The sequence below is a fragment of the Flavobacterium lindanitolerans genome, from assembly GCF_002846575.1.
Classification (GTDB): domain Bacteria; phylum Bacteroidota; class Bacteroidia; order Flavobacteriales; family Flavobacteriaceae; genus Flavobacterium; species Flavobacterium lindanitolerans.
Genome location: NZ_PJND01000007.1, coordinates 173014 through 230684, shown reverse-complemented (window position 1 = coordinate 230684; position 57671 = coordinate 173014). Strand labels below are relative to the sequence as shown.

The 57671-nt window shown below is 37.6% G+C and carries 52 protein-coding genes and 2 tRNA genes (2 of these 54 only partly in view); 28 read left to right on the top strand and 26 right to left on the bottom strand.

Annotated elements, in window-relative coordinates; translation table 11 throughout:
* Nucleotides 1-245, top strand: partial view of an MGMT family protein gene (locus B0G92_RS01070; RefSeq protein ID WP_101470786.1) — the 3' portion only. 85 nt of this gene lie to the left of the window's left edge; 245 of the gene's 330 nt are visible here — the last part of the coding sequence; the start codon falls outside the window, past its left edge; the stop codon is at nucleotides 243-245.
* Between the two features lie 32 nt (nucleotides 246-277).
* Here the strand turns inward: B0G92_RS01070 and aqpZ are convergent, their stop codons facing one another.
* From aqpZ to B0G92_RS01055, 3 genes are all read right to left on the bottom strand, one after another.
* Complete coding sequence (gene aqpZ, locus B0G92_RS01065; protein WP_056071958.1) at nucleotides 278-985, bottom strand: aquaporin Z; 708 nt, start codon at nucleotides 983-985, stop codon at nucleotides 278-280.
* Nucleotides 986-1081: 96 nt separating this feature from the next.
* Complete coding sequence (locus tag B0G92_RS01060; protein ID WP_101470785.1) at nucleotides 1082-2404, bottom strand: sensor histidine kinase; 1323 nt, start codon at nucleotides 2402-2404, stop codon at nucleotides 1082-1084.
* The gene (locus B0G92_RS01055) at nucleotides 2391-3749 is read right to left on the bottom strand and encodes a sigma-54-dependent transcriptional regulator (protein ID WP_101470784.1); all 1359 of its coding nucleotides are present in this window, start codon (nucleotides 3747-3749) and stop codon (nucleotides 2391-2393) included. Before B0G92_RS01055 ends, B0G92_RS01060 begins: the two co-directional genes overlap by 14 nt.
* Before the next feature lie 142 nt (nucleotides 3750-3891).
* On the opposite strand from B0G92_RS01055, the gene B0G92_RS01050 reads away from it, so the two are divergent.
* From B0G92_RS01050 to B0G92_RS01005, 10 genes are all read left to right on the top strand, one after another.
* Nucleotides 3892-5130 carry an efflux RND transporter periplasmic adaptor subunit gene (locus tag B0G92_RS01050; protein ID WP_101470783.1) on the top strand — a complete coding sequence of 413 codons (1239 nt, stop codon included), beginning with the start codon at nucleotides 3892-3894 and terminating at the stop codon, nucleotides 5128-5130.
* A 2-nt stretch (nucleotides 5131-5132) separates the two neighbouring features.
* Complete coding sequence (locus B0G92_RS01045; RefSeq protein ID WP_101470782.1) at nucleotides 5133-5570, top strand: hypothetical protein; 438 nt, start codon at nucleotides 5133-5135, stop codon at nucleotides 5568-5570.
* Between the two features lie 55 nt (nucleotides 5571-5625).
* A complete protein-coding gene (locus B0G92_RS01040) occupies nucleotides 5626-6324 on the top strand; it encodes an ABC transporter ATP-binding protein (RefSeq protein WP_101470781.1) in 699 nt (232 codons plus the stop codon).
* A 54-nt stretch (nucleotides 6325-6378) separates the two neighbouring features.
* Nucleotides 6379-8802, top strand: coding sequence for an ABC transporter permease (locus tag B0G92_RS01035; RefSeq protein WP_101470780.1), 2424 nt, complete (start codon nucleotides 6379-6381; stop codon nucleotides 8800-8802).
* Between the two features lie 34 nt (nucleotides 8803-8836).
* Nucleotides 8837-11269 carry an ABC transporter permease gene (locus B0G92_RS01030; RefSeq protein WP_101470779.1) on the top strand — a complete coding sequence of 811 codons (2433 nt, stop codon included), beginning with the start codon at nucleotides 8837-8839 and terminating at the stop codon, nucleotides 11267-11269.
* Nucleotides 11262-12566 (top strand): TolC family protein, encoded by a 1305-nt coding sequence (locus B0G92_RS01025; RefSeq protein WP_101470778.1) that lies wholly within the window; start codon nucleotides 11262-11264, stop codon nucleotides 12564-12566. Before B0G92_RS01030 ends, B0G92_RS01025 begins: the two co-directional genes overlap by 8 nt.
* 154 nt (nucleotides 12567-12720) lie before the next feature.
* Nucleotides 12721-13848: an Mrp/NBP35 family ATP-binding protein gene (locus B0G92_RS01020; protein ID WP_101470777.1), complete on the top strand. Its 1128-nt coding sequence runs from the start codon at nucleotides 12721-12723 to the stop codon at nucleotides 13846-13848.
* Nucleotides 13849-13926: 78 nt separating this feature from the next.
* Nucleotides 13927-14166 (top strand): NifU family protein, encoded by a 240-nt coding sequence (locus B0G92_RS01015; RefSeq protein ID WP_056071984.1) that lies wholly within the window; start codon nucleotides 13927-13929, stop codon nucleotides 14164-14166.
* A 205-nt stretch (nucleotides 14167-14371) separates the two neighbouring features.
* Entirely contained in the window at nucleotides 14372-15424 is a 1053-nt protein-coding gene (locus tag B0G92_RS01010) for an NAD(P)/FAD-dependent oxidoreductase (protein WP_056071987.1), read from the top strand.
* 24 nt (nucleotides 15425-15448) lie between these two features.
* Nucleotides 15449-15775 carry a 2Fe-2S iron-sulfur cluster-binding family protein gene (locus B0G92_RS01005; protein WP_056071990.1) on the top strand — a complete coding sequence of 109 codons (327 nt, stop codon included), beginning with the start codon at nucleotides 15449-15451 and terminating at the stop codon, nucleotides 15773-15775.
* Between the two features lie 49 nt (nucleotides 15776-15824).
* Here the strand turns inward: B0G92_RS01005 and B0G92_RS01000 are convergent, their stop codons facing one another.
* The 4 genes from B0G92_RS01000 to B0G92_RS00985 form a co-directional block, all read right to left on the bottom strand.
* The gene (locus B0G92_RS01000; RefSeq protein ID WP_101470776.1) at nucleotides 15825-20225 is read right to left on the bottom strand and encodes a T9SS type A sorting domain-containing protein; all 4401 of its coding nucleotides are present in this window, start codon (nucleotides 20223-20225) and stop codon (nucleotides 15825-15827) included.
* A gap of 146 nt (nucleotides 20226-20371) precedes the next feature.
* Complete coding sequence (locus B0G92_RS00995) at nucleotides 20372-21754, bottom strand: T9SS type A sorting domain-containing protein (RefSeq protein WP_101470775.1); 1383 nt, start codon at nucleotides 21752-21754, stop codon at nucleotides 20372-20374.
* A 206-nt stretch (nucleotides 21755-21960) separates the two neighbouring features.
* The gene (locus B0G92_RS00990; protein WP_056071996.1) at nucleotides 21961-22743 is read right to left on the bottom strand and encodes a DUF3050 domain-containing protein; all 783 of its coding nucleotides are present in this window, start codon (nucleotides 22741-22743) and stop codon (nucleotides 21961-21963) included.
* Between the two features lie 76 nt (nucleotides 22744-22819).
* Nucleotides 22820-23998, bottom strand: coding sequence for an acyl-CoA dehydrogenase family protein (locus B0G92_RS00985; protein WP_101471990.1), 1179 nt, complete (start codon nucleotides 23996-23998; stop codon nucleotides 22820-22822).
* A gap of 338 nt (nucleotides 23999-24336) precedes the next feature.
* Between B0G92_RS00985 and B0G92_RS00980 the strand changes: the two genes are divergently transcribed.
* On the top strand, nucleotides 24337-24537 hold the full coding sequence (locus tag B0G92_RS00980) for a hypothetical protein (RefSeq protein ID WP_056072002.1): 201 nt from the start codon (nucleotides 24337-24339) through the stop codon (nucleotides 24535-24537).
* An 84-nt stretch (nucleotides 24538-24621) separates the two neighbouring features.
* Here B0G92_RS00980 and B0G92_RS00975 read toward each other — a convergent pair whose 3' ends face one another.
* The 3 genes from B0G92_RS00975 to B0G92_RS00965 are packed head-to-tail and all read right to left on the bottom strand — an operon-like array spanning nucleotide 24622 to nucleotide 26473.
* Nucleotides 24622-25332 carry a tRNA1(Val) (adenine(37)-N6)-methyltransferase gene (locus B0G92_RS00975; protein ID WP_245867654.1) on the bottom strand — a complete coding sequence of 237 codons (711 nt, stop codon included), beginning with the start codon at nucleotides 25330-25332 and terminating at the stop codon, nucleotides 24622-24624.
* 30 nt (nucleotides 25333-25362) lie between these two features.
* Complete coding sequence (gene rimM / locus B0G92_RS00970) at nucleotides 25363-25887, bottom strand: ribosome maturation factor RimM (RefSeq protein ID WP_101470774.1); 525 nt, start codon at nucleotides 25885-25887, stop codon at nucleotides 25363-25365.
* Between the two features lie 13 nt (nucleotides 25888-25900).
* A complete protein-coding gene (locus B0G92_RS00965; protein ID WP_101470773.1) occupies nucleotides 25901-26473 on the bottom strand; it encodes a 30S ribosomal protein S16 in 573 nt (190 codons plus the stop codon).
* A 229-nt stretch (nucleotides 26474-26702) separates the two neighbouring features.
* Between B0G92_RS00965 and B0G92_RS00960 the strand changes: the two genes are divergently transcribed.
* The 3 genes from B0G92_RS00960 to trxA all read left to right on the top strand — a co-directional run bounded on the left by B0G92_RS00960 (nucleotide 26703) and on the right by trxA (nucleotide 32266).
* Entirely contained in the window at nucleotides 26703-27170 is a 468-nt protein-coding gene (locus tag B0G92_RS00960; protein WP_056072015.1) for a DUF6252 domain-containing protein, read from the top strand.
* 166 nt (nucleotides 27171-27336) lie between these two features.
* A complete protein-coding gene (gene dnaE, locus B0G92_RS00955; protein ID WP_101470772.1) occupies nucleotides 27337-31836 on the top strand; it encodes a DNA polymerase III subunit alpha in 4500 nt (1499 codons plus the stop codon).
* A 112-nt stretch (nucleotides 31837-31948) separates the two neighbouring features.
* Nucleotides 31949-32266 (top strand): thioredoxin, encoded by a 318-nt coding sequence (gene trxA / locus B0G92_RS00950; protein ID WP_056072021.1) that lies wholly within the window; start codon nucleotides 31949-31951, stop codon nucleotides 32264-32266.
* Between the two features lie 58 nt (nucleotides 32267-32324).
* Here the strand turns inward: trxA and B0G92_RS00945 are convergent, their stop codons facing one another.
* Nucleotides 32325-34313 (bottom strand): tetratricopeptide repeat-containing sensor histidine kinase, encoded by a 1989-nt coding sequence (locus B0G92_RS00945; protein ID WP_101470771.1) that lies wholly within the window; start codon nucleotides 34311-34313, stop codon nucleotides 32325-32327.
* Nucleotides 34310-35017: a LytR/AlgR family response regulator transcription factor gene (locus B0G92_RS00940; RefSeq protein ID WP_101470770.1), complete on the bottom strand. Its 708-nt coding sequence runs from the start codon at nucleotides 35015-35017 to the stop codon at nucleotides 34310-34312. Before B0G92_RS00940 ends, B0G92_RS00945 begins: the two co-directional genes overlap by 4 nt.
* Nucleotides 35018-35186: 169 nt before the next feature.
* On the opposite strand from B0G92_RS00940, the gene B0G92_RS00935 reads away from it, so the two are divergent.
* The 3 genes from B0G92_RS00935 (at nucleotide 35187) to B0G92_RS00925 (ending at nucleotide 37063) form a co-directional block, all read left to right on the top strand.
* Complete coding sequence (locus B0G92_RS00935) at nucleotides 35187-35759, top strand: DUF4082 domain-containing protein (protein ID WP_101470769.1); 573 nt, start codon at nucleotides 35187-35189, stop codon at nucleotides 35757-35759.
* A 217-nt stretch (nucleotides 35760-35976) separates the two neighbouring features.
* A complete protein-coding gene (locus B0G92_RS00930) occupies nucleotides 35977-36903 on the top strand; it encodes a DUF58 domain-containing protein (RefSeq protein WP_101470768.1) in 927 nt (308 codons plus the stop codon).
* Between the two features lie 86 nt (nucleotides 36904-36989).
* A tRNA-Asp gene (locus B0G92_RS00925) sits at nucleotides 36990-37063 on the top strand.
* Between the two features lie 168 nt (nucleotides 37064-37231).
* Here B0G92_RS00925 and B0G92_RS00920 read toward each other — a convergent pair.
* Nucleotides 37232-37732 (bottom strand): DUF456 domain-containing protein, encoded by a 501-nt coding sequence (locus B0G92_RS00920; protein WP_101470767.1) that lies wholly within the window; start codon nucleotides 37730-37732, stop codon nucleotides 37232-37234.
* Between the two features lie 58 nt (nucleotides 37733-37790).
* Here B0G92_RS00920 and B0G92_RS00915 point away from each other — a divergent pair, with 58 nt between their 5' ends.
* Nucleotides 37791-38267, top strand: coding sequence for a hypothetical protein (locus B0G92_RS00915; RefSeq protein ID WP_056072527.1), 477 nt, complete (start codon nucleotides 37791-37793; stop codon nucleotides 38265-38267).
* Between the two features lie 5 nt (nucleotides 38268-38272).
* Here B0G92_RS00915 and B0G92_RS00910 read toward each other — a convergent pair whose 3' ends face one another.
* A complete protein-coding gene (locus B0G92_RS00910) occupies nucleotides 38273-39394 on the bottom strand; it encodes a glycosyltransferase family 2 protein (protein WP_245867651.1) in 1122 nt (373 codons plus the stop codon).
* Nucleotides 39382-40326 carry a lysylphosphatidylglycerol synthase domain-containing protein gene (locus tag B0G92_RS00905; protein ID WP_101470766.1) on the bottom strand — a complete coding sequence of 315 codons (945 nt, stop codon included), beginning with the start codon at nucleotides 40324-40326 and terminating at the stop codon, nucleotides 39382-39384. The genes B0G92_RS00910 and B0G92_RS00905 overlap by 13 nt, the downstream gene beginning before the upstream one ends.
* 22 nt (nucleotides 40327-40348) lie before the next feature.
* Between B0G92_RS00905 and ruvC the strand changes: the two genes are divergently transcribed.
* From ruvC to B0G92_RS00870, 7 genes are read left to right on the top strand one after another with little or no spacing between them, the layout of a single operon-like run.
* Complete coding sequence (ruvC, locus tag B0G92_RS00900; protein ID WP_056072040.1) at nucleotides 40349-40903, top strand: crossover junction endodeoxyribonuclease RuvC; 555 nt, start codon at nucleotides 40349-40351, stop codon at nucleotides 40901-40903.
* Nucleotides 40904-40927: 24 nt separating this feature from the next.
* Nucleotides 40928-42064: a radical SAM family heme chaperone HemW gene (hemW, locus tag B0G92_RS00895; protein WP_101470765.1), complete on the top strand. Its 1137-nt coding sequence runs from the start codon at nucleotides 40928-40930 to the stop codon at nucleotides 42062-42064.
* A gap of 44 nt (nucleotides 42065-42108) precedes the next feature.
* Nucleotides 42109-42873 (top strand): cyclase family protein, encoded by a 765-nt coding sequence (locus B0G92_RS00890; RefSeq protein ID WP_101470764.1) that lies wholly within the window; start codon nucleotides 42109-42111, stop codon nucleotides 42871-42873.
* Nucleotides 42870-43271 carry a GNAT family N-acetyltransferase gene (locus B0G92_RS00885; protein ID WP_101470763.1) on the top strand — a complete coding sequence of 134 codons (402 nt, stop codon included), beginning with the start codon at nucleotides 42870-42872 and terminating at the stop codon, nucleotides 43269-43271. Before B0G92_RS00890 ends, B0G92_RS00885 begins: the two co-directional genes overlap by 4 nt.
* Nucleotides 43271-43642 (top strand): MmcQ/YjbR family DNA-binding protein, encoded by a 372-nt coding sequence (locus B0G92_RS00880; RefSeq protein ID WP_101470762.1) that lies wholly within the window; start codon nucleotides 43271-43273, stop codon nucleotides 43640-43642. The genes B0G92_RS00885 and B0G92_RS00880 overlap by 1 nt, the downstream gene beginning before the upstream one ends.
* Before the next feature lie 45 nt (nucleotides 43643-43687).
* Complete coding sequence (locus tag B0G92_RS00875) at nucleotides 43688-44434, top strand: PH domain-containing protein (protein ID WP_101470761.1); 747 nt, start codon at nucleotides 43688-43690, stop codon at nucleotides 44432-44434.
* Between the two features lie 6 nt (nucleotides 44435-44440).
* Nucleotides 44441-44863, top strand: a complete 423-nt coding sequence (locus B0G92_RS00870) for a 3-hydroxyacyl-ACP dehydratase FabZ family protein (RefSeq protein ID WP_101470760.1) — start codon at nucleotides 44441-44443, stop codon at nucleotides 44861-44863.
* Between the two features lie 74 nt (nucleotides 44864-44937).
* Here the strand turns inward: B0G92_RS00870 and B0G92_RS00865 are convergent, their stop codons facing one another.
* The 7 genes from B0G92_RS00865 to B0G92_RS00835 form a co-directional block, all read right to left on the bottom strand.
* Nucleotides 44938-46038: a DUF4407 domain-containing protein gene (locus B0G92_RS00865; RefSeq protein WP_101470759.1), complete on the bottom strand. Its 1101-nt coding sequence runs from the start codon at nucleotides 46036-46038 to the stop codon at nucleotides 44938-44940.
* A 214-nt stretch (nucleotides 46039-46252) separates the two neighbouring features.
* A complete protein-coding gene (locus tag B0G92_RS00860) occupies nucleotides 46253-47716 on the bottom strand; it encodes a M56 family metallopeptidase (protein ID WP_101470758.1) in 1464 nt (487 codons plus the stop codon).
* Nucleotides 47717-47739: 23 nt separating this feature from the next.
* On the bottom strand, nucleotides 47740-49002 hold the full coding sequence (locus B0G92_RS00855) for a M56 family metallopeptidase (protein ID WP_101470757.1): 1263 nt from the start codon (nucleotides 49000-49002) through the stop codon (nucleotides 47740-47742).
* Nucleotides 48999-49370 carry a BlaI/MecI/CopY family transcriptional regulator gene (locus tag B0G92_RS00850; protein WP_101470756.1) on the bottom strand — a complete coding sequence of 124 codons (372 nt, stop codon included), beginning with the start codon at nucleotides 49368-49370 and terminating at the stop codon, nucleotides 48999-49001. The genes B0G92_RS00855 and B0G92_RS00850 overlap by 4 nt, the downstream gene beginning before the upstream one ends.
* Nucleotides 49371-49376: 6 nt before the next feature.
* Nucleotides 49377-49808 (bottom strand): toxin-antitoxin system YwqK family antitoxin, encoded by a 432-nt coding sequence (locus B0G92_RS00845; protein WP_101470755.1) that lies wholly within the window; start codon nucleotides 49806-49808, stop codon nucleotides 49377-49379.
* Between the two features lie 131 nt (nucleotides 49809-49939).
* A complete protein-coding gene (locus B0G92_RS00840) occupies nucleotides 49940-50368 on the bottom strand; it encodes an energy transducer TonB (RefSeq protein ID WP_101470754.1) in 429 nt (142 codons plus the stop codon).
* 4 nt (nucleotides 50369-50372) lie between these two features.
* On the bottom strand, nucleotides 50373-51761 hold the full coding sequence (locus tag B0G92_RS00835) for a dipeptidase (protein WP_101470753.1): 1389 nt from the start codon (nucleotides 51759-51761) through the stop codon (nucleotides 50373-50375).
* A 139-nt stretch (nucleotides 51762-51900) separates the two neighbouring features.
* Here B0G92_RS00835 and B0G92_RS00830 point away from each other — a divergent pair.
* Together B0G92_RS00830 and B0G92_RS00825 are read left to right on the top strand one after the other, a co-directional pair.
* Nucleotides 51901-51982, top strand: a tRNA-Leu gene (locus tag B0G92_RS00830).
* A 186-nt stretch (nucleotides 51983-52168) separates the two neighbouring features.
* Entirely contained in the window at nucleotides 52169-54310 is a 2142-nt protein-coding gene (locus B0G92_RS00825; RefSeq protein WP_101470752.1) for a M3 family metallopeptidase, read from the top strand.
* Nucleotides 54311-54348: 38 nt separating this feature from the next.
* Here the strand turns inward: B0G92_RS00825 and B0G92_RS00820 are convergent, their stop codons facing one another.
* The 4 genes from B0G92_RS00820 to B0G92_RS00805 all read right to left on the bottom strand — a co-directional run.
* Nucleotides 54349-54711: a nuclear transport factor 2 family protein gene (locus B0G92_RS00820; RefSeq protein WP_101470751.1), complete on the bottom strand. Its 363-nt coding sequence runs from the start codon at nucleotides 54709-54711 to the stop codon at nucleotides 54349-54351.
* A gap of 70 nt (nucleotides 54712-54781) precedes the next feature.
* Nucleotides 54782-55693: a pseudouridine synthase gene (locus B0G92_RS00815; protein ID WP_101470750.1), complete on the bottom strand. Its 912-nt coding sequence runs from the start codon at nucleotides 55691-55693 to the stop codon at nucleotides 54782-54784.
* A gap of 62 nt (nucleotides 55694-55755) precedes the next feature.
* A complete protein-coding gene (locus B0G92_RS00810; protein WP_101470749.1) occupies nucleotides 55756-56715 on the bottom strand; it encodes a geranylgeranylglycerol-phosphate geranylgeranyltransferase in 960 nt (319 codons plus the stop codon).
* 89 nt (nucleotides 56716-56804) lie between these two features.
* On the bottom strand, nucleotides 56805-57671 hold the 3' portion of the coding sequence (locus B0G92_RS00805) for a mevalonate kinase family protein (protein WP_101470748.1). The gene runs 72 nt beyond the window's last position; only the last 867 of its 939 coding nucleotides appear in the window; its start codon lies off the right edge, out of view; its stop codon occupies nucleotides 56805-56807.

Below are 57671 nucleotides of genomic sequence, written 5' to 3'. Positions count from 1 at the left end.
CAAAATATCTGGCTTCTTCAGGATCAGCGAGAATGGTAGGTTGGGCAATGAATGCCTCTCATAATAATGAGGATATTCCGGCACATAGGGTAGTGAACCGTGTTGGGCTTTTGTCAGGAAAACATCACTTTGATGGTACTAACCTGATGCAGCAGCTTTTGGAAAATGAAGGGATTGAAGTTGTAGATAATCAGATTGTGGATTTCGAAAAACATTTCTGGGATCCGGCAATTGAATTAAGATAAGAAAAAGGCGGGAAATTTCCCGCCTTTGTATTTTAAGATTCGTCGTTATTCTGCAACAGGAATTTATAAGCAAATCCGGCAAGAATCGCGCCCAGAATAGGAGCCGCCCAGAATAGCCATAATTGTGAAATATATTCACCTCCGGCAAAAAGAGCCTGAGAAGTTGATCTGGCCGGGTTTACAGAAGTATTCGTAATTGGAATACTGATAAGGTGAATCAGGGTGAGTCCAAGCCCGATTGCAACTCCGGCAAATTTTCCGTTTGCAAATCTATCCGTTGCGCCAAGAATAATAATCAGAAAGAAAAAGGTTAGGAGAAGCTCTGCTATGAAAGCGGCTTCTAATGAATAGCCTTCAGGAGACAGGCTTCCAAAACCATTTGCTGCAAAAGCACCCGCTTTTGTTGCATCAATTGAAAAACCTTCTTTCCCGGAAGCGATTAAATATAAGACCGCTGCAGCTGCTATTCCTCCTGCTACCTGTGAAAGAATGTATGGCACCAGTTCTTTTCCTGAAAATCGGCCACCGGCCCAAAGACCAAATGAAACAGCCGGATTAAAATGTCCTCCAGAGATATGCCCAACAGCATAAGCCATTGTCAGTACTGTAAGTCCGAAAGCCAAAGCGACTCCGGCAAAACCAATTCCCAGATTTGGAATTCCTGCAGCGTATAACGCACTCCCGCATCCTCCAAAAACCAGCCAAAATGTTCCAAAAAACTCAGCAAATAATTTTCTCATAAGTATAAATTATTAAGTTAATTAACACAAATTTATGATAAAAAACAAAGTATTGTTAATTATGATGAATTTTTTGATAAAATTGTCGTAATAATTCTACAATAAACAAATTGTAAAGCTGGTTCGCCCATTATCATTACTATGGCTCAGGTAGCCGCCATGCGCCTCGATTATATTTTTTGATAACGTAAGGCCAATACCTGCGCCTTCTTTGCGTGTTGTGAAAAAAGGGAGGAAAATTTTCTCTTCAATAGCCGGATCGACACCCGTTCCGGAATCGCATATCGTAATAAAAGTCCGGCCATTTTTTTCTTCAGAAACAATTTCAATTTCCTTTTTTTCTTTGTCTTCCAAAGCATAAATGCTGTTTGTTAGCAAGTTGATAAGAACCTGTTCGATTTGAAGCTTGTCGGCTTTAATTCGCCTGTTTGATTCAATTGTATTTTTTACGATAATATTTCCTTTCTTGAAAAGTGGCGCCATAACCTGTAACGTGTTTTCGAGCAAAGGTTTTAATTCTACTACTTCCTTGTCTGGTGTTGGAAGCATGGCGAGTTTACGATAGCTTTCCACAAAATTCTGAAGATGGTCACTTCTATGGATGATGGTCGTAACACTCTGTCTGATATCTTCTAAATCTTCCTTAGACAAAGATTCCTGTTGCATCAGTTCATTCAGGTTTTGCGTAAGAGAGCGGATAGGAGTGATGGAATTCATCAACTCATGCGAAATGACTTTCATCAGGTTAATCCAGGCTTCTTTTTCTTTTTTCTCAATTACTTTTTGTATGGAATCAAGCAATATAATATAGTACTCTCTATCGAAAGTTTTTGTTTTGGAAGCTTGAAGGATGAAGGTTTGTGAAGCCTGTTTGCTTATGCTGATTTGTAATGAGGTCTTGATTTCCTGAAAACTCCTTTCTTCAATAATGGCACAAAGCGAAGGCAACTGATTTTTTAAATAGTGCCATTTTGAAACTTTTGGTACCTGAAAATGATTCGAGAAATAATCATTCATCAAAAAAATGCTCCAGTCTTCGTGTTCTTTTTCTAAAATCAATACTCCTGTTTCTATATTATTCAGGATAGAGCGATAAACCAAATCTTTAGATACCTGCTCATTTTGTTTTACTTTCAGACTGTCATAAAGTTTAAAAAGCGTTTTATAATTTTCAAAAGAAGCATGTTTTGAAAAATCGGCAGAAAAGTCATTGTTCAAAATAGCCTGTATCGTCTTGTCATAGAATAAAAATATATTTCTTATGGCAGAAAACAATTCCAATATAAGGATTAGAACCACCAAAAGCAGAAAGATTGAAGTATAAAATAGTCCTTTCTGAAATAAGAAAAAACAAATGGTGATGCCTGCCAGGATAGCGCAGAATCGCAATAATAGTGCTGTATTTCTATTCGGAGCCATTCGGATTGTCTATTTTATATTTTTCCATTCTTCTGTATAGTGAAGCCCTGGAAAGACCAAGTTCTTCAGCAGATTTGCTGATATTGAAATTGTTCTTTTGCAGTACTTTTTCAATGGCAGATTTTTCAACATCAGAAAGTTGAACGTCATCGTTACTTTCCGTTTTGGAAATAACATCCAAATCAAGATCGGAAACCGTAATCGTATTGTTTTCGCACAGGATAACAGCGCGTTCGATGCGGTTTTCCATTTCGCGTATATTTCCATTCCAGGAATGCCTTTCCATTTGTGCTAATGCGTTGTTGTCGAAAATAATTTCGCTACGATCATATTTTTCAATTATCCTGGCAAGCAGGAAATTGGCTAATGGAACAATATCGTCTTTTTGTTCGCGAAGCGGTGGCAGCGTGATTTCCATTGTATTGATCCTGTAGTAAAGGTCTTCCCTGAAATTCTTTTGACTGACTTCCTGTTTGAGATCCATGTTGGTAGCCGTGATTATTCGGACGTCCAATTGTCTGGGTTTTGCTTCGCCCAAACGTGTCACCGATTTGTTTTGTATGACTTGCAGTAATTTTGCCTGCAATTGCAAAGGAACATTTCCTATTTCATCCAAGAAGATGGTTCCTTTTTGGGCCAGTTCGAATCTTCCGGGCGTATCATTTTTGGCATCGGTAAAAGCGCCTTTGGCATAACCAAAAAGTTCGCTTTCGAAAATATTATCGTTTAAGGAACCCAGGTCCACGTGAACAAAAGGATGAGTATTTCGATTGGAATTTTGGTGTATATGATTCGCCAGTACATACTTTCCTGTTCCGTTTTCCCCTAAAATTAAAACGTTGGCATCCGTTTTTGCTACTTTTTCCGCAAGGGAATACGCCTTCTGTATGCCGGAAGAATTTCCAATAAAAAAAGCATCTTGTTTAGGGGCTTTTGCTGTTTTTTTCTTTTCTTTCCGGTTTTCTTCAACGGCAGCCTTTACGACCTCCAACAGTTTTTCATTGTCCCATGGTTTCAGAATATAGTCGAAAGCACCGGCTTTAAGACCTTCAACGGCCGTTTCTACCTTTCCAAAAGCAGTCATCAGAATTACTGTGGTCTGTGGTGAAAAAGTTTTGATTTCCTTTAAAAGATAAATTCCTTCCCTTCCGTCTTCAAAGCCTATTCTGTAATTCATGTCTAAAAGAACAACGTCAATTTGATTTTGGGACAGTGTATCCAATATGTTTTTAGGATTATTCAGCGTATAAATGGTTTCAAAATGCTTCTTGAGGACCATCCTCGAAGCAAATAAGATGTCTTCCTGGTCATCAATCACTAAAATTGTGGCTTGTGTTTTTTTCATCGACTGTTCGTTTTTGGACAAATAGTGTTCATTATCGGACACTTGAGATTTTGTTTAAAAAAGAAAAGCCTTATAATATAAGGTTTTGTAATTTTTAAAATTGTGGCACAAAATTGTTAGTTAGTTCCGCAAATAATTTGATATGGACACTATCGTTCCTCGTAAAAGTAGAAAAAATAAATACCTGTTAATTGGTTTGCCTCTTTTTTTATTGGCTGCCTATATTGTGTTTTCCTCTGTGACTAAAAAAAGAGGTTTGGATGTCAAAAAGGGAGAAATCACAATTAAGACGGTTGAGAATGCCAATTTTGAAGATTTTATTGTTTTTCAGGCAAAGGTAGAACCGCTTAATTCGATGTTGCTAAATGTAATTGAAGGTGGTTCTATCCAGGAAATTTTTGTAGGCAATGGCGATTTTGTACAAAAAGGGCAGCCTTTGGCGCGATTGTATAACCCGAATACAGAATTAGGTTATATGACACAGGAAACATCTATGATTGAACAAATCAATAACCTCAATAAAGTAAAACTGGATTTGAGAAACCAGGAATTGAACCTTGCAAAAGATCTTGTGGCCATAGAACATGATTATCTGGATGCAAAAAGTTTGTATGAGCTGAATGAGAAACTGTTCAAAGAACAAATTCTTTCCAAAAATGAATGGGAAAAAACACAGGAAAATTTCAGGTTCCAAAAAGAACGAAAAAACATAATCCAGCAAAGTATCCAAAAAGAAAAACAGACGAACCAGATTCAGATTGCCCAGATTAACCAGTCGCAGGCAATCATACAGAAAAGCCTGAGCATTCTTAGAAACAACAAAAAGAACTTTTTGGTTACGGCACCATTATCAGGGAGATTATCATCTTTTGAGCCGGTTTTGGGTAAAAATTATCTTGCCGGAGAAAGTATAGGGAAAATTGATGTCATGAAGGGATATAAATTGCTGGCAGATGTCGATGAGTTTTATCTTGAAAAAGTTTCGGAGGGCCAAAAAGGTGAAATTGAATACAAAGGAGAAATGGTTCAGGTAACGGTTTCGAAAGTAATTCCGGAGGTAAAAAACGGCCGGTTTCAGGTGGAACTTAATTTCATGAGTACGGAAAAACTGGATCTTAGGCAAGGCTTGAGTTTTGGAGTCAGACTGCTGCTTTCCGGAAAATCTAAAAGCACAGTGCTTTCAAAAGGTAGCTTTTATGAAGATACTTCAGGCAAATGGATTTTTGTCGTAGAAGGTGATAAGGCGGTTCGAAAAGAAATTAGCCTGGGCAGAGAAAACCCTTTGTATTATGAAGTATTGAGCGGATTAAAAGCCGGAGATAAAGTGGTGACTTCATCTTACAAAGACTATAAAGAAATTGAAATTTTAAACTTTAAATAATTATGCAGAAATTTTTATTACTATTAGCATTCCTGATCCTGAATTTTTTTCAGCTTTTTGCTCAAGAAAAAGGAACTAATAATCATATCAAGGCAGAAGGAACTCATTTTACGGAACCTGTAAAAGATAAAAAATGGGCCAATGAAAATGGAAATACTTATACAAAAGCAAGATATTCAGAATATGAAGGAGAAACTTTTGTGAAGATTACTGCCTCAAAAGATGCCAATACTTTGTTGAAATATGACATCAAAGTAAAAAAAGGAACATTGGAAATGAGGGTAGTAAATGGCCAGAATGAAGTATTGTTTCAAAAATCATTTTCTAAGGACGAAAAGGGAGAAACAGAAGTGTTGTTTCAGGAAAACCAGGAGTATAAAATCAAGTTCCTTGGGCAGCAGACGGCGGGATCGTATTTCTGCCAATGGATAGAAAAATAAATCATCATCAGTTTCAATCATCAATCAAAACGAACAATCAAAAAAATCAAAAATCATGATCAAAATTCAAAACCTCTCAAAAGTATTCAGAACAGAAGAAGTAGAAACCAAAGCGCTTAATGAAATTTCATTAGAAGTAAAGCAAGGCGAATTTGTAACCATTATGGGAGCTTCCGGTTGTGGAAAATCAACATTGCTAAACATTGTCGGACTTTTAGACGATGTTACTTCAGGAAGCTATCAATTATTGGGGAAAGAAATCCGCGGGCTAAAAGAAAGTGAAAAATCAAAAATAAGAAAACAGAACATCGGTTTTGTTTTCCAGAATTTTAACCTGATTGATGAGCTTTCAGTATACGATAATATCGAATTGCCTCTGATTTATAATAATGTGAGTGCTTCAGAAAGAAAGAAAAAAGTAGAAGCGATGGCGGAACGTCTTGCCATTTCACACCGATTGAGGCATTTCCCGCAACAGCTTTCAGGAGGACAACAGCAAAGGGTTGCTGTGGCAAGAGCGTTGATCAATGATCCTAAAATTATATTGGCTGATGAGCCAACAGGTAACCTGGACAGTAAAAACGGAAATGAAGTGATGGAACTTCTGACCGATTTGCATGCCAATGGAGCCACGATTTTAATGGTTACCCACTCGGATTATGATGCTTCGTTTTCCCAAAAAACCATTTTGATGAAGGACGGTATAATACTTTCGGAAAAACTGAACAGCAGAAATGTGAACGTTTTAGTATAAGCAGTTTAAAAATAAGGAAATAGGGTTTAATTATAAATCTCAAAAATCAATCTTATGCTTTCAAACTGGCTAAAAATATTTTTGTACCAAATCCGAAATAACAAGCTTTTTACCATCTTGAATATTTTGGGATTGAGTATAGGCGTAGCAGGATTGGTGTTCTCCATTTTGTATTGGAATGATGAGCAGTCTTATAATGCATGGAATCCTGAAAAAGAAAATGTCTTTCAGGTAGTCAATGACCAGCCCAGGTCAGGATTTCTGGCTTATAATGTGGTGCCTTTGGGAGCCCGGCTGAAAGAAGTGACACCTGAAGTAGAAGAATACTGTAACTTTTATCCGGCCTATAACAGAGCACTTGTTGAATATGCTGACAAAAAAGAACTGGTATCAAAAGTGTTAAAATCGGAAGGGAATTTTTTCTCTTTTTTTCCTTTTGAATTTATCAGATCCAATGCCAGGACGGCTCTTAAAGAAAAAAATAATGCAGCAATTTCTGAGGAAACAGCACAGAAATTATTTGGTGATGAAGATCCTATAGGTAAATCGATAAAAGTAGGTGAAACCAATTGTGTTGTTGGTGGCGTGTATAAAATTTCGGGAAAGTCTTCGGTAGAACCGGCAATTGTAATACGTGAAGAATTTGAAGAATTCATAAAAAAGAATATAGATAATTGGAATGCCCATACCGTTTTTTTAGTTGTCAAATTAAAAAATCTGGCTAACAAAGAAATGGTTGAAAAGCAAATTCACCAGATTTATGTTGACAAACAAGCAAGAAAAGCTGCCAAAGAAAAAGGGATTACTGCAGAAGCATACGTCAAAAATTATGGATTAGATATTCCGCATCTGGAACAGTTGAAAACGGCGAGACTGCACTCAAAAGTAAACAACGGCTATCAGGAAGGAAGTGGCAATTACCAATTTCTTATAATTATGTTGGGACTTTCGGTGTTAATCCTGATTCTTTCTATTGTAAACTATATAAACCTGGCAACGGCAAATGCAATAAAGCGTGCCAAGGAAGTTGGTGTCCGTAAAATTATCGGAGCTGCCAAAAAACAGATTGTCTGGCAGTTTTTATTTGAAACAGTAATCACCACTTCCTTTTCAATTCTTTTTGCCTTGGTGATCGTAGAATTGCTGCTTCCATATTACAACGAATTTTTGTCGAAAAATATGGTTCTGAACAGTGGACTGTTTTACCTCCAATTGATTGCAGTTTTTGTAGTAACTGTTATTGCTTCAGGAGTATTTCCAGCACTTTATATTTCCAATTTTGATGTGCTGAAAGTGCTAAAAGGGAATTACAGCCGAAGCAAACGAGGAATCTGGCTTCGAAACGGAATGCTGATTTTCCAATTTGCAATCGCATCGTTTTTCATCATAGGCTCTTACATTGTTTATCAGCAGGTAAATTTTATGATGGACAAAGACCTTGGATTTAACGGCAATCAGGTCATTGATATTCCTTTTAATGAAGCGAAAAACCCGGCCGATTATGAAATGATCCGCAATGAATTATTGAAAATAAAAGGAGTTGAAGGAGTTTCTGCTGGCAACTTTTCTTTTGGTGGCGGAGGCTATTTCACTACAGTTTTTGAATATAAAGGGAAAGATATTGAAGTAGAAAACATGTCGATGGAATTTGGTCTGTTTGATCTGATGGGAATCCAAATGGCAGAAGGAAGAAAACTTTCTGAAAAATTTGCGTCGGATACTATCAATTCTGTCATTATCAATAAAACTACGGCTGCTTTAATGGGTGAAAAAGACCCGATAGGAAAAGAGTTTGATTTTAGAGATGACGGCGACAAACCGGGTATCAGAAGATTGAAAGTTGTGGGCGTTGTCGAAGACTTTAATTCCTATGGCCCGCAAAGGGAAATCCCTCCAATGCTTTTTTACCATCTTAAAACGGTTTCTGAAAGCAGCTATTTGAGCAGACTTTATGTGAAGATTTCTCCTGAAAATATGGAGCAGACAATAGCTGATATAGAGAAATTCTGGACAACAAAATTAGACACAAGATATCCTTTACGATATGATTTTGTCGATAAAAGCTTTGCACGGACCTATTCCGGTTACATCAGTCAGAGAAATCTGTTTTCATTGCTGAATCTGGTTGTGATATTGATTGCACTTTTCGGACTGTTTGCCCTGGCTTCTTACTCTATCCAAAACCGGATGAAGGAAATTGCTATCAGGAAAGTTTTGGGGGCAGAGACCAAAACGCTTCTGGCAACACTTTCAAAACAATATGTGGTGTTCTGCATCATAGGTTTTGTAATTGCTCTGTTTCCTGCATACCTGTTATTAGATAAATGGCTGGAGAATTTTGCCTATAGGATTGCTATTTCTTCCGTTCCTTTTCTGATAGGTTTCGTATTGCTAATGGCACTTACGTTGGGAATAGTAATTTCAAAAGCTTATCAGGCAACAAGGATGAACGTCCTGAAATATTTAAAATACGAATAAACTCAAATGGGATTAACTAATAAAAAAAGACATTATGCTGAAAAATTGGCTAAAAATATTTTTATATCAAATTAAAGACAACAAGATTTTTACAGGTCTAAATATCTTGGGGTTGAGTATGGGAATTGCAGGGTTGATTTTTGCCATTCTCTATTGGAATGATGAACATTCTTATAACGAATGGAATCCTGATAAGGAAAGAATATTTCTTTCTATTTCTAACCTTGGTGAAAACATGCTTTGGGCTACCAATGTGGCGGGGTTTGAACCTTATCTTAAAAATTATGAAGAACTGGAATCCTACTGCTATTTTGATGCGGATTATATGGAAGATATAGTGAGTTACAAGAGAAAAAAGGAAATCCTGAAAATTACCGATGCTCAGAAAACGTTTTTCGAATTTTTTCCATTCGAATTTATAAAAGGAAGTACGAAAAATGCTTTGGCAGACAATAACAGTGTGGCATTGTCTGAAGAAGCAGCCCAAAAACTATTCAGAAATGAAGACCCGATTGGAAAAGAAATTGATTTATCCGAACAGAAGTTTGTTGTAAGAGCAATATATAAAGTTCCGGGTAAATCTTCTATGGCACCGGAGGTTGTTATTAGCAGAATTGATAGAAGATTGGAAGAAAATAGGCCACAATGGGGGAATTTTAGTTTTGCGCTAATGCTCAAATTAAAAAATCCTCAACAGACAGGGCCGGTAAAATTAAAATTAGAACGGCTGCTGTATGAAAACAGGGAATTGAAATGGGCAAGAGAACAAGGGATTACTCCGGAACAATGGAGAGAGAAAAACAGAGAGGGTTATCTCTCTAAAATTATTTTGGAACCATTAACCGCAGCAAGATTGCATTCCATCACAGAAAATTATGGAGAAGGAAGGGGGAACTATCAATTTTTGTTGATAATGATGGGACTGTCTCTTTTAATCTTGACGCTTTCCATCGTCAATTATGTAAACCTGGCAACAGCAAATGCCATAAAAAGGGCAAAAGAAGTAGGTGTCCGAAAAATAATCGGAGCTGCAAGAGGCAATATTGTCAAGCAATTTATTTTTGAAACAATGCTGATGGCAGGTTTTGCGATCTTGATTTCATTGGTAATTGTAGAACTTTCCCTGCCTTATTACAATGAGTTTTTGAATAAGAATCTGATTATCCATAGCGGACAGTTCTACCTGCAAATTCTTTTGATATTTGGTCTGGTGGTATTGTTTGCAGGTATTTTCCCGGCAGTATATGTATCAAACTTTGAAACTTTAAAAGTATTGAAAGGCAATTTTGGCAGAAGTAAAAACGGGATCTGGCTTAGAAACGGCATGCTGATTCTGCAATTTGCTATCGCTTCTTTCTTTATTGTCGGGTCGTATATCGTTTACGAACAGGTTTCCTATATGAACTCTAAAGATTTAGGATTCAAAGGAGATCAGGTTGTTCAGGTTAACTATAGGAATCCATATGATTTTAAAGAAAAAGGATATTTGGAAAAAATAGTACTGCGTTATGAAACTATTCATCAGGAGCTTCTGAAAATCAAAGGAGTGACTCAGGTTTCAATTGGATCTTTTGACTTTGGAGGTGGTGCTCAGGCTTCTTCAGGATATGAATACAACAAGAAAGCTGTACAGGGCAGTAATATGGCAATCGATTTTGATTTTCTGAACATGATGAATATTAAACTGGCAAAAGGGAGGAACCTTTCTCCTTCGCTTTCAACAGATACGATAGAAAATATTCTGATTAATGAAACCGCTTTACGCATGATGAATGAAAAGGATCCGATTGGTAAAGAAATCAATTGGAACAACAAAAAGCTAAAAATTGTAGGTATTGCAAAAGATTTCCATGTTAGTGGTCCTCAGGATCAGATTCCGCCAATGACGATTTTTCATTATAAAACCATTCCGTGGATGATTCAGAACGCGCATCAGATTTTTGTAAAAATAGATGCGGAGCATATGGAAAGTGCGATGAAAGAAATTGAAAATTTCTGGATTAAGAAAGTAGATACAGAATACCCGTTTAAATATGATTTTGTAAACAAAAGTTACGCAAGGTCTTACCAGGCCTACGTGAACCAGAGAAATTTATTTTCATTGCTGAATATTATCGTAATATTTATTGCGCTGTCCGGTTTGTTTGCCCTGGCTTCGTATTCCATCCAACGTAGGATGAAGGAAATAGCCATCCGAAAAACGCTGGGAGCAGAAACAAAGACACTGCTAAAAGAACTTTCCAAACAATATGTTGTTTTCTGTATTGCCGGTTTCCTGATTGCTCTGTTTCCGGTTTATTTTCTACTAAACAAATGGCTCGAAAATTTTGCTTACCGCATAGATATTTCAATTGTTCCGTTTGTTGTAGGGTTTGTTGCGCTTTTGCTGCTAATGCTGATTGTGGTATTGTCAAGAGCCTATCAGGCCACAAGAGTTAATGTCTTGAAATATCTGAAATATGAATAAGAAATTAATTTTGAGCTTGCTCCTAATTACTTCGGGCATTTTTGTTAATGGCCAGGAAAACTCCTGGTCATTGCAAAAGTGTTTTGATACGGCTTTGCAAAATAATATCGATATAAAAATCAAGCAGCTCGAAATCAACAGGGCCAAAAAGCTGTATACACATCCGCTTTTGGAACTGTTTCCAACAGTGAATCTGACGGGCAATCATAGCTATAACTTTGGTTCTACTATTGACCCAAGCACAAACAACAGGGTGAGTTCAGACATTCAATACGACAACATGAGCTTGGGAGCCAATATGAACCTTTTAAATTTTGGAAATCTGGCTACTGCCCAAAGAAATAAGATAAATATTGAATTGGCTCAGGCAGACAAAGAAGTCATAGAGTACGAATACAAGCTGCAGTTACTCGAAAAATATTTTGATGCTTTGTTTTCTCAGGAATTGGTCAAAATTCAAAAAGAGCAGATACAGAATACCGCCTTTAACTTAGAGCGTATTAAAAAAGAAGTAGAAATTGGCAATAAGCCCGAAAGTGATCTGTATGATATCCAACTCAGTTTTTCGCAAGATGAAAAAGGTTTACTTGAGGCAGTGCAGTTATTTGAAACTCAAAAATTACAACTTTTTCAACTGATGAACTTTGCGGTAGAAAATCTGGAAGCCGTTACTTTTGAAGTCTATCTTGCTGAAGAAACAGAACCGGTAGATAAATCGGTTTTTAAAAATCCGAAAATCGAATATGCTGAATTATCGTATAAAAGGTCCAAAAAAGAAATTTCAATATTAAGATCAGACAATCTTCCTTCCATTTCAGGATATTATAGCCTTTCGACATTTTATTCTTCGCCCATAAATCAACCCAATGAAAACATGCCAAGTTTCAAATCCCAATTTGATGATAATAAAAATCACGAAATAGGGCTAAGACTCACTGTTCCGGTATTCAACGGATTTAAGAGAAGCAGGCAGATTACCGCATCCAAAATTGAAGCGGAAAAAGTCAAATTGATTTCGGAACAGGAAAAAATCAGAATACAGCAGCAGGTGGAATTGGAAACAACCCGGAAAAAACAATACATGCAGCTCGCTTCTAACCTGCAAAACACATTGAAATATGCCAAAGAATCATTCAGAACTACGCAGGCAAAATTCACTAGTGGAAAAGTAGATGCCGTGATTTATACATCGGTAAAAAACCAATTGCTGTCTTCAGAATATGATTTTCTGAAGAATAATTTACTCGTACAGTATGCTTCTCTGAAGATTAACCTAATCCAAAAAAACGAATTGTAATTACTTTTCAAAGCAATAACCCGCTTAGTCCAAATTCGTCTATCAAACCATAAACTTTTTCAATCTATTAACTTTACATTACAAAGTTTTCATGCTATCTTTGCAATTTAAAATCAGTCTAATTTAAAGGCTTGAAAAAGAGAGCTATACAAAAATGAAAATAGATAGGAAAGAAGTTCTTAAAGCATTGGAAACTATTACCATTGCTGGAGAAGGTAAAAATATGGTAGAAAGCGGAGCGGTTCAGAATGTACTTACTTTTGGAGACGAAGTAGTAGTAGAACTTACACTTGCGACACCGGCACTACACATTAAAAAACGTGCAGAAGCTGATATCATCAAAACAATACATGAAAAGATTTCGTCAGAAGCTAAAGTAAAGGTCAACATAAAAGTTGAAACACCTGAAAAGCCTGAAATCAAAGGAAAATCTATTCCCGGAATCAAAAACATTATTGCCGTGGCTTCTGGTAAAGGAGGCGTTGGAAAATCAACGGTTACTGCAAACCTGGCCGTAACATTGGCAAAAATGGGCTTTAACGTAGGTGTGCTTGATGCAGATATTTATGGTCCGTCAATGCCTATTATGTTTGACGTAGAATCAGAAAAGCCAATTTCCGTTACCGTTGATGGAAAATCTAAAATGAAACCTATCGAAAGCTATGAAGTCAAAATTCTTTCAATCGGGTTTTTCACAGCACCAAGTCAGGCTGTAATCTGGAGAGGACCTATGGCGTCAAAAGCGTTGAACCAGATGATTTTTGATGCGGACTGGGGAGAATTGGATTTTATGCTAATCGATTTGCCACCAGGAACAGGTGACATTCACTTATCAATCGTTCAGTCATTGCCAATAACAGGAGCAGTTGTAGTGAGTACGCCACAAGCTGTTGCATTGGCTGATGCGAAAAAAGGAGTAGCCATGTTCCAATCCGATTCAATCAATGTTCCAGTTCTTGGAATTATTGAAAATATGGCCTATTTTACACCTGAAGAACTACCTGAAAATAAATATTATATCTTTGGAAAAGAAGGAGCCAAGAATCTTGCGCAAGATTTGGAAGTTCCGTTTTTAGGTGAAGTTCCAATCGTACAATCAATACGCGAAGCAGGAGATTACGGACGTCCGGCTGCCTTGCAAACGGCTTCTCCTTTGGAAAAAGTTTTTGAAGATATTGCCAGAAACGTAGTTCAGGAAACAGTATATAGAAATGAAAATCTGCCACCTTCTGAAGCCGTAAAAATTACGACAATGGCGGGATGCTCGGCAGTAAAAAAATAAGACATTTAGCAGGTTTTTGGATACGATTCCTAATTTGTCCGGAAACTAAAATCTAGTTTGTCCCAAAAAAACAAGATTATGACAACAGAAGAAATTAAATTAAACGTAGAGAAGGCATTGGATGAAATTCGTCCGTTTCTTGAGTCAGACGGAGGAAATATTTCACTCATTGAAATAGAAGATGACAAACATGTCAAGGTTCGTCTTGAAGGAGCCTGTGTTGGTTGCAGTGTGAACCAGATGACATTAAAGGCCGGCGTTGAAACTACTATAAAAAAATACGCTCCGCAGATTGAAACTGTGGTGAATGTAGCCTAAATATAAACTTTGTGTCAGGGAGTATTTTCAATATTCCCTGGCTTTTTATTGTAATCTCATTCAGATTGCAATACTGTCCTGCATTTTTAGGACAAATGTTTCCGGTAGCTACCAGGCCACGGTGACATGATATTTATCATACAAAATGACTCTTGGTTTCCTGAATTTTGTATCAGAAACTTAGAACCCTCAGAATTTTTAAAAAATGATTGAAACAGATATACTAATAATCGGTGCCGGACCCACAGGTCTGTTTACCGTTTTTGAAGCAGGACTGCTAAAACTAAAATGCCACATTATTGATGCCCTGCCTCAACCCGGCGGACAGTTGGCAGAACTTTATCCTAAAAAACCCATTTTCGATATTCCAGGCTATCCATCTGTATTGGCAGGTGATTTAGTTACTAACCTTATGGAGCAAATCAAACAGTTTCAACCCGGATTTACATTGAATGAAAAGGCGGAAACTATTCAAAAGCAGGAAGACGGAACTTTTATTGTAACTACAGATAAAGGAACGGCACATCATTGCAAAGCCGTTGCAATTGCCGGTGGTTTGGGAAGCTTCGAGCCTAGAAAACCTTTGATTGAAGATATTGAATTCTATGAAGATAAAGGAGTTGAATATTTTGTAAAAGACCCGGAGCTGTTCAGGGACAAAAGGATAGTAATTGCCGGCGGGGGAGATTCTGCCCTGGACTGGAGTATTTTTCTGGCCAATGTTGCTTCAGAAGTTACGCTTATCCATAGAAGAAATGAGTTCCGCGGGGCATTGGATTCTGTAGAAAAAGTACAGGAACTAAAACATGCGGGAAAAATCCGCTTGATAACTCCGGCTGAAGTTACCGGATTAAACGGGGCAGAACATCTGGAATCGATTGATATTGATGAAAACGGAGCGCACAGAAATATCAAAACAGACTATTTTATTCCGCTTTTTGGATTATCACCTAAATTAGGAGCGATAGCCAACTGGGGCCTTGAAATTGAAAAAAATGCGATTAAAGTAGATAACTCATTGGATTATCAAACCAATATTGAAGGAATTTACGCTATTGGCGATGTCAATACTTATCCTGGTAAATTAAAGCTGATTCTTTGCGGTTTCCATGAAGCTACGCTGATGTGCCAGAGTGTTTACAATAAATTAAATCCGGGTAAAAAATACGTACTGAAATATACGACTGTTTCTGGCGTAGACGGATTTGACGGAACAAGAAAAGAAGCTGAAAAGGCGGTCGTGAAATCGATAGATTAATCACGCGGCATTATCAAATACAAAATGGATGTTACTATCAAAATAACTGATCGGGAAGGGACTTTACACGAAGTCCAGGCTCCGACAGACATGAATATGAATATTATGGAACTGGTTCGTGCTTATGAACTGGCTCCGGAAGGAACCATTGGAGTTTGCGGAGGCATGGCTATGTGTGCTTCTTGCCAGTGTTATGTGCTTAATGATGTTGCCTTGCCTGAAATGGGTGATGATGAAGAAGCCATGCTTTCAGAAGCCTTTTTTGTCAAGTCCAACAGCCGTCTTGGCTGTCAGATTCATATCACGGAAGAATTGGACGGACTGGAAATAGAATTAGCTCCGGAATATTAAAATAAAAAAAGCCTTCGAAAGAAGGCTTTTTTATTATGGGTGAACCACATTAGTTCTTAACAAACTGTAGTGTTTTAGTTTCATTACCTTTTGTAAATCGAATCATGTAGATTCCGGTAGCGTAATTTGAAGTATCGATTTTTAAACTTTCTTCTGTAACGTTTTTGATTTGCTTGACTGCCTGTCCTAAACTATTATAGATTGTATAGCTGTCAGGAGTTTTAGAGCTGTCAGATACTCCAATGTTCAATATACCGTTAGTGGGGTTTGGATACAAGGTGATTTCATGTAAATGGGTAGTATATATCTTTTCAACAGTGTCTGTTTCGTTTTGCTTTACAACGTTTTGATTCATTGTTCTGCCAATGATATTAGTTACAAGGTCTATTCTTGTTATATTGTTTACTTCTATAGAATTATACGATTTAAAATATCCTCCGCAAACTATTTTTCCATCAGGTTGTATGGAAAGGGAATACAGTTTAGCACCAATTACTCTATTACCATCTACGGGACCAAACCCGCTGCCAGGATTGAATGTGAGGTCTAAAGATCCAGAACTATTTAGTCGAGCTATTCTTGGCTTAATTTGATTGTCAACAATGCTAAAGCCACCACCAATAATTATTTTTCCATCTGTTTGGATACCAATGGTCATTACTCCTATGCCTCCTGGCCTAATTCCTATACTGGAAGGAGAGAATGATGTATCTATGGAACCATTAGAATTTAGCTTTACGAGATAGGGTTTTAAATTGCCATTATAAGACCCAAAATCCCCACCAGCAATGATTTTTCCGTCAGGCAATGCTTTAACGGTGTGTATGCCTCCCCAATCAATACCAGTTCCCGGATTAAAAGTGGTGTCAATTGTTCCGTTTGAATTTAGTCGTATAATTCCGGATCTTTGGTCTGAACCATAGGAGGTAAAATATCCACCAACTATAATTTTTCCATCATTTTGTATTTCTATACATTCTACGGTATTTCCATCAGAGATAAAATTGGATACGAATGTATTATCCAATGTTCCATTTGCATTCAATCGGGCTAAATTGACCCTTGCTGTTCCGTTATAAGAAGTAAATAACCCTCCAATAATTATTTTTCCATCACTCTGTATGGCCATTGCTTTTATAGAGTTTAATCCAGGAGAGGGGTTGTTTATTCCGGTTCCTATAGTAAAACTGGTATCGATACTTCCGTCGTTATTTAATCGCACTAATCCGTTTCTTAAATTGCCATTATAATTAGTAAATTCTCCTCCAATTACTATTTTTCCATCTGTTTGGATAGCAGAGCAATATACAACATCATTAGCGCCTGTACCTACCTGAAAAGTAGTGTCAAGACTCATATTGGTATTTAATCGGGCAATTCTGTTAATTGGGATTCCATTATAAGAAGTGAAATTTCCTCCCATAATAATTTTATTGTCTGATTGTAGTTTTGTTGTAAAAACCACTTTATCGGTACCTTCACCTATACACGATGATGCTATATTCTGAGTTATAGTTTTAATACAGCCGGCGGAATTAGTTATTGTCAGAGTTATTGTGCCAGGCAAAGAAGTCCAGTTCACATTAAAATTGGAAAGATTGTTTGGACCCGTAAAAGTCCCGGTTCCTTGTGTTATTGACCATATTGCATTATCTCCTTCCTGAAGAGTTGTATAGTTATTTGTAACCGGAGATGTTGCAACGCACGCTTCTGTACTTCCTGAGATTTGTATTGGGTCATTCTGTATAGTTATGGTTGTCTGAGCGATAACTACATTGCTGCTGTTTTTTAACTTTACCGTATAAGTATATAAAGGTAGTGACCCTGCGCTAAAAACATGTGTAGGATTGGCTTCTGTAGAAGTATTATTACTTCCAGAAGCAGGATCTCCAAAATCCCAGCTAAAAGAGGTGCCACAAAAATCTGGGAAAAACTTATATGTATTACATGCTGTAATATAACTGCTTATTGAGGCTGGTGTTCCTGGATATACGGTTGCATGTTTGGCATCAATCATGTTTGGTAATCCGCCTCCTAAGCTGGCGTAGTTTCCTCCAGGGCGTAAAGGCCCATTGGTTGAAAAGTTACATGCATTCGGATTGCCAGAAGTGCTTCGGGTATTAGGAGAATGGATTACGGCAAGCTGTTTTGATGGGTATATATTCATGTATATTTTGCCATCTGGGCCTGATTGCATTGAGTGAAAGAATTTTTCTGAAGGTAGCCTGTAAACATCAATCTTAGTGTTGTTAATGTTTGGGCTGCTTAAATTATATTGATTTATTACCCTTTGGTAATCAATTATATATAGTAATTTTGAATCAGGGCTAAAAGCGGCGCCTACAACCGAGCTTCGCACAGTTATCTCCTTTTCATTGCTTATTGTTCCAGAAATTTTATTAAAATCATATATAAAGGATTTTGTGCTACCTCCATTTAGAAATAAAAATAGCTTATCACCATTAGGTGACGCTTCAATTGAGTTATAATCTAAATTATAAGGATTAATCTGGAACTGGCTCACGTATGTAAGCCCGCCATTGATTGGTGTATTGGTAAAGGAGTATACAACTAGAAAATATCCATTGTTTTTTTTAAGCCCTGTGATTATCCAATAATCATCACCAGAACATTTCTTTATTGCTGTAACGCCTTCACCGCCTATTAAAGCACCGTCAATTGGACTTGTTAGGAATCCTTGGTTTGAAGGTATAGTGACAGGTTGGCGAATAGGTCCCAAAGTTGCCAGGGCAGTAGAAGTGGCGTTTACGATATGATACCTAAAGCCCTGATCATTATATGAATTAGAATTGTTGGTAAAAATAGTATATTTTGAGGCAGAACCCGGATTTGGTAAACTGATTACAGAGTTTACCCTAGCTCCATTGCTGTCAGGAGCCATACTCTGTGTATTTAGTTGCTGATAGTTTGCATTCCAGACATAATCTTTTCCAGCATAGAAAAGCAGGTTGCCCGAATTGTCACTTTGTGTGGTTAAGGCATAAGAAGTTGGTGCAGTTTCAGGGAAAGACAAATCAAATGAAGGTGTGCCAGTATGGAATTTTAGCATATTACTCCAGCTTGTATACCAATTAGAGTCTGAATTAAGGATAGGAGAACAATTTTCAACAAAGATTTGAGCAGTAGAGCTAGTCGTTATACCATCGAAAATCCGGGTAACTGTCAGTGTTACAGTATATGGAGAATTTGCTGTTGAGCTGAAAGTATGGGTGGCTATCTGTGTATTGGCTGTATTTGAAGGAGACCCCGAATCACCAAAATTCCATGAATAACTTACTCCGGGAGCATTGACGGCGGTAAATGTTATTGCATTGGCACTGCCTATGCATGCCGTATAGCTGCTTGCTGTAAAATTTGCTGAGATAAGGCTTGGAGTACAAGTAACTCCTGAATTGATGAGATTTTCTGCGGTATACAATGAGTTCCTGTGAATGCTTAACATGGCAAACATTCTTTCTTTCTGACCTTGTGTAAACTCGTTCCTGCATATATCATTGGTGTAATCCATATGGTTGTTGATAAGGTCAGGTAGTTCTGTAGGGCTTTCTCCTAGACAACTATTAACAGTTACGGGACAGCCGGAATTAGGAACTGCTACTTGAGGAGTATCACATACACGATCACCACTTGTCTCACAAGTAGCAGGCGTGTTTCCACTACATCCATTTTCAAACGTATGATATAGCCCAAAATGATGACCTACTTCATGAACCAATACTTTTCCTTGATCATAGCCTGGAAGTAGGTTGCAGTTAGAACAAGTATTGGCATCACCAAAGGCATCATAACGAACTACAATCCCATCAATTCCCATTGGCATTCCTGGAAAAGTACCATAACCTAGAATATTTGAAGAAGTTCCATCAATACTTTTCACGACCCATATCCTTAAAAAAGTATCTGAGCTGATGCCGGAGTTAAATATCCCGCTAGTGGCATTCTCAAGTTGCATTTGCGAGGTAACAGTCATCGCATGATTAGAAAGAGTACTATTGCTTACATGTATTATACCGGGAGTGGTTTGTACAGCACCGGAAGGCATTGGGACTGATGATGAGGTAACTGTCTTAGTTGCAAGACAGAACTTCATTGCATAAGGGTTAAAATAATTGTTTAATGCCGAAATCTGACTCTGAACTTGGTCATCGGAGATATTTGTTGTTGAAGTGCCATCATGTACTACATATACTATTACAGGTATAGTAATTAACGATTGGCTACCACTTCTCTGAGAGATTTTGTCGGCTTTTACCTCACGCACCATTTTTTCATTCATCTCCATGACTTCCTGGAGTTGTGGATTTTTTTTTAATGTTTGGTTGATTAATTCATCAGTTCCACACTGATTGATTTTAATTTCTTTTTGTTGTTGTGCAAAACCGACATAGCTTAATAAAAAGCAGATAATGCCACAAATAAATTTATTCATTCTATAAGATTGTTAGTTTGTTGCGATAAAGCTAATAAATTATTATATTGAAAATATATTTTGTTAAAAATATTAAACATTTGAATTTTTAGCCATAAAAAAAGGCCTTCATTCGAAGGCCTTTTTTTATTTATGTGTGAACTGCATTAGTTCTTAACAAACTGTAGCGTTTTAGTTTCATTACCTTTTGTAAATCGAATCATATAGATTCCTGTAGCATAATTTGAAGTGTCTATTTTTAAGTTTTCTTCGTTAAAAGTTGTAGCATGTTTGATAGCCTGTCCCAGGCTATTATAGATTGTATAGCTGTCTGGAGTTTTAGAGCTGTCAGATACCGCAATGTTTAATATATCATTAGCAGGGTTTGGATATAGTTTTATTCCCTGTAATAATTCAAATGATGGATTGCTTAATGGTGGCTGGCAGACAGTTGAAGTGCCTAATGTATTTCTTCTAGGAGAATTTTGCAATACAGTCTTTATTCTAGCCTTTTGGTTTAGCGTAAAGATATTCATACAGGTGTCGTTTGAATAATCCATATAGTTTTCTGTCATATCTTTACCTGGGACCGCTGTACAAGTGTCATACTCTTGGGCACAGTCATAATGTGCTGCTCTGGCAGCAGGAGTGTCCGGACAAAAGTCGTTAGAACTGTCTATGGCGTCCATATCACAAGAGGAATTGTCTCCCCAAATATGTCTTAATCCTAAAAAGTGTCCAATTTCATGTGTTGTAGTCCTTCCTTTGTCTATGCCAGAAAAATAAGACCCTGAAACATAGTCGGATGATCCAAAAGCCCTCCAATCAATAATTACACCGTCAGTAAATTCAGTTTCAGTGCCATCCGGCCATAATCCTCCCAAACCTGAATCAAGCGGAAATTGTGCATATCCTAAAACTCCGTTTAAGTCTCCTCCAAATTGGCAAACCCATATGTTTAAGTATCTTGTAGGATCCCATATAGTTTGGGGTTTAAGTATTGACTCAACATTGGCTTCGCCCCATGTTGTAGTGCCCAAGTTAACGCGGTCAATTCCGTTGGTAGGATTTCCATTAGGGTTTACTTTTGCCAAACAAAATTCAACTTCAACATCAGCTCCCACAGGATTTGTATTGTATCCAGGTGTGTCCAGCATTCTTCTGAAATCCTGATTCAAAACTGTAATTTGGGAGTTGACTCTTGCATCAGAAATATTTCTTCCACTGCCTACAGATTGTCCGCTGTGAATAACGTGAACCACAACTGGAATTGTAATTACTGCATTTGTTCCTGCTGTACCTTTTCTGGCTAGTAAATCTGACTTTGTAGCAGCTACTTTTGGAGCAAGCCACTCTTCGAATTTTTCGGTTGTTGTTCTTTTTGGATTTTTTTCTTGAAGATACGATTCGTATTCTGAAGAGGCGCATCTGATTATTCCGGTAGTAGGATTAACACTTTGAACTTTTCTTCCAAAGACATGCGGTGCATCTTGTGCAAGGGCTGAAAAACTGATAAGGCCCAGGCACAAAAAATGTGTAATTTTTTTCATGGAAATATGAAAATTGGAAATTAATAATTATGTGATATTTTATTTTACTTATTTGAAAGAAAACAAGCGCGCTAAGTTATAAATATCTTGGAATTTTAAAGTTAAATTTTCGAAATAATCTAAAATAAATCTAAATAATCGATAAAAAACAGCTTGGGCTTTAAGATGTTGTAAGGATTTACTGTAAACAGATTGAGATTTTCAAATTAAGCTAATTCTGCTTTCATTGAAATTTGTTCTTCAATAGCATCCCAAAGGCCAATTCTTTTTTCCAATGCCTGAACAGATACTTCTTCTACTTCCTGCCATCTCAATTCGTCATTGTTGCATAGCTCTTCAATCATTTGCATCGCCATAGGACCATGCTCATCAGCATCAAGCTCAATGTGTCTTTCGAAATAATAAATCAGTTTCTGTAGGTCGGCATTTGGAAAGTTTTCCTGAAAATTCCTCAATATTTCTGTAAACATAGAAGGAATCAGGTCCTCTCTTCCAAAAGTAAAAGCGGCGGCAATCTCATGAGGCTTGCCTTCATCAATAACACGAAAAGTAAAGTCCAGGAAATTTTTGATTTTCGGATGCAGTTCGCTTTTTTTTATCGAAACAAAAATATTACGGGTTGTGATAACATTTTCTAAAAAACTCTGAATTTCCGAAATATTTGCACCGCAATCTTTCATCGCGTCAATATACATTTCGTAATGGCTCTGTCTTTTTCCATCCAGAGTTAAATCGGTTTCTTCGGCCAAAACAATTTCATTAATCAGGTAACGGATTTCTGGATTCCCAACAGGCAACCATGGTGTAGTTGTGGAGGTTAATTTAGACTGTAATGCTTTTAAAAGTGACATAAAATCCCAAACGGCATATACATGGCATTCCAGAAATCTTCGCAAGTCTTCCAGATTTTGTATCTTTTTATACAATGGATGGTTTAATAAAATGTCTTTTTGAGGCTGAATGCGGGCGTTAATAGTGTCAATATTCATGATGGAGGGATTTTTACAAATGTAAAAAAGCTTCCCGTTATAGAGAAGCTTTTTAAGATACTTTAATATTTGTTTACTATTTAAATGCAGGAATTCCGGTAATGTCCATTCCTGTAATTAATAAGTGAATATCATGGGTTCCTTCATAAGTAATAACAGATTCTAAATTCATCATGTGTCTCATAATTGAATACTCGCCTGTAATACCCATACCGCCCAGAATTTGTCTTGCTTCTCTGGCAATATTGATTGCCATGTCCACATTATTTCTTTTCGCCATAGAGATTTGTGCCGAAGTTGCTTTTCCTTCATTTCTCAAAACACCTAATCTCCAGGTTAATAATTGAGCTTTTGTTATTTCAGTAATCATTTCAGCCAGTTTCTTTTGCTGTAATTGAGTTCCTGCGATTGGCTTATCAAACTGGATTCTTTCTTTTGCATAGCGAAGAGCCGTATCATAACAGTCCATTGCAGCACCTATAGCACCCCATGCAATACCGTAACGTGCAGAATCGAGACATCCTAGTGGAGCTCCAAGACCAGATTTATTAGGCAGTAAATTTTCTTTAGGAACCTTTACATTGTCAAAAATCAATTCGCCTGTCGCAGAAGCACGAAGTGACCATTTGTTGTGTGTTTCAGGAGTTGTAAATCCTTCCATGCCTCTTTCCACAATTAAACCGTGTATTCTGCCGGATTCATCTTTCGCCCAAACTACTGCGATATCAGCAAAAGGAGCATTCGATATCCACATTTTAGCACCATTCAATAAATAATGGTCACCCTTGTCTTTGAAATTGGTAACCATTCCGCCCGGGTTTGAACCGAAATCAGGTTCCGTAAGACCGAAACATCCGATAAATTTACCGGAAGCCAGTTTTGGTAAATATTTCATTCTTTGCTCCTCATTTCCGTATTTCCAAATAGGATACATAACCAACGAAGATTGTACTGAAGCAGTAGAGCGAACACCGGAATCACCTCTTTCAATTTCCTGCATAATCAAGCCATACGAAATCTGGTCCAAGCCAGCACCACCGTATTCTTCTGGAATGTATGGGCCAAAAGCACCAATTTCTGCCAAACCATTAATGATTTGGTTCGGAAATTCTGCTTTTTGAGCATACTCTTCAATGATTGGAGATACTTCACGTTTTACCCATTCGCGGGCAGCGTCGCGTACCATTTTGTGTTCGTCAGACAATAATTCGTCTAAAAGGTAATAATCTGGAGCTTGGAAAAGATCGGGTCTCATTATTTTTATCATTTCGATAGCCGGGCTATCTGTTTTTACTGTTTTTTGTTTTATTCCGAAAACGTTTGCAAACTTACATAAAGAATTGCAACAAAACAATCAGCAAATGTTAGAAAGTGTTGCTGTAATTTTTAAGAAAGCTTCAGATAATTGCGTTTTTGATAAAAAATCTTAGATAAATTTAAAAGAATCCATCTCCGGTAAATTATTTTTCGGTAAATTTATCTTACAATTTGATTTTGAACATGCAGAGAATGAATATCTTAAGATAAAAGACATAAAGCCCAAATGTCTTTAAGTGATTGGGTCGATTTTCATAATTTTTAAACCTACAGATTATGTTAGAAAACATTTTGAAATTAGAAGGAGTTCACAAGTTAAGCAACGGTGAACAGAAAACCATTAAAGGTAACGGAGCAATCAGAGGAGGCGGTAATGATATTATCGCATGCGTTTGTCCGGGAACCGGAAATATAGTTGTTGGACACGCAGATAGCTGCGAGGTTTTGACAAAGCTCCTTTGCCCTCAGGATTCATAGCAAAGAAACAACAGTATACATTAGTCTATTACTTATTTTGAGTAATAGACTTTTTTATTTTTACCTGCTTTTCAAAAGAAGGGATTACATTTTTAAATAAAAATCTTTTGTAAGATGGATGTATTCCGGAGTGTAGTTGTGGCGGGAGATTTCAATAACCAATTCGTCAATTGGAAAATTTTCTACCTGATGCTTGCTAAAAGCCAACAGGCTTCTTTTGATTTCTGAAGTTGGGGTTCCTTTTACACGGGTAATTTTTACAGGAAATAAATCAAAATCCCTTACCAAGGCAATAAATTTTTCTTCTTCCTTATAAGGTAAGATAACGGCAAAAATTCCATTCTGGGAAAGTAAAAAACCGCCAGCTTGGGCTAAATCTTCAAAGGGAAGGGCATCGGCAAAACGTGCCAAATCACGCTGATCATTTCCTGAAGAATAATCTTCCGTATAAAATGGCGGATTTGAAACAATCAGGTCATATTCGTCCTCCGGTTCTTCCATAAATTCGTCCAATGCGGCATGAAAACAAAACAATCGGTCGGACCAGGGAGAATTTTCGAAATTCTCTACAGCCTGTTCATAAGCATCTTCATCGATTTCAAAGGCATCAATCTGCTCAGCATGGCTTCTTTGGGCAATCATCAGGGAAATGATTCCGGTGCCTGTTCCAATATCCAAAACATTAAATGGATTGTGTTCAATGGGAGCCCATGCGCCTAGTAATACACCGTCGGTTCCTATTTTCATGGCACAACGGTCTTGCTCTACTGAAAATTGTTTGAATTGGAAAGGCATTGTGAGGAGTTAAGATATAGACCGAAATGATTAGAGATACATTTCAATTAGTCCTTCCGGCAGGTCCATAATTACTTTTTTGTTATCGCGGTCGATTGAAACCAGGAAATGGTCAATCATCGGAATCAGAATTTCAGTATCGCCATTAAGAACTTCAAATAGCGGCTGGGCTGTTGAATCATTAATGGATTGTATTTTTCCAACTACACCTAAGCGTTTGTCTTCTATTTCAAAGCCAATCACTTCGTGGAAATAAAATTTGTTGCCTTCCAGTTTTGGCAACATTTCTAAAGGAAGATAAATCGCATTCCCGATAAGCTCATCGGCTGCATCTTCTGTATTGATGTCTTCAAAACGTACCCTAAGCAGGTCGTTTTTATGAAGTGAACTGTTTTCAATAAAAAAAGGAACCAGATGTTTGCCGCATTCGACAAACACTGATTCCAGATTTTCGTATAACTCAGGTTCGTCAGTGTCTAAATAAACAAGGACTTCACCTTTAAAACTGAATTTTTTTGCGATTTTACCTAAATAGAAACACTCTTCTTTACGCATTATCGCATCAAAATTAAGCTTGAGTTTCTTCGTTGTTTTCTTCTGCAGCAGGAGTTTCTTCAGTTGATGCTTCAACTTCAGTAACTTCTTCTTCAACAACAGCAGCTTCCTCTTCAGCTTTAGCAGCTTCAAGTTCAGCTTGCTTAGCAGCAGCGATACGATCCTCGTTTACTTTTTTCTCAGCAGCAAGAGCTTTAGCTTTTGCGTCTGCTTTAGAAGTAGAAAGGTTGTCTTTTTTCGCGTTTACTTTTCCAGCTTTTTCATCCAGCCATTTAGCTAGTTTCTCATCAGCTTGCTCTTGAGTTAAAGCTCCTTTACGAACTCCTCCGTCAAGGTGGTGCTTCAATAAAGCTCCTTTGTAAGAAAGGATAGCTCTCGCAGTGTCAGTTGGCTGAGCACCATTGTGCAACCATTTAACAGCACTATCAAGATTCAAATCGATAGTTGCAGGGTTAGTAGTTGGATTGTAAGTTCCGATTTTTTCAAGGAATTTACCATCTCTTTTTGAGCGTGCATCTGCCGCTACTACCCAGTAAAAAGGTTTTCCTTTTTTACCGTGTCTTTGTAATCTAATTTTTACAGACATAATCTAAATGATTAAATTGAGGTACACGACCTCTGTTAATTAAGGGTGCAAATATACAAAAGTTTGTAATACAAATTATTCCGTGTTTGAAATTTGTCGTTTTTTAAATTTTGAAATCCGGACGTTTTACGATTTTGATGTTATTTTTTTAATTTTCATTAGCATATATGCTATAAAAAACTATTTTTGTCGATGTAAAAATGATTATCCATATCTATCAATAATAAATATGAAAAAGATCTTATCGCTTTTAATGCTTGTGGCTGTTTTTATTTCTTGTGAAGACGATGCTACTTTCAATAATCCATCCGTTCAGGGTAAAAAAGACAATGTTCGATGGAGGGCTTCAAGTTCCTATGCTACGATTACAGGAGGAGTGTTGACCGTTTATGGAAATACACCATTTGAAACGCTAACTCTTACTACGGCATCTATTGCGCCGGGAACTTACACTTTGGGAGTAAACAGCGCAAACAAAGCGACCTATACTTATGAGGCAGACGGTGTTACTTCTGTATATGCTACAGGAACAGGAGTAGGAGATGGTCAAATCAAGATTGAACAAAGTCCGGAAGGAACCGTTACGGGAACTTTTTATTTTAATGCACCTTCAACAACGGCAGATCCTATTGGAGCGCCGGTAGTGAATTATCAGGAAGGTCATTTCTACAGAGTGCCAATCCAAACCGCACCATAAAAAATAATTTACAGAATATAAATCCTGGCCTCGGCCGGGATTTTTTGTTTTAAGTTTTTAGAAAAAGATTCATGGATAAGCACTATTGTCCAAACCCTAAAATAACGTATTTTTGTAATCTGCGTTTTTGGGATTTTTCAAAAATATAAAACCTTAACAATTAGCCATGTACTTAATATTCGATACCGAAACAACCGGATTGCCAAAGCGTTGGGATGCTCCCATAACAGATACAAACAATTGGCCTCGCTGTATTCAGATAGCCTGGCAGTTGCATGATGAAATGGGAAATCTGATTGAAAGCCAGGATTACCTTGTGAAGCCGGAAGGTTTTAATATTCCCTATGATGCGGAAAGAATCCACGGAATTTCTACAGAACTGGCGGCAGAAAGAGGAATCGGGCTTTCTGAGGTACTTGAGAAGTTTAATATTGCGCTTTCAAAATCGAAATTTATTGTCGGGCAAAACGTTGGCTTTGATGTCAATATCATGGGCTGCGAATTTTACCGTTTTGGAGTAGCATCTAAAATGGCAGAAATGCCCGTATTAGATACCTGTACAGAATATACGGCAGAACTTTTAAAATTACCGGGAGGAAGAGGAGGAAAATTCAAACTGCCAACACTGACGGAATTGCATCAGTTTTTGTTCAATCAGCCTTTTGCTGAAGCACACAACGCAACTGCTGACGTTGAAGCGACAACACGTTGTTTCCTGGAATTAATCAGAAGAGAGGCTTTTACGAAAGAACAGCTTGACGTACCGGCAGATTATTTTAGAAGGTTCAATGAAAACAATCCGAAAGAGATTCAGCTCATCGGATTAAAGCACATCAACCTGAAACAGGCATCTGATGAAGTGCGTGCCCGTTTGCAAAAAGCTACTGATGAGGCCCAGAAAAAGCAGACGGCAGAAAACACTATTTCTTTAACAGATGTTGATTTCGTACATCTGCACAACCATACGCAGTTTTCTGTATTACAATCCACGATTAGTATTGGCGACCTGGTTAAGGCTGCGGCTAAGCATAAAATGCCGGCCGTCGCCATGACAGACCATGCTAACTTAATGGGAGCTTTCCATTTTGTACGTGACGTACTGAACCATAATAAAGCCGCAAAAGCAAAAAACCAATCGCTCATTGATAATGGTGAAGAACCAACAGAGGTTTTGATGAAACCAATAGTGGGTTGCGAGTTTTTTGTCTGTGAAGATCACCTCGACCGTACCCGAAAAGATAATGGCTATCAGGTCGTTTTGCTGGCAAAGAATAAAAACGGTTATCATAACCTGGCCAAAATGTCTTCGATAGCCTATACCAAAGGTTTTTATTATGTGCCAAGGATAGATAAAGAAGTCATAAAACAATACAAAGAAGATATAATTGTCTTGTCGGGTAACCTTTATGGCGAAATACCGAGCAAGATTCTGAATATTGGTGAACATCAGGCAGAAGAAGCTTTGCTTTGGTGGAAACAGGAATTTGGAGAAGATTGTTACATTGAGTTGATGCGCCACAATCAGGAAGATGAAAATCGTGTAAATACTACTTTGATTTCTTTAGCGAGAAAACACGACCTGAAATTAGTGGCAACCAATAACATTTTCTATATCGACAAGGAAGATGCCAATGCACATGATATCCTTCTTTGTGTCCGTGACGGTGAAAAACAATCCACACCGGTAGGACGCGGTCGCGGCTACCGATATGGAATGCCTAATAAAGAATATTATTTTAAGTCGGGAGAAGAAATGAAGGCGCTTTTTGCTGATCTCCCGGAAGCCATATACAATATTCAGGAAATAGTCGAAAAAATAGAAATATTCGATTTGGCACGCGAAGTACTGCTTCCAAAATTTGATATTCCTGAACAATTCATTGTTCCTGAAGATGAAATCGACGGAGGTAAAAGAGGTGAAAATCTCTATCTCAAACACCTTACTTATGAAGGAGCCAAGAGAAGATACAAGGAAATAACACCTGAAATCCAGGAGCGTCTGGATTTTGAATTACAGACGATTGAAAAGACGGGTTATCCGGGTTACTTCCTGATTGTACAGGATTTTATTGCCGAAGCGAGAAAGCTGGATGTTTCTGTAGGTCCTGGCCGTGGTTCGGCAGCGGGTTCTGTTGTGGCTTACTGTTTGGGAATTACCAATATCGACCCGATGCTTTACGATTTGCTTTTTGAGCGTTTTCTAAATCCGGATCGTGTGTCCATGCCCGATATCGATATCGATTTTGATGACGAAGGACGTGGTCGTGTAATGGATTATGTTATCAATAAATACGGTTCCAATCAGGTAGCACAGATTATTACTTATGGAACCATGGCGGCAAAATCTTCAATCAGGGATACGGCCCGTGTTTTGGATTTACCGCTGTTTGAAGCGGATAAGATTGCCAAGCTTATCCCGATGAACCTCAATCTGGCGAAGATATTTACTTTTGATAACGAACAGCTTAAAAAGGCGCTTCGTGCCGAAGAATTTGATAAAGTACAGGAACTTATAGCGCTTGCAAATGCAGGAGATTTGGGTGGGGAAGCAATTACTCAGGCAAAATTATTGGAAGGAAATCTCCGAAATACGGGAATCCATGCCTGTGGTGTTATCATCACGCCAGACGATATTACAAATTTCGTCCCGGTTTCTACGGCAAAAGATTCGGATTTGTATGTAACGCAATTTGATAACTCAGTAGTAGAAAGTGCAGGTCTGCTAAAAATGGACTTTCTGGGTCTGAAGACCCTGACACTTATAAAAGATACCGTAAAACTGGTAAAATACAGAACGGGAATTGAACTGGATCCCGATGCTTTCCCGATTGATGATGTCAAGACGTATGAGCTTTTCCAAAGAGGAGAAACGGTTGGGATTTTCCAATACGAATCGGTTGGTATGCAGAAATACATGAAAGACCTGAAGCCAACGGTTTTTGGTGATTTGATTGCGATGAACGCATTGTATCGTCCGGGACCATTGGAATATATTCCGAGTTTCGTACGAAGAAAAAATGGGGAAGAAGAAATCGTCTATGACCTTGAAGCCTGCGAAGAATACCTGAAAGATACCTATGGAATTACGGTATATCAGGAGCAGGTAATGCTTTTGTCGCAAAAGCTGGCGAACTTTTCCAAAGGTGATGCCGACGTCTTGCGTAAGGCAATGGGTAAAAAGCAGAAAGACGTTCTGGATAAGATGAAATCCAAATTCATTGACCAGGCAGTTGCTAATGGCCATCCGGCAGATAAGCTTGAAAAAATATGGAAAGACTGGGAAGCCTTTGCACAATATGCGTTTAATAAATCACACTCCACTTGCTATGCCTGGATTGCCTACCAGACGGCTTACTTAAAAGCACATTATCCGGCAGAATATATGGCGGCGGTGCTTTCCAACAACATGAACGATATCAAACAGGTTTCGTTTTTCATGGAAGAATGTAAACGTATGGGATTGCAGGTTCTGGGGCCCGATGTTAATGAATCGTTCTATAAGTTTACGGTAAATGAAAATTATGCTGTCCGTTTTGGAATGGGAGCCATTAAGGGTGTTGGAATGGGAGCCGTACAGACTATTGTAGAAAACAGAAAAGAAGGAAAATACAAATCGATTTTTGATTTGGCAAAACGTATTGATTTGCGTGCCGCCAACAAAAAAGCATTTGAAAACCTGGCTCTTGCAGGAGGATTCGATTGCTTTACGGCACATCGTGCCCAATATTTCCATGATGAAGGCGATGGAATTACGTTTTTGGAAAAGGCCATGCGCTACGGTTCAAAATTTCAGGAAAATGAAAACTCTTCGCAAGTAAGTCTTTTTGGAGAAACAAGCGACGTGCAGATTCCGGAACCGGTCATACCGCCTTGTGAAGACTGGAGTACGATGGAAAAACTGGCAAAAGAAAAAGAAGTAGTTGGAATTTATATTTCCGGACATCCTCTTGATGATTACCGTTTTGAAATGAAATATTTCTGTAATGCCAAACTGGACGCATTGAAGAATCTGGAGGCACATGTCAATAAGAACCTGACAGTTGGAGGAATTATAACCGATGTACAGCATAGGGTTGCCAAAAACGGAAAAGGCTGGGCCTCGTTTGTATTGGAAGGCTATGATGAATCGGCAGAATTCAGAATATTTGGAGAGGAGTACCTTAAATTTCGTCATTTCCTCATACAGAATAATTTTACCTATATGAAAATTCTGGTGCGTGAAGGCTGGGCCAATGCGGAAACAGGGAAAAAAGGCGAGCCAAGAATCCAGTTCATAGGAATCCAGTATCTACAGGATGTGTTGACTACTTTTGCGAAAAAGCTTATTATCCAGATGAACATCCGTGAGCTGCATTCTGAAATGATTACAAAGCTAAGTCATATTTTTCAGGCTAACAGGGGAGAAAATAATGTGACTTTTGAAGTAATGGAGACCGAAAAGATTACAAAAGAAGTACCTGTTGCAGTAGAAACAAATGCGGATGAAATCGAAGCAATTCCTGATATGGAAAATGCAGAAGAGATGGAATTGAATGTTCCGGCAGTTGTAGAAGAAACCAAAGTAATTACCTATCTTTCTATGCCAAGCAGGAAATTAAAAGTGAATATTTGTGGTGAATTATTGCGTGAATTAGAAAAATTACAAGTCAACTTCAAATTAAATTAACTTTTTTGAGATAGAAATTGACAATATCTTTATAACCAAAACTAATTTTCAATTAACAAACATTACAGATAAAATAACTAATTTTGTAATGTAAAATTAAAGAACAAAAAATATGGCACAAGCAATAACTGATGCAACTTTCGAAGAAATTGTATTAAAATCAGATAAACCCGTTTTAGTGGATTTTTGGGCAGCATGGTGTGGACCTTGTAGAATGGTTGGTCCAATCATCGACCAAATCAGTACTGAATATGATGGGAAAGCTGTTGTTGGAAAAGTTGACGTAGATGCAAACCAGGAGTTTGCTGCTAAGTATGGCGTGAGAAATATTCCAACAGTATTGGTTTTCCAAAATGGAGAAGTAGTGGGAAGACAAGTAGGCGTAGCGCCGAAACAAAGCTACACAGACGCAATTGACGCATTGTTATAATCGAGAGATTATATTTTAATACGCCCTTCCAGGACCCCCAAAGTTCTGGAAGGGTTTTTTATTTTAATGTCAGTATAAAAGCAGTCCCCTGGTTAGGCTGTGTTTGTATGTCAATCTTGCAGTCAATGGCCTTAGCCAGATCGCGTATCAAATGCAGGCCTAATCCCGTCTTAATTCCAACAACTTCTTTATCGTCATATAAGGCTTTAAATTGTTCCTGAGTGCCACCCGGGCCATTATCTGTTATGGAAAGGTGTTTTATCCCGTTTTCCTGCCATGCTTTCCAGATTATTTTAGCATTATTGGTTTTTTCCAAAGCTTTGATGGCATTTCCGGTCAGATTTCGGATAATTGTTTTCAGGTAATTTTCATCAGTATTTAGTACTAATCCTTGCGGGTCTTCAAACAGAATGTCAATCTTCTCTTGTCCTGAAAAATGTTTTCGAGTGTCTTCAAATAACGAACCTACACTAATGGTTTTAGGCTGAGGTTTGAAGTTTTCCATTTGGCCTTTGCTCCAAAGCAATAAGTCTTCCATGGAATTAAGCAGGTTTTCGGCAGAATTGATTGTTTTGTCTTCCATTCTTTTTTTGCTTTCAGCATCCAGCAATTCGGGACTCTCTTTTTGCAGATGGAGAAAATGAATCAGACTCGACACAGGACTTCTCAAATCGTGGTTGAGGATACTGAAAAAGCGGGATTTTGTTTTATTGGCCAAATCCAATTCGTTATTCAGTTGCTGTAATTTTTCATTACTTCTTTTGCGGTTCCGGCTTTGGTAGAACAACAGTATCCCTATAATTCCCAATAGGATGAGACCCAGTATAAAATACCATTTCTGTTTTTCCTTACTCTCAATTTTGAGCTTATTGAACTGGATTTCCTTGTTTTTTAGTTCAATTGTCCGTTGGTCTTCCAGGTTTTTTACGGTTTCTTTTGTGTCAGTCTGATAGATGGAATCTTTATAGGTGTTGAATTTTTTGAAATAAAGAAGTGCGTTTTTTGAATCGCCCAATTCCTCATACAACGAGGCAATCTGTTTAAAATCGGTTGAAAGTGATTTGATGTCGTTGCTTTCCTGGTCGTAAATTACCGCTTCTTTCAGCATCAGTAAGGAAGTATCTGCCACGGGTCTGCTTTTGTAAAAGGAGTTGTTTTTTGGGTCTGCATACTTGTCCATGTAAATCATGGAAAGATTTTGCAGGTTGTAGGACATGACTCTGCGAATTTTTAACTCCTTGCTGATTTTTAATGCTTCCTTGATATGGCTTTCGGCCAGGTCATATTTTTTTAATTCCAAATAGGCACTTCCTAACGTCCCAAGATTTGTAGCTACAAAATTCAGGTTGTTGTTTTTTCGGTTGATTTCCAGCGCCTGATTAAGGTAGGAAACCGCTAGTTCGTTTTTACCTTCGTTATTGTATAATACGCCAATATTTTCAAGAATCACAGCTTTCATCGTCGGATTGTTGAACTTCTTGTTTATATCCAATGCTTTTTTGAAATATTCCAGTGCTTTTTTCCGGTCTTTCAGGTCGTTGTATATAAACCCGATGTTGATATAAGTGCCGGCAATTTCTTCGTTTTTGCCTAATTCCTCACTTAGTTTAAGCGATTTGAAACTATAGTCGAGTCCGTTTTTGTAATCATTTCTATAGATATAATAAACGGCTATATTCCGGTACAAAACACTCAATACCTGCTTGTCTTTAGTTTCTTTGGCAAATGCTAGACCTTTTCGGTAAAAATTAATCGCTGTAGAATCAGTTGTATTAATTCCCAGGCAACGGTAGCCTTCGGCCAGACCATTTTTAAAATCAATAGTTTCTGCCATTTCAATGGCGCTTTTTGCCAGTTGCTTTCCTTTTTCCGGGTCCACCCTTGAATATTCCTGGCTTAGCTTGTTTTTGATAATGACAATTGTTTTTTTGTCTTTGGTGTTTTTTAGGGCTGTTTCCAACGAATCAATCAGCATCTGTCCTTGCTTTTGGGCAGATAGTGCAGTAGAGAACAAGCAGAATACTAAAAATAAGAATGCCTTTTTCATGATAGCAGTATATTGATGTTTTCTTTAAAGCTCCTTCCCACAGGAATCATGGCTCCATTGCTGAGCAGGATTTCCTGGGTGTTGATTTTTTCTATGAATTGTTTTTGTACGGCAAAACTCCTGTGTATTCTTATAAAAGATTGAAAATGGGATTCTTTAAGCAACACTCCTATGCTTGACAGTACACAATGCCTTTTTTTAGAAGTAATAATCAGCGTGTAGTCTTTTAGGGCTTCAAGATATAAGATGTCATGTAGCTTGACTTTGGTCTGGTCGTGTCCTTCTTTTATATAAATCACATCACCACCTATGCTCGATTCAAATAAGGAGGCTTTATGCTTTATTTCCATGAATTCCTCAATGCGGCGCATGGTCTGGGCAAAGCGGTCAAATTTTAAAGGCTTGACGATAAAATCTAAAGTGTCAAGTTCAAAGCTTTCTACGGCAAATTCCGGGTGTGAAGTGATGAAAATACAGGCGGAAACTTCTAAAGCTTTTTTTCGCAATTCCACACCATTCATGCCGGGCATATCAATATCCAGAAACAAAATGTCCGGTTTGTTGTTTTCCATAAAAGCGAGTGCCTCGTCGGCGTTATCAAAAACGCCCAAAATGGAAAGGTTTTCAAACCGTTTCGCAAACGAAAGCACCGTAAGTCTGTCTATTTCGTCATCATCGACTATGATGCATTTTAACTTTTCCATATCCGGTAGGATTTACTCAAATATAGATAAAAAATTTAACATTTATTAAGAAAAATGTTATTGGTCTATTTAAAATGTTATTGGTCTATTTCCTGTTTTTTTAGCCTGATGATGTCTGCAACTTTGTCCCAACCAAATGAGTAAAAAATAACAACAAAAAATTAGAGAAATGAAAACGATTAAAATCTTATCAGGAGCTTTATTGGCAATTTTAGCAATCTCTTGCAGCAGTGACGATAGCAAACCATCTTATCCTGTTGAAAATCCATTGGAATCTTATCATACACAGGCAGGATTTACAACTACGAGCAATTTTATTAATTCAGGCAGCTATGAATTTGGATTGGCATTTTCTCCAAATGTAAAAGGAGTGATGAAAGCGATAACGGTTAAAATGCCAGATGCAAACCCGGCATTGAAAGTTACAATCTGGGATTATACAACGAAAGAAGTTTTAAAAACCGAAACCGTAAATGTAGCAACTGCAAATACTCTTGTTACACATCCTATTACTGATTTGGCATTAGAAAAAGACAAGAAGTATATGATTACCATGAATTCCAATGATTGGTATAAAAGAAGTAAGGCGGATAATACAAATGCAACTTATCCTATTACAGCAGGAAATATTAAGTTTTTAGAATACAGATGGGTAAATGGAGCCACACAGGTATATCCAACCAATGTATCTTTAAATTATAATGGAGGTGATTTAAGTTTTGATTTTAAGAGAACAGAATAATTTCTGGGGTTAGTTAGAAAAAGACCTGGTGTTTTACGGCCAGGTCTTTTTTTTTACTGCAAAAAAATAGATGAACAGTTGACAATGCGGTAATGAATTATAGTGTTTTTAGGATTAGTTGAAAAAGGTCTGGAGAATAATAATCCGGGCCTTTTTTTGTTTAGCAAAGTCTTGGGATAAATTTTTAAATCAGTCAATCTTTCAATATATTTGAAGAATGAAGATTGAATCGCAAATAGAAAAAATTTCCAGTTTCCAGCATTTGGAGCTGTTAGCCAATCAGGTTGTCGAGGGTTTTATTTCGGGAATGCACAAAAGCCCATTTCATGGGTTTTCTGCCGAATTTGCAGAACATAAGGTGTATAATTCCGGTGAAAGTACAAAACATATCGATTGGAAACTGTTCGCAAAAACTGACAGGCTCTATACTAAACGTTTTGAAGAAGAAACCAACCTCCGTTGCCACCTGATTATTGACAATTCATCTTCCATGCATTACCCAAAATTACAGGATGGGCAACAATTTTTCGAAAGCAAGATTGGATTTGCTGTACTCGCATCGGCAGTATTGATGAATCTGCTCAAAAAACAACGGGATGCTGTCGGGTTGAGTGTCTATTCAGACAGTTATGAATATTATGCTCCGGAAAAAGGAAGCGAGCGCCATCACCGGATGCTTCTCAATAAACTGGAACAATTGCTGGCAGAGCCAAAACAGTCTAAAAACACCGATACGGTTACTTTCCTGCATCAGATTGCCGAAAAGATGCACCGCCGTTCCATGATTATATTGTTTACGGACATGTTTCAACCCGGAAATGAAGAAGCGTTGCTGAATGCGTTACAGCATTTAAAACACAACAAGCATAAAGTCGTATTGTTTCATGTTATCGATAACAAAACGGAACTAAGCTTTGATTTTGACAATACGCCAAGAAAATTTATAGACGTTGAATCGGGAGAAGAGGTCAATCTTTTTGCAGATAACATAAAAGAAGAGTATGAAAAACGCGCTGAAAGCTATTTTAAGCGATTGTCATTGACCTGCGCACAGAACAGAATCAAGTATGTTCCTGTGTCGGCGGGTAAAAATTTTGAAAAAATACTCACTACATATTTGGTTGAAAAACAAATGTTTGGGTAAAACGATAAAAAAAGTTTTGATTTTTTTTGCAAAAATGCTTGCAGAAGTAAAAAACTGTGGTATATTTGCACTCGCAATTAAGCGCTGGTTTGGTAGTTCAGTTGGTTAGAATACATGCCTGTCACGCATGGGGTCGCGGGTTCGAGTCCCGTCCAGACCGCTAAATTGGGGGAAGCCTTTCGAAAGAAAGGCTTTTTTGCCCAAAAAGGTTTTTAAGATTAGTTGTGTTGTTTAGGTACGAAAGTACCAGGTTTAGTAGTTAGACCAATGAAAAGCTTTCCATTTACTTGGAGGGCTTTTTTGATTTACATAACGCCTCCTTTTATCATTAAAACCATACTCCCCTAAATTCCCATACTTTATACAGAAAAAGTCCCAGGAATCCCATACACACAACAAATTTTATAAAGGTTGAAGCTAAAAATCCGATAAATGATCCGGTTGCTGCTTTTAGTGCACGGGAATGGTCTTTGGAATCGTATAACATTTCGCCAATAAAAGCACCCAGAAAAGGACCTATAACAAACCCAAAAGGAATAGGGGCAATCAGTCCGACAACCAATCCTATGTTGGTGCCCCAGATTCCATAGGAACTGCCGCCAAAATGTTTGGTTCCCTTAGCCGGAATAATATAGTCCAAAATGCCGGAAACAATGGCTATGAAAAGCGTAATGCCCAACACCCAGTATTCGGTTTCAATTCCGTCGCAAAAGTAAAGGAGCAGCAAACCTATCCAGGAAAGAGGAGCATCTGGAAGCACAGGCAGGAAGCTGCCGATGATTCCTCCAATCACGCACAAAAATCCGGCAATCAATAAAAAATATTCCATAAATTAAATTTATTATTTTTGAATTATGTAATATTACAAAATGCCTGCCAATCATCACATGAGAAAACTAACAGCAATTCTTTTTTTAGGACTTTTGTGTTCTTGCCAGAATCTTCAGAATCAGAAGATTTCTGAAGAAGAACTGCTCAAACAGGAGCTCCAGAAAGTAAACTGGAATCAGGTAGATGAATTTCCTTCGGTGGCAACTTGTGATTCCATTAAGGATGAAACAACCCGAAAGCAGTGTTTTTTTGACTTCCTAACGGTTACCATCCAACAGAAACTGGATTTGGATACGTTGTCAATATTATATCCACAGATTGATACAATACAGGTTAAGGTTACCGTATATCCGGATTCAAGAATTGAGTTCGAACCACAGTTCCCGTCCGATAGTCTGGCCTATGATAAAGTGAAAATTGACAGCATACTCCATAGCCGTCTGACCGATTTTCCAAAGATTAATCCCGCTTTGAAAAGAGGCATTCCGGTAAAGACGCAATTTATCTTGCCTGTAATTCTCAATGTAGAATAATAAGCTTAGAATTTTCTGCCTTTCCATTCGTATTTTCCAAAAAGGGAATACAGCGCAACTGTTGTACTGAAAAAAGGATAAAGCAGATTGCTGATTAGAAAAAACCGGACCTGTTCCGGCTTTAGAAACTTTCCGGTTGGATTTAGCAACAGGAAATCGGCAAAGATTTTTACAGCAAACAGCAGATACCAGCTCCAAAAAGAAAACAGTCCCAAAAATGTCAAAAGCAATCCGACAACAATAGCCAGATTTCCTCCAAAAACAATAAGGGCAAGAATTTTCCCGAAAGCATTCTGATAGGATGCCGTTTTTGAAGCCCAACGTACCCGTTGATGGAAAACCGCTTTCCAGCTATCCAAAGGTTCCGTCAGGACAATATTGCATTCAGATTTTAGGTATTGTACTTTTTCAGGATATTTCGCCACGGCTTTTTGCAGTACAAAAACATCATCACCGCTGGCAAGGTCATCATTTCCTTCAAAGCCACCGAGTTCAAAAAATAAATCCTTTTTATAAGCGAGGTTGGCTCCGTTACACATAAAAGCCTTATGCAGTCCGAAACTTCCTATAGTGGCTCCCTGCAGGCTAATCATATCCAATTGCTGGAATTGCTGTAGGAAAGATTCATCCGCAGAAAAAGATACTGCCCCGGCAATCATTACAGGATTATGGTTTTGAATGTAGCTGTCGATTGTTTTTAGCCAGTCTGGGCTAACAAAACAGTCGGCATCGGTAGTTATAACCCATTCGTTTTCTAAGAGGTTTATTGCTGTTACAATTGCGTCTTTTTTTGGGGAAGCGGATTTTCGGACGGAGTCAATTATCCGGTAGTCGAAACTCAAAGCCTGGAAGTTCTGGATAATGCTAACGGAATCGTCTGTTGAGCCATCGTTTACAAAGATAACCTCGAATTTTGACCTTGGGTAGTCCATCTGCGAGAAAGAATACAGCAATTGGGGAAGATGTTGAGCCTCATTTCTGAAAGGAACAATAATCGAAAAGGTAGATTTTGGCTCAGAGCTGTTGTTTTTGAAAACAGCCACCTTGCGGAATCCGTAAGCCAGTCCGATGATAAAAACGGAATAGATACCCACGATTCCAAAAAACAGAAAGGCTATGATTTCCATTTCGACTTAAAATTAAAGACATAATAACTTCCTATAACTACAGGAAGCACCACATTTAAAAACCACATCAAGGTACTGATAAAAACAACAATCCATTCGTTTACGCCAAGCAATCCGAAAAAAAAGACGGCAACACTTCCTTTGACAGCAAAATCTAAAAACTGGAATGTGGGTAAGGAAGAAGCCAGGAAATAGACACTCGTAATAGTTGCCATAAGTAATACATAAGGCAGCTTGACATCAAAAGCAAGAAACAGGAAATAATACTGATGCGAAAAGATGAGGTAACGGCCAACCGCCAGAAGCATATTCTTTTGATGAATTTGCTTTGGAATCTCGTTTATCTTTTCAAATAGCAGATGAAGAGAGTAGCCTTTAACCGTAATTTTTTTCAAGCCAAAGAGGAGGACGACTATAAGCAGTACTATTCCAAAGACAAGCAAAAGGCTTTTATTGGAAACGATTGGAAATTTATAATTGAAATAAAGCAATCCGACCGTACCAAAAATGATGGTCAGAATCATTTGGATTCCGTTGCAAATCAGGTTTAGAAATACAATTCTTTTGGCTTCCTTTTTTTTGAAATATAATGTTTTGGCACCATATTCTCCAATTCCGTTTGGTGTGAAAATGGAGGCAGTCAATGCGCCTAAGACCTGCTCTGTGGCGCTGCCAATAGAAATTTTTTCAACGACCTGAGCAAGATTCTGCCATTTTAAGATTTCAAAATAGCGATTGAAAAAGCTGAATGATAGTAAGAAAATAATGCCCCAGAAAGATTTTTTCCTGTCCAGTAAATCAAGAAATTTTTGCCAATCCAACTGTTCATTATGCGCCAATTGATTCCAGATAAAATAAAATGCGCCGCCAACAATCAAAAGTTTGACCAGAAACACGAGGAATTGTTTAGCTTTGTGAGGAATTGCAATCATTCGGCAAAATAACAAATTAAAATTGGCAAACGAACGTATCATATTAGGAATTGATCCCGGAACTACCATCATGGGTTTTGGATTGATAAGAGTCATCAATAAAAAAATGGAGTTTTTACAATTGAATGAACTTATATTGAGCAAATATGATGATCATTATACCAAGCTAAAAGTCATTTTTGAAAGAACCATCGAATTAATTGAAACCCACCATCCGGATGAAATTGCCATCGAAGCGCCCTTTTTTGGAAAAAACGTTCAGTCGATGCTGAAATTGGGACGGGCTCAGGGTGTTGCCATGGCAGCAGGTCTTTCGCGACAGATTCCTATTACGGAATACGAACCTAAAAAGATAAAAATGGCCATTACAGGAAACGGTAATGCATCTAAAGAACAGGTAGCTAAAATGCTTCAGCAACTTCTGGCATTAAAAGAATTACCAAAAAATCTCGACAGTACAGACGGTTTGGCAGCAGCAGTATGCCACTTTTTTAATTCCGGAAAAGCAACCGGTACCAAAAGCTATTCGGGTTGGGATGCTTTTGTAAAACAAAATGAAGAAAGAGTAAGGAAATAATATATTTCTGCACGATACTAAAAAATGAGCGGTATTTACATCCATATCCCTTTTTGCAAACAGGCTTGCCATTATTGCGACTTTCATTTTTCGACTTCTATGAAAAAGAAAGAAGAAATGGTACAGGCATTGGTGAAAGAAATGCAAATGCGGAAATCGGAATTTGAAAACGAAATCGTAGAAACCATTTATTTTGGCGGCGGTACACCTTCGGTTTTGTCTGATGAGGAACTGGATTTTTTAATTGATGCCATATATGCCAATTTTAAAGTGGCAGAAAATCCGGAAATTACTCTGGAAGCCAATCCTGATGACCTTTCAGATGAACGAATTGTTGAGTTGGCGGGCAGTCGGATTAACCGTTTAAGTATCGGTATTCAGTCTTTTTTTGAGAATGATTTGAAAATGATGAATCGTGCGCATAATGCCGAAGAAGCCAAAAAATCACTGGAAACGGCAACACGTTATTTCGACAATATTTCCATCGACCTCATTTATGGCATTCCGGGAATGACAAATGAAATGTGGAAACAGAATATAGAAACGGCCCTGAGTTTTGGCATTCCGCATATTTCAAGCTACGCCTTAACGGTAGAGCCCAAAACGGCCCTAAAGAAATTAATCCAGATCGGAAAAGTTTCCGAACCCAAAGATGAAGTGGCTCAGGAACATTTTATGATCCTGGTAGAAATGCTTCAGCAGCACGGATTCATTCATTATGAACTGTCCAATTTTGGCAAGCCGGATTATTTCTCCAAAAACAATTCGGCCTATTGGCTGGGCAAAAAATATATTGGTATTGGTCCTTCTGCCCATAGTTATGACGGTATTTCCAGAAGCTGGAATATTGCCAACAATCCAATCTATCTGAAAGAAATCGAAGCCGGAAAATTACCCGGTGAAGTCGAGATTTTGACCGCAAATGACCGCTATAATGAATATATCATGACCGGTCTTCGCACTATTTGGGGCGTTTCGCTTAATCGCATTCAAAAAGAATTTGGGGAAGAAGTATTGCAATATTTACAAAAGCAATCGGAAAAGTTTATTGCTGACGGATTGCTTGCCGTCGAAAAGAATATCTTGAAAACAACACCAAAAGGAAAGTTTTTGGCAGATGGAATTGCAAGTGATTTGTTTTTGATAAATTTGGATGATTAAATGCAAAAGCCAGGTGGTTTTTGTACTAATTAAAACATCTGACAATGATTGCTACAATCCAGCATAATAACCAAAATTTTGAAGTTGACTTTTCAAAACCGATAGACATTTCCATTACCCTGACAAATACTGATGAAAATCCTATTGCCTGGTATATAGAAAAACCCGTCATAGAACCCGTCCGTTTTGGTCATTGGGTAGGAAAGGTTTCTGAAGGAAGTTCCTCTACCAATTTCAATAATATCTTTTTTAATCCGCACGGACACGGGACACACACAGAATGTTTGGGGCATATTACAAAAGAATTTTACAGCATCAACCGGCATCTGAAAACCTTTTTCTTTACGGCAGAATTAGTTTCTGTTGAACCGGAATTGCGTGGTGAAGACCGGGTAATCACCAAAAACCAGATAGAAAAGGCTTTGGAAGGAAAATTTCCAGAAGCCATTGTCATCAGAACGTTGCCAAATCCGGAAGAAAAGCTTTCGAGAAAATATTCCGATACTAATCCGCCTTATCTGGATGAAAAAGCAGCAGTTTTTATCAGAGAAAGAGGAATCAAACACCTGCTGATTGATTTGCCAAGCGTTGATAAGGAAAGAGACCAGGGTAAATTGTTGGCTCATAAGGCATTCTGGAATGTTAAAAACACCTATGATTTGAACGATGATGCCCGATTTGATGCCACAATTACGGAACTAATCTTTGTGCCTGACCATGTAGAAGACGGGAGTTATCTGCTTAATCTGCAAATAGCTTCTTTTGAAAATGACGCCAGTCCAAGCAAACCTGTTCTATATAAGATATGATTAGGATTTCTTCAGACAAAGACAAATTGGATATTTCGTTTATCCATAAATTCCTCACCAACACCTATTGGGCAAAAGGAAGAACTATGGAAGAAGTGAAGACGACTATTGAGAATTCTTATTGTTTTGGGATTTACAGCAATGGAAAGCAGATAGGATTTGCAAGAGTAGTGACAGATTATGTTGTTTTTGCGTATATTATGGATGTTTTTATAGCGGAAGAACAGCAAGGCAAAGGATATTCGTCACTGTTGATGGACAGATTATTAAGCGAGCCGGCTTTTAGCAAGGTAAGGACATGGCGACTGGCAACAGCAGACGCCCACTTTTTATATGAGAAATTTGGATTTGGAGCATTGGCCAATCCGGAAAAACAAATGGAAAAAATAATAAGATAATGCATATACAAGCCTATTTTGAGTATTGCCTTTCTAAAAAAGGAGTAACAGAACATTTTCCTTTTGATGAAGACACATTGGTTTTTAAAGTCGGTGGAAAAATGTTCGCGCTTTCCTCACTTAGTGGTTGGGAAAAAGGAACACCATCTATCAATTTAAAATGTGATCCGGAACGGGCAGAAGAGTTTCGTGCCGAGTTTGACGACATTAAGCCGGGCTATCATATGAGCAAAGTCCACTGGAATACGGTTTCTCTGCATGGTGATGTTACTGACAAGATGGTAAGGGAACTTATTGATCATTCCTATGATTTGGTTTTCAAAAGCTTAACAAAGAAAATCCAAACTGAAATTATTGAATTAAAAAATTAGGTATTACTTTTGTGGATATATGTCTACAAATTCAGCAACTGAAAGATGAAAGAACAAATTAAAAAGTTTTTAAACGAAGAACAAGACCCAAAAGCAATCGAAAAGATTACTTCAAAACTGACCGATCTGCTCATGAAAAATGAGGAAATAGGCTATATAGGAGTGCAAAAAAAACCTGCCATTACGGTTTTTCCGGACAGCATTGTGCTTACAAACAAAAGGATTATTATCTGCAAGCCTAAAAATTTAGGATTGTCAATGGATTTCACAGATTATACATGGGATGATATTGCTGGGACTTTTGTAAAAGAAAATATTTTAGGTTCCGAATTTTCATTTACAACTAAAACAGACCTGACCATTTCTATCGATTATATACCAAAAACACAGGCAAGAAAAATCTATACTTTTGCTAAAGAACAACTGGATGTATTAAAAAATGGTCCGGTTGCGCCTGCTTTTGCTGAAGAACCAAAAGTAGAAGAATTCGAAGAAAAAGAAATCGTTGCAGAAACATTTGCTGAAGTAGAAGAACCGGAAGTTATTGAAGAAATGGAAACTGAAGAAGTGACTGATTTTGCTGAAATCATTCCTGTTTCCCAATCCGGATACCGAGATGAAAAACAATATCCGGATGAAAAGCCTGAAGTTGCAAAGGAAAAAACTTTAGGAGAATTGTCGCAGGACGAACTGTTTGAAAAATTACAGAATTATAAAAAGCTATTGGACAACGGACTCATTATGCAGGGAGAATATGATGCCTTGAAAAAAGAAATTTTAAGCCATATGTAAACTGCCATGAGCAAGGATATTGAAAACCTGATACCGCACAGGGCACCTTTTTTATTTGTTGACGAAATTATTTCTGTAGATAAAGAACAAATCATAGGCGTTAAGAAGTTTGACGACACGAATTTTATCTTAAAAGGTAATTTCCCGGAATTTAATTATGTTCCCGGGACTATTCTGTTAGAATCAATGGCGCAATGTGGTGGAGCCGGTGTTCGGTTATTAGGAGTTACCAACGGAATCTTTGCTTTGGCTTATATTGAAACGGCAGAATTTTTAAAAGGCGTTTTGTTTGGCGAACAGGTAAAGTTTGTTATCCGGAATTTGCGACTAAGCGAAAAAATAATCAAGCAATCCGGAAAGGCTTATGTGGGTGACGACATTGTTATGGAAGGCTCCTGGATGAGTATGCGAATTGAAGAAGCGATTTAGGAATAAAACACTTTAATATAGAAAAGGCGAAGAGTATCTGATGCTCTTCGCCTTTTTATTTTTTATTATCGATATTATAAAGTACGTTTTTGCTTTTCTACAAAATTATGGGCCTGTAGCTCCAAAAGTTCTTTTGCCTTTTTGCGTTGGAGGTCAAATAATCCTTTATCAGTAGCGATGTCTTCATAAACTTTATCGTGCATTTGAGCGCTGGTTTTCACCAATAGCTCTCTCTGATATTTGTCCTGGCTGATAGTGGCTTTTAAGGCAGTTTCTATATCCTCTAACTTAAAGTCGTATTCTCCTTTTGGCGACAATAGTTTTGCAATAATTGGTGAAGTCTCAATCGCCAGAAACAATAACATGATAAAGAAAGAAGGCAGCCAAGGCAGTTTGTTCAATGCATTGATTCTTGCCATAAGTCCGTCAAATCCATCTATAATCGGCTGGGTTTCGGTTACTTTCTTATCCTGGTCGGCTTCCAGTTTTTTCGATAGTTTTTCTGTTTCGGTAATTTTGGCCAGATTGTTTTTTCTTAAAGTGTCCAGTTCTGATTTAGCCAAATCATGCTTTGCAATCTTTTCTTTAAAAACCGGACCTTTGCCAAGTTTCTTGGTTCCGGCTGTTCCTTCAGCTTCCGCAATATAAGTCTCATACAAAGTATTGACTTCTTTTTCCTTTTTCGTTATTTCAGATTTAAGACTGTCAATTTTGGCTTTGTTTTTTTCAAGATCCGATTTGAAATAATTGGCAACCTCTTTTTTGTTATTCAACGCCATTGCGTTCTTTTCTTTCAAAAGCACGGTGTCGATTTCTTTTTCAAAGATTTTGATTTCCAAAGGTTTTGAGATAACAATGGCAATAATAATAGCCAATGCAATCCTGGGTGTTGCCTGAATAAATTCGTTAGAAAAGCTGTCTCTTTTTCGAATTGTAGAAACGATAAAACGGTCCAGATTAAAAATTAACAATCCCCATACAAATCCAAAAAATACGGCGGTATAAACATTGTCAAAAACGGTATAGAGTGCATAACTGCTGGCGAAAAATGCCATAACTGCTGTGAAAAATACGGTGGCTCCAATTCCGGCATATTTGTTTTGCTCGCCATTGGAGCAGCTTTCGATGATTTTTTTGTCAACTCCGGAGCAGACAATAAAGAAGTGTTTTAACATAATGATTGATGATTAGAATATTGGAAACGTGTCCAATAATATGATTGATGATGATGTCTGCAAAAGTAACGCCAAATTTCAATAAATGTTATAAAATGTTGATATGTTTTGGCTTAGGGATAAAAAAAATCCGCCTTCTGGCGGATTTATAATGGAGATTATAACTAACTACAAATTTTCCCTTTTGTATTTATGAGACTCCCATTTGTAGTATTCAATTCTTGATTATCTTATCAAAAATTTCAACCTTATCCAGCGGATATTTCTCAGGAGCCTTACCCATCTGTTTTTTGTCAAAATAATTGTGTGTATAAAAATGGAATTGAAACGGCTGCGGATGTTTTTGGGTTCTGGCGTTTTTCATGACAGAACTTCCAAGGACGTAGGCAATGTCAGACGGACTGTACTTATTCAGTTCTGTATTCTTTACGTTTACATCATCAATCCAAATAGCATATTTTTTTGAATCCTTATAGTCTTCTAATTCTGCCGCAGTTGGTGATTTCTTGACATGACTTTTAGGAATTCTCAGGTATGGTTTAAAGCGGTCTTTTTCTTTTGCTGTTAATTCTTCGTAAGTTTTGTCTAAAATAATGTCTTTGCCTTGCAATCTGTCCTTTGTCCAGGTTCCGGTTTTATAAATAATAAATCTTACGCCAGCGAAATAAGCAGCCTCATTGGTTTGATTTTTTTCATTGGGTTGCTTTTTTTTCCAATTGGAAATTGGCTGATTCATTTCACTTTCTTTGACACGCTCCCCGTTTATCCAAACTTCCTGCTCTTTGTCTTTCGCGGCTGTTTTTTCTATGCAGGAAGCAAATACCAGTCCTGCTAAAACAGGTACTAAGGCTATTTTTTTAAGAAAAGCTCTTGATTTTGATGTGGTTTTAGTCATCATAATTAATCTTTTTTTGGTTACTGAAAAATTCAAATTACTGGCCAGGTAAAAGTTACTGTTCCATGATGCCTTTTCGACAAGCAGATTTTGGTAAAATGAAACATTTTTATGCGATTCTACCACGTTTTCGTCTGCCAGAAATTCGTGGTTGAGTTGTATTGCTTTTTTATAGAAGACCAGTATGGGGTTGAACCAGAACAGGGTCTTCAATATTTCGATGAATAGGACATCGTAAGTATGTTTCTGTCTTACATGTGTCAATTCGTGTGTATACAGTTCTTGCTGTATGTTTTGGCTGTTAAAATCATCTTCGTTTATGAAAATGTATTGTAGGAACGTATGCGGCAGCTGCTCTTCTTTGGATAGGACCAATGTGGAACAATTAAAGGCTACCTTTTGGCTTTTCTTAGCCTTTAGAATTAAGTCATAAATATTTTTTCCAAACCGGATAACCAGAAATAATGTTGTTAGCGCATATAGACTCCAAAGTATGATTGGAATATAATTTTTGCCGCTTTTCTGGACTGTGGCAGCACCTACATCTATGGACTTGTCCTGCGTCAAAACCGGAATTGAATCTGACTGTGATAATAACAAAGGTTTTGGTAAGGATTCAACCGCTATTTCAATTGTAATAAAGGGAATTGTAAAAGAAAGCAACAAGCTGAATAGAAGGTAAAACCTATTAAACGTGTGCATTTTTTCTTTTTCCAAAAAAAGATGATAAATACCTAATAGTACAATCAGGCTAGCGGTTGATTTTAATAAAAAGGCTTCCATTTTAATGAAAATAGATTAGTTTTTTAGACTGTATTTAAATGTATTGGCACATTGTATTTAACTCTTACTGCCTTTCCTTTTAAAGTTCCTGGCTGCCATTTTGGAGAGGTTTTTAACAATCTCAATAATTCTTCCGCTGTTCCCTTTCCTAAATCTTTTACGATTTTGATATCGGATAAGCTTCCGTCAGTTTCAACTACAAAAGAAGCAATGAGATTCCCTTTTCCTTTAAAACCGGAAGGTATCTGGTATTCTTTTTTAACAAATTTGAAAAAAGCTTGTAAACCGCCTGGAAATTTTGGTACTGAGAGCCCATCATCTGATTTTCCTGGCGAAGCTTCATAAACTTTCTGTGTTTCTTGCTCTCCCATTGTTGGCTCTTCTACTTTTATGATTTGCTTTTTGGCTACTACTTCAGTTACCTCTTTTTGATTATCTGTTTCAAAACATGAGAAGGAAATCAGACCAGCTAAAATTGGCAGTACCGATAATTTTGTGAGCAGAGCTCTCGATTTTGATGTGGTTTTAGTCATCATAATTAATCTTTTTTTGGTTACTAAAAAATTCAAGTTACTGGCCAAGTAAGAGTTGCTGTTCCAAGATGCCTTTTCCAAAAGCAGGTTTTGGTAAAAAGGAACATTATTATAGGATTTCACGACTTTTGCATCTGCAAGAAATTCGTGGTTGAGTTGTATTGCTTTTTTGTAAAAAATCAGGATTGGATTGAACCAAAACAGGGTTTTTAAAATTTCAATTACTAAGACATCAATTGTATGTTTTTGTCGTACATGTGTTAATTCATGAGTATATAATTCTTCCTCTACATTTCGGTTTTCATAATCTTCTTTATTAATGAATATATAATTCAGAAAGGTGTGAGGCACTATTTTTTCTTTGACCAGAACCAAAGTTGAAATTTCAAATTTTTTCTTTGGATTGGACTGTATCTTTTTGGTAATTGACAATAGGTTTTTGATAAATCGAAAAAGGAAAAGTGAGGTTATGATCCCATACAAAATCCATAAAACCCATACAGAATAATCGGATTGCTGTTCTATCGAAATAGCTTGTGCCTGTATTGTTTGAACGGCATACGGAATCAGATTTTGCTGTAATTCTTCATGTATAGGTTCAAATTGGATAAACGGGATTGCAAACGAAACCGCCAAACTGGCCAAAAGATAAACTCTGTTGAAAACGTTCATTTTCTCTTTTTCCAGAAAGAGAATATAAACGCCCAAAAGGATAGCCAGGCAAAGTGACGATTTGATTAGAAAGCCGATCATTTTTTCTTTTTTTGAATTTCTTTGTCGATAATCTTTTGGAGTTCTTCCAGTTCTTTTTGTGTCAGATTCGTTTCTTTAGTAAAGAAAGAAGCAAATTGCGAGGCTGAATTATTAAAAAAGTTTTTAATCAGCCCGTTTACATGTTTCGAAAAATAATCCGATTTTTCAACCAAAGGATAATACTCCCTTGAGTTACCAATTTCATTATAAGCTATAAATTTTTTATCGGCCATCCTTTTTAATAAGGTAGCAATGGTTGTTGTGGCTGGTTTTGGATCCGGATAACATTCAAGCAGGTCTTTCATAAAACCTTTTTCCAGTTTCCAAAGGTGCTGCATCAATTGTTCTTCTGAGTTGGATAGTTGCATGGTATTTTATTGTTGTATTTCTATTTCATTAATTACATTGCCGTTTTCATAGGTCCTGATTCCTAACAGCTGCCCGTTTTCATCATAAAATTTCCAGTCGCCGTTGTAAAACCAATGGATTTCTTCATCTGTTACGACCATTTTTGTATTTCCTTCTGTCATTATCTTGCCATTATCATAATAGTATATAGTATGGCAAATGTCATTTTTATATTTTTCTTCCCGGACTAACTTTTTGTCGGAAAACTGTCGGTGGATGCCTTTCCCTATTCCGTCGCGGAATCTTCCAACGCTTTTATATATTTTACCATCTATGGTGTCATATTCAACCCATCTTCCAACACGTTCATTGTTTCGAATCCGATTGGTTTTGCAACCAGATAATATTAAAATGAATAATAACGCTGAAATTGAGGGTGTTATTTTTATAATCCTCATTCTATAGTTTTGTAATTACTCTACAAATGTAGAAATAAAATTTAATTCTACAAGTGTAGAATGAATTTTTTTTTTTGAAATAAAAAAATCCGCTCATTTCTGGGCGGATTTTTATTTGATTTATTAATGAGTTAGTGCTGAATTGGCTGTGAGAGGTTACTCATTGTAATTTTTAGCTGATTTATAAACTCTATTGGCTCTCCCTTGGCGTTATAGGCAGGAGTCCATCGAGGCATCTTTTTTAAAAGTTTGATTGCTGATTCAGCAGATCCATAACCAAGGTCATTTATGACTCTAATGTTTTTTACTTTGCCCTTGGTGTCAATTGTAAAATCTACAATCAATACTCCTTTTCCCTGGAAACCGTTAGGTATTACATAGTGTTTCATCGCATATTTACTAAGCGATAATTTATGATCACCACCTTGGAATTTAGGAAAAACCGCTACTGCATTTTCAGCAACAGATGTAGGATTTTGCACTGTTTCAGTTTGCTGGGCAATACAAGCCATTGTAAAAGCCATTGAGAAAACTACACTAAATAGAAATTTTTTAAGCATGTATTTATTTCGACAATTCTACAAAATACTTATAAAACAACGGGATAGTTTCAATTCCTTTTAAATAATTGAATACACCAAAATGTTCGTTAGGTGAGTGAATGGCATCGCTATCCAAACCGAATCCCATTAAAATAGTCTTGCTTTTTAATTCTTTTTCAAACAAAGCTACAATTGGAATACTGCCTCCGGAACGAACAGGAATTGGCTGTACGCCAAAGCTTTCGTTATAGGCTTTTGCCGCTGCCTGATAACCAATGCTGTCAATTGGAGTCACATAACCCTGACCACCGTGATGCGGTTTCACTTTTACTTTTACGCCGCTTGGAGCAATGCTCTCAAAGTGTTTTGTGAATAGTTCAGTAATTTCATGCCAGTCCTGATTTGGAACCAGACGCATCGAAATTTTAGCATAGGCCTTGCTGGCAATAACTGTTTTTGCGCCTTCTCCGGTATAGCCTCCCCAGATTCCATTAACATCTAAAGTAGGACGGATAGAGTTTCTTTCATTGGTTGTATAGCCTTTTTCGCCATAAATGTCGTTAAGGTCAAGCGCTTTTTTATAGTCTTCTAAAGAGAAAGGCGCTTTTGCCATTTCTGCTCTTTCGGCATCAGAAAGTTCTTCAACCTTATCATAGAAGCCCGGAATCGTGATGTGATTGTTTTCATCATGAAGCGAGGCAATCATTTTGGCTAAAACATTGATAGGGTTGGCTACTGCACCACCATATAATCCGGAATGTAAATCGCGATTTGGTCCTGTAACTTCCACTTCCACATAACTTAATCCGCGCAATCCAGTTGTAATTGATGGTTGTGTATTGGAAATCATTCCCGTGTCAGAAATCAGGATTACGTCATTTTTGAGTTTTTCCTGGTTTCTTTCCACAAACCAGCTTAAGCTAGCCGAACCAACTTCTTCTTCACCTTCAATCATGAATTTCACGTTACATGGCAGGTTATTGGTTTGCACCATATATTCCAAAGCCTTAACGTGCATATACATCTGTCCTTTGTCGTCACAGGCACCTCTGGCGAAAATAGCGCCTTCCGGATGTAACTCTGTTTTTTTGATAACCGGTTCAAAAGGAGGCGAAGTCCATAAATCCAACGGATCTGGTGGCTGCACATCATAATGCCCGTAAACCAATACTGTTGGCAGGTTTTTGTCAATTATTTTTTCTCCGTAAACGATAGGGTATCCTGGGGTGTCGCAAATTTCAACAAAATCACAGCCTGCTTTTTCGAGGCTTGCTTTGACAGCGTTAGCGGTATCGATAACATCTTGGGAGTAGGCAGAATCTGCACTGACAGATGGAATCTTCAGTAAATCAATAAGTTCGTTGAGGAAACGTTCTTTGTTTTTCTGAACGTAATCTTTTAAAGTATCCATGAAAGGTAAAATTGATATGTTGTCTGCCAAAAATACAAAAAAAGAATTTTTAATTTTTTTTAATTTTTTATTTGAAAGTTCAAAACTATGACTATATTTGCACCTCGATTGAGACAATAGTCAAGATCAAATGTCTACTGCGGGTATGGTGAAATTGGTAGACACGCCAGACTTAGGATCTGGTGCCGCAAGGTGTGTAGGTTCGAGTCCTATTACCCGCACAAAAGGTTAGCCTGTTTACGTCAAGTAGACAGGCTTTTTTGTTTGTTTTAAACCGAAGCCTCAAACTCTTTTTTGAAGGTTGTCTCTCTATAAGATAAAAAGGTATTTTTTGGGTTTAATTAACATTCTCAAGCCTGCTTAAAAAGCCATTTTGTGCTAAATTTACGCTTCAATAAATTTTTTAGATGAGAAAAAAATCCTTTTTCATTTTGTTGGCTATTGGAAATATGCTGACAATTGAAGCACAAGAAAACAAGCAAAATATGAATCCGTTTTTTCAGCCGTATAGTACGCCATACGAAGTACCTCCTTTTGATAAGATTAAAAATGAACATTTCAAACCGGCTATTTTAGAAGGAATAAAAAGGCACGAAGCCGAAATTAATGCTATTGCAAACAATACGGCTGCTCCCACTTTTGAAAATACCATATTGGCTATGGAAAATGCAGGAGAACTATTAGCGAATGTGAACATCGTATTCTCTAACCTGAACGGAGCCAATACAAACGAGGAAATGCAAAAAATAGCCAAAGAGGTTTCTCCAAATCTCGCGGCTCATAGCGATAATATTTACCTGAATGAAAAATTGTTTGCCAGAGTAAAGGCAATCTGGGATAAAAAAGAATCTTTAGGATTGAATCCCGAACAGGCAAAAATTCTTGAAAACCTGCATAAGGCATTTGTTAGAAGTGGAGCGAATTTAGCCACTGCCGATAAAGAAAAGCTTCGTAAGATAAACGCAGAACTTTCGATGACCTCTTTAAAATACGGACAAAATATATTGGCCGAAACTAACAAATATGAGCTGGTAATCACAGATAAAAAAGATTTGGCCGGACTGCCTCAGGAATTGATAAATACGGCGGCAGACGACGCAAAGGCAAAGGGCAAGGAAGGGAACTGGGTTTTTACGCTTTCTAATTCCAGTGTGATGCCATTCCTTCAATACAGTTCGAACAGAAAGTTACGTGAGGAAATCTGGAATGCCTACCAAACACGTGGTAACCATGATGATGCACTGGATAATAAAGAAAACGCAATCAAGTTGGCCAATCTTCGGGGAGAAAAGGCAAGATTGTTAGGCTATAAATCTCATGCAGCCTATGTACTGGAAGAATCGATGGCCAAAAACCCTGAAAATGTAGCAAAACTTTTGAATGATTTATGGAAACCTGCTTTGGCGATTGCTAAGACAGAAGCGTCAGATATTCAAAAGATGATGGATAAGGATGGAGTTAAAGATAAAGTAAAGCCTTACGACTGGAGATATTACACCGAAAAAATCAGAAAGCAGCGTTTTGATTTGGATGAGCAGGAACTGAAACCTTATTTTAGTCTTGATAACACCAGAAATGGTATTTTTCAGGTGACCGAAAAATTATACGGTTTAAAATTCAAGCAACTGAACGATGTGCCAAAATACCATGATGAGGTTACGGTTTGGGAAGTTACAGAAGCAGACGGAACGCATGTGGGAATTCTGTATATGGATTTCTTTCCAAGAGCTTCGAAAAGAGGCGGTGCCTGGATGACATCCTACAGAAGCCAGAAAACGGTTAACGGACAAAGGAAAGCTCCGGTGATTTCTATTGTATGTAATTTTACAAAACCAACAGGCGATACGCCGGCCTTGTTGACTTTTGATGAGGTTACTACTTTTTTCCACGAATTTGGGCATGCGTTACACGGGTTACTTTCGAATGTTACCTATAAAAGCCTTGCCGGTACAAGCGTGCCAAGAGATTTTGTTGAGTTGCCATCACAAATTATGGAAAACTGGGCTGCCGAGCCTGAAGTTTTAAAAATGTATGCAAAGCATTATAAGACAGGAGAAGTTATTCCGGATGCGCTGATTCAGAAATTACAGAAGTCAGGAACTTTTGACCAGGGATTTGCCACAGTAGAATATCTTGCGGCTTCTTTCCTGGATATGGATTACCATACACAAACAGCCGCAATCCAGTTGGATGCCAATTCGTTTGAGAAAAATTCCATGAAGAAAATCGGACTAATCGATGCGATTATTCCAAGATACAGAAGTACGTATTTCAGCCATATTTTTTCAGGAGGTTATTCTTCGGGTTATTACAGCTATATCTGGTCGGGAGTTTTGGATACGGATGCTTTTGAAGCCTTTAAGACGACCAATCTTTTCAATCCGGAAAAGGCAAAATTATTCCGAAAAAATGTACTTGAAAAAGGAGGAACCGAAGACCCGATGGTTTTGTATAAGCGATTCCGTGGAGCCGAACCAAGTGTGGAGCCGCTGTTAAGAAAACGCGGACTTGATAAAAAAGAAGAACCTGCTAAAAAGATTAGAGGTTAATACAAAGAAAAAGCCCTTGAACAACAAGGGCTTTTTCTTTATCCGTGATAGACTCGTGAAGCGATAATCTTTTCGTTTTTTACTTCCAGGACTTCTGCTACCAGCATATCGTCTTCTCCATCGACTGTTCTTATGTATTCCATAAAAACACGGTCGTTGTTGGCTGTTAGAGAAGTAACCTTATAATGCAAAGAAGGCAGACGCTCAAAAGCATCTTTCCACCATTCGCGAAGAGCCTGTTTTCCGGTCACGTATCCGTTGGTTTCAGGCTTCCTGATTTTTAACTTCGGACTGAAATGTTTTGCTTCGTCGTCATACAGGTCTAAAAGTTTTTCAAGTTGGTGTGAGTTGAACGCATCAAACCATTTAAATGCGATAGATTGCAATATTTCAGGTGTCATAGTGTTTTTAATAGAGGAACAAAGCTACAAAAACAAAAAGTCCCAAACTTGATTTTGGGACTTTGATGCATTATATATTTTTCAAATTGATAATTTCCTGTTCTGTCAGGAATCTCCAATTTCCTCTGGGTAGGTTTTTCTTGGTAAGTCCGGCAAATACGACACGGTCAATTCTAAGAACATCATAACCCAGGTGTTCGAAAATATGGCGTACTACTTTTACATTGGCTGTGCGTAGTTTTAGTCCGATTTCGCTTTTTGGTTCGTCGTCAATATAGCTGATTTCCTCAACATTGACACGATGGTTTTCTATCATCATGCCTTTTCCGATTTTTTCCAAATCCTCAAACTTCAGGTTTTTATCTAAGGATACCTGATAGATTTTTGACGATTTTTGATTCGGAATTGTGAATTTACGAATCATGTCTGTATCGTTGGTAAACAATAGCAGGCCTGTTGTGTTTTTATCCATGCGGCCTACAGGCGACAAGACAGATTTTGTAGCACCTCTAACCAGTTCCGAAACATTTCTGTGTTCAAAACCTTCGTCTAAAGAGGTTGTGAAGTTTTTCGGCTTGTTTAGGAGGATGTATTCTTTCTTTTCCGGAGTTAGTAAGGCACCGTCAAAATTTACTACATCAGTAGCTTTGACAAGATATCCCATTTCGGTAACGGTAACTCCGTTTACCTTTACGTTTCCGGATTTTATGTAGATATCAGCATCGCGACGCGAACATACTCCGGAATTGGAGATGTATTTGTTTAAGCGCATTTCATCTGATGCTTTCTGTCTTTTTGGAGCCTGATTTGGTTTCTTATCCGTTTTTTCACTCGCTGAATCAGCAGCTTTAAAAGAAGCAGGCTTATTTTTTTTAGGTCCCTGGGCTCTTTTTGGCAATGGCGGTTTTGATTTTCCAAAACTGCTTTTTCCTCCTGTTCGGTTTGAGGCATTGCGTCTGTTGCCTCCTTCATTCTTGTTCATTCGCGTCTAAATTTGTGCAAAGATAGCGAATTGGAGGCTTTAAAAGCCCATAGAAGTGAAAGTTAGCGAAAATTGATAGCCAAAAGTATTTTCTTTCCGTGCCATAGTACGGCCGGCTCGATTAATACGATGCAAAAAACGCCTGCTACAATAATGAATTTTAATAGATTGTGGAGCTTTAAGAACTCATTGCGGGTATTTGATTTCCAAAGTTTCAACAGAAAAAAAATCAGCGCCATGAGGCAGAGATAGAAATAAATAACCATATAGCCTACTTCGTAAACATCTACTAAAATATAGACGGGAATAATGGTTAGCAGGGTGAGTACGGTAATGGCTTTTTTTGATACGGATTCACCATACACTACGGGAATAGTTTTGTAATCGCTTACAAAATCGCCTTTCATGTTTTCGAGGTCCTTAACCATTTCCCGAATCAGGATTAGTAAGAACAGGAAACTTGCGTGGCTGAATATGATTCCTATTTTCTGCCAGTCATATTCCTGATATTGTCCTTTGAAGAAATACAAAAGAATTCCGAAGAACGGAAAGATAGCCAATAGTGAGGCGGTAAGATTTCCAATTATAGGATATTTTTTCAGCTTATGGGAATAGAACCAGATCAGGAAAATATAAGACGAATAGAAAATGCTGACTCTCCATGAAACGAAATAGGCAAGGAATACCGCCAGGAAGTTTAATCCGAAATAGACATATAGCTTGGTTTTCTGACTTACCAATCTGTCCAGCATGGATTTGTTAGGCCTGTTAATTAAATCTTTCTGTGCATCATAAAAGTTATTGATGATATAGCCTGAAGCAATACAGAAACTGGAAACCAGAACAAGGATAAAGAGGTTAAAATCCAGAATAACATCTAAGGCTCTTGTGTTTTCCGGAGCCAATATAAATATAGCTGAAAGATACTGGGCAAGAACAATGACAGGAATATTATAGCCGCGTACTACAGAAAACAAACTGATAATTTTCATTACTAGAAGTTTGTTTTTTCTGCTTAACATTTCAGGTGCGCTATTTAAGTTTAAGGTAAAAAATACTATGCCATATCCTGACGGCTTGTTTGTTTTTGCTGCTTGATTGGGAGTTTTGGTTAAAACTGATAGACTACTTCTAATTTATAATCTTTCAGTGCTTCTTTTGCTTTTTCATAATCGTGCGTAAATCCAAGGATATAGCCGCCTCCGCCTGAACCGCATAATTTCAGGTAGTAGTCATTTGAATCCAATCCTTTTTGCCAGATTCCGTGGAATTGCTCCGGAATCATTGGCTTGAAATTGTTCAGGACAACTTTGGAAAGCTTTTTTGTATTGGAAAGCAATGATTTGATATCACCATGAAGGAAATCATCAATGCTGGCATCAGTGTATTTTACGAACTGGTTTTTCACCATAGCCCTAAAGCCTTTGTCTTTCAGGCTTTCCATGAAAATGCTTACCATTGGAGCAGTTTCTTTTACCATTCCGGAATCCAATAAAAATACGGCTCCTTTTCCTTCCAGACTTTGGGTAGGAATTCCGGTAGCTTCAATATTGTCGTGTGAATTGATTAATATAGGAATGCTCAAATAGCTGTTTAACGGGTCCAGTCCGGAGCTCGTACCATGGAAAAAAGATTCCATTTTTGAGAAAATCTGCTTCAGTTTCAGCAGCTTTTCACGTGTCAGGTTTTCCAGAACCGTGATTTTGTTTTCGGCATACTGGTCATAAACGGCAGCAACTAAAGCACCGCTGCTTCCAATTCCGTAACCTTGTGGAATACTGGAATCAAAATACATTCCGGCTTCAACATTGCGCTTTAGCAGTTCAATATTAAATGTCACCAATTCCGGATTTTCCTGCTGCATGGTCTCAAGATAAGCCACGAAGCGTTTCAGGCTGGCATTGGATTTTTGGGCTTCATCCGAAAGATTGTTATCTACTTTCAGTCCGCCATTGAAAAAATTATAGGGAATGGACAA

Bases quoted from the DNA above. Each gene is read 5' to 3' on its own strand.
- B0G92_RS00885 (WP_101470763.1), top strand. From the start codon at position 42,870: ATGATTAGGATTTCTTCAGACAAAGACAAATTGGATATTTCGTTTATC.
- B0G92_RS00940 (WP_101470770.1), bottom strand. From the start codon at position 35,017: ATGGAAAAGTTAAAATGCATCATAGTCGATGATGACGAAATAGACAGA.
- B0G92_RS01000 (WP_101470776.1), bottom strand. From the start codon at position 20,225: ATGAATAAATTTATTTGTGGCATTATCTGCTTTTTATTAAGCTATGTC.
- B0G92_RS00930 (WP_101470768.1), top strand. From the start codon at position 35,977: ATGAAGATTGAATCGCAAATAGAAAAAATTTCCAGTTTCCAGCATTTG.
- B0G92_RS01025 (WP_101470778.1), top strand. From the start codon at position 11,262: ATGAATAAGAAATTAATTTTGAGCTTGCTCCTAATTACTTCGGGCATT.
- B0G92_RS00980 (WP_056072002.1), top strand. From the start codon at position 24,337: ATGTTAGAAAACATTTTGAAATTAGAAGGAGTTCACAAGTTAAGCAAC.
- B0G92_RS00880 (WP_101470762.1), top strand. From the start codon at position 43,271: ATGCATATACAAGCCTATTTTGAGTATTGCCTTTCTAAAAAAGGAGTA.
- B0G92_RS00975 (WP_245867654.1), bottom strand. From the start codon at position 25,332: ATGCCTTTCCAATTCAAACAATTTTCAGTAGAGCAAGACCGTTGTGCC.
- B0G92_RS00825 (WP_101470752.1), top strand. From the start codon at position 52,169: ATGAGAAAAAAATCCTTTTTCATTTTGTTGGCTATTGGAAATATGCTG.
- B0G92_RS00875 (WP_101470761.1), top strand. From the start codon at position 43,688: ATGAAAGAACAAATTAAAAAGTTTTTAAACGAAGAACAAGACCCAAAA.
- B0G92_RS00965 (WP_101470773.1), bottom strand. From the start codon at position 26,473: ATGTCTGTAAAAATTAGATTACAAAGACACGGTAAAAAAGGAAAACCT.
- B0G92_RS00985 (WP_101471990.1), bottom strand. From the start codon at position 23,998: ATGAGACCCGATCTTTTCCAAGCTCCAGATTATTACCTTTTAGACGAA.
- B0G92_RS00960 (WP_056072015.1), top strand. From the start codon at position 26,703: ATGAAAAAGATCTTATCGCTTTTAATGCTTGTGGCTGTTTTTATTTCT.
- B0G92_RS01035 (WP_101470780.1), top strand. From the start codon at position 6,379: ATGCTTTCAAACTGGCTAAAAATATTTTTGTACCAAATCCGAAATAAC.
- dnaE (WP_101470772.1), top strand. From the start codon at position 27,337: ATGTACTTAATATTCGATACCGAAACAACCGGATTGCCAAAGCGTTGG.
- B0G92_RS01020 (WP_101470777.1), top strand. From the start codon at position 12,721: ATGAAAATAGATAGGAAAGAAGTTCTTAAAGCATTGGAAACTATTACC.
- B0G92_RS00935 (WP_101470769.1), top strand. From the start codon at position 35,187: ATGAAAACGATTAAAATCTTATCAGGAGCTTTATTGGCAATTTTAGCA.
- B0G92_RS01055 (WP_101470784.1), bottom strand. From the start codon at position 3,749: ATGAAAAAAACACAAGCCACAATTTTAGTGATTGATGACCAGGAAGAC.
- B0G92_RS00945 (WP_101470771.1), bottom strand. From the start codon at position 34,313: ATGAAAAAGGCATTCTTATTTTTAGTATTCTGCTTGTTCTCTACTGCA.
- aqpZ (WP_056071958.1), bottom strand. From the start codon at position 985: ATGAGAAAATTATTTGCTGAGTTTTTTGGAACATTTTGGCTGGTTTTT.
- B0G92_RS01010 (WP_056071987.1), top strand. From the start codon at position 14,372: ATGATTGAAACAGATATACTAATAATCGGTGCCGGACCCACAGGTCTG.
- trxA (WP_056072021.1), top strand. From the start codon at position 31,949: ATGGCACAAGCAATAACTGATGCAACTTTCGAAGAAATTGTATTAAAA.
- B0G92_RS01040 (WP_101470781.1), top strand. From the start codon at position 5,626: ATGATCAAAATTCAAAACCTCTCAAAAGTATTCAGAACAGAAGAAGTA.
- B0G92_RS00810 (WP_101470749.1), bottom strand. From the start codon at position 56,715: ATGTTAAGCAGAAAAAACAAACTTCTAGTAATGAAAATTATCAGTTTG.
- B0G92_RS00840 (WP_101470754.1), bottom strand. From the start codon at position 50,368: ATGCTTAAAAAATTTCTATTTAGTGTAGTTTTCTCAATGGCTTTTACA.
- B0G92_RS00820 (WP_101470751.1), bottom strand. From the start codon at position 54,711: ATGACACCTGAAATATTGCAATCTATCGCATTTAAATGGTTTGATGCG.
- B0G92_RS00860 (WP_101470758.1), bottom strand. From the start codon at position 47,716: ATGGAAGCCTTTTTATTAAAATCAACCGCTAGCCTGATTGTACTATTA.
- B0G92_RS00835 (WP_101470753.1), bottom strand. From the start codon at position 51,761: ATGGATACTTTAAAAGATTACGTTCAGAAAAACAAAGAACGTTTCCTC.
- B0G92_RS00910 (WP_245867651.1), bottom strand. From the start codon at position 39,394: ATGGAAATCATAGCCTTTCTGTTTTTTGGAATCGTGGGTATCTATTCC.
- B0G92_RS01060 (WP_101470785.1), bottom strand. From the start codon at position 2,404: ATGGCTCCGAATAGAAATACAGCACTATTATTGCGATTCTGCGCTATC.
- B0G92_RS00995 (WP_101470775.1), bottom strand. From the start codon at position 21,754: ATGAAAAAAATTACACATTTTTTGTGCCTGGGCCTTATCAGTTTTTCA.
- B0G92_RS01050 (WP_101470783.1), top strand. From the start codon at position 3,892: ATGGACACTATCGTTCCTCGTAAAAGTAGAAAAAATAAATACCTGTTA.
- B0G92_RS00890 (WP_101470764.1), top strand. From the start codon at position 42,109: ATGATTGCTACAATCCAGCATAATAACCAAAATTTTGAAGTTGACTTT.
- B0G92_RS00815 (WP_101470750.1), bottom strand. From the start codon at position 55,693: ATGAACAAGAATGAAGGAGGCAACAGACGCAATGCCTCAAACCGAACA.
- B0G92_RS01005 (WP_056071990.1), top strand. From the start codon at position 15,449: ATGGATGTTACTATCAAAATAACTGATCGGGAAGGGACTTTACACGAA.
- B0G92_RS01030 (WP_101470779.1), top strand. From the start codon at position 8,837: ATGCTGAAAAATTGGCTAAAAATATTTTTATATCAAATTAAAGACAAC.
- B0G92_RS00845 (WP_101470755.1), bottom strand. From the start codon at position 49,808: ATGAGGATTATAAAAATAACACCCTCAATTTCAGCGTTATTATTCATT.
- rimM (WP_101470774.1), bottom strand. From the start codon at position 25,887: ATGCGTAAAGAAGAGTGTTTCTATTTAGGTAAAATCGCAAAAAAATTC.
- hemW (WP_101470765.1), top strand. From the start codon at position 40,928: ATGAGCGGTATTTACATCCATATCCCTTTTTGCAAACAGGCTTGCCAT.
- B0G92_RS00905 (WP_101470766.1), bottom strand. From the start codon at position 40,326: ATGATTGCAATTCCTCACAAAGCTAAACAATTCCTCGTGTTTCTGGTC.
- B0G92_RS01045 (WP_101470782.1), top strand. From the start codon at position 5,133: ATGCAGAAATTTTTATTACTATTAGCATTCCTGATCCTGAATTTTTTT.
- B0G92_RS00855 (WP_101470757.1), bottom strand. From the start codon at position 49,002: ATGATCGGCTTTCTAATCAAATCGTCACTTTGCCTGGCTATCCTTTTG.
- B0G92_RS00870 (WP_101470760.1), top strand. From the start codon at position 44,441: ATGAGCAAGGATATTGAAAACCTGATACCGCACAGGGCACCTTTTTTA.
- B0G92_RS00865 (WP_101470759.1), bottom strand. From the start codon at position 46,038: ATGTTAAAACACTTCTTTATTGTCTGCTCCGGAGTTGACAAAAAAATC.
- B0G92_RS01015 (WP_056071984.1), top strand. From the start codon at position 13,927: ATGACAACAGAAGAAATTAAATTAAACGTAGAGAAGGCATTGGATGAA.
- B0G92_RS00915 (WP_056072527.1), top strand. From the start codon at position 37,791: ATGAGAAAACTAACAGCAATTCTTTTTTTAGGACTTTTGTGTTCTTGC.
- B0G92_RS00850 (WP_101470756.1), bottom strand. From the start codon at position 49,370: ATGCAACTATCCAACTCAGAAGAACAATTGATGCAGCACCTTTGGAAA.
- B0G92_RS00920 (WP_101470767.1), bottom strand. From the start codon at position 37,732: ATGGAATATTTTTTATTGATTGCCGGATTTTTGTGCGTGATTGGAGGA.
- B0G92_RS00990 (WP_056071996.1), bottom strand. From the start codon at position 22,743: ATGAATATTGACACTATTAACGCCCGCATTCAGCCTCAAAAAGACATT.